This is a genomic window from Acidovorax sp. (assembly GCF_046314175.1).
In the GTDB taxonomy this organism is placed as follows: Bacteria; Pseudomonadota; Gammaproteobacteria; order Burkholderiales; family Burkholderiaceae_C; genus Acidovorax.
This window is the reverse complement of the sequence record NZ_JBKBXG010000030.1, coordinates 1-55,050: the sequence shown is the minus strand read 5'-3', so window position 1 is coordinate 55,050 and position 55,050 is coordinate 1. Positions and strand designations below refer to the sequence as shown.

53 protein-coding genes, 4 tRNA genes and 1 pseudogene are annotated in these 55,050 nt (G+C 61.4%); 34 read left to right on the top strand and 24 right to left on the bottom strand.

All coding sequences use genetic code 11. The annotated features are described in order from the left end of the window. From ureG to ACK4OE_RS10800, 3 genes are all read left to right on the top strand, one after another. On the top strand, positions 1-617 hold a 617-nt coding region (ureG, locus tag ACK4OE_RS10810), incomplete at its 5' end, for an urease accessory protein UreG (RefSeq protein ID WP_409884816.1). Between the two features lie 19 nt (positions 618-636). After that, positions 637-724: transfer RNA gene (locus tag ACK4OE_RS10805), tRNA-Ser, on the top strand. Between the two features lie 318 nt (positions 725-1,042). Next, entirely contained in the window at positions 1,043-1,510 is a 468-nt protein-coding gene (locus tag ACK4OE_RS10800; RefSeq protein WP_409884815.1) for a DUF4145 domain-containing protein, read from the top strand. Between the two features lie 227 nt (positions 1,511-1,737). On the opposite strand, the gene ACK4OE_RS10795 is transcribed toward ACK4OE_RS10800, so the two are convergent. The 6 genes from ACK4OE_RS10795 to ACK4OE_RS10770 all read right to left on the bottom strand — a co-directional run bounded on the left by ACK4OE_RS10795 (position 1,738) and on the right by ACK4OE_RS10770 (position 7,780). Further along, a complete protein-coding gene (locus tag ACK4OE_RS10795) occupies positions 1,738-2,286 on the bottom strand; it encodes a hypothetical protein (RefSeq protein WP_409884814.1) in 549 nt (182 codons plus the stop codon). Positions 2,287-2,604: 318 nt separating this feature from the next. Continuing rightward, complete coding sequence (locus ACK4OE_RS10790; protein ID WP_409884813.1) at positions 2,605-2,910, bottom strand: DUF3325 domain-containing protein; 306 nt, start codon at positions 2,908-2,910, stop codon at positions 2,605-2,607. Beyond that, entirely contained in the window at positions 2,907-4,595 is a 1,689-nt protein-coding gene (locus ACK4OE_RS10785) for a PepSY-associated TM helix domain-containing protein (RefSeq protein WP_409884812.1), read from the bottom strand. The genes ACK4OE_RS10790 and ACK4OE_RS10785 overlap by 4 nt, the downstream gene beginning before the upstream one ends. Beyond that, a complete protein-coding gene (locus ACK4OE_RS10780) occupies positions 4,592-4,894 on the bottom strand; it encodes a DUF3649 domain-containing protein (RefSeq protein ID WP_409884817.1) in 303 nt (100 codons plus the stop codon). The genes ACK4OE_RS10785 and ACK4OE_RS10780 overlap by 4 nt, the downstream gene beginning before the upstream one ends. 85 nt (positions 4,895-4,979) lie before the next feature. Next, positions 4,980-7,181 (bottom strand): TonB-dependent receptor, encoded by a 2,202-nt coding sequence (locus tag ACK4OE_RS10775; RefSeq protein WP_409884811.1) that lies wholly within the window; start codon positions 7,179-7,181, stop codon positions 4,980-4,982. 407 nt (positions 7,182-7,588) lie between these two features. Beyond that, positions 7,589-7,780 (bottom strand): hypothetical protein, encoded by a 192-nt coding sequence (locus tag ACK4OE_RS10770; RefSeq protein ID WP_409884810.1) that lies wholly within the window; start codon positions 7,778-7,780, stop codon positions 7,589-7,591. A gap of 501 nt (positions 7,781-8,281) precedes the next feature. Between ACK4OE_RS10770 and ACK4OE_RS10765 the strand changes: the two genes are divergently transcribed. Then, on the top strand, positions 8,282-8,629 hold the full coding sequence (locus ACK4OE_RS10765) for an I78 family peptidase inhibitor (RefSeq protein WP_409884809.1): 348 nt from the start codon (positions 8,282-8,284) through the stop codon (positions 8,627-8,629). Between the two features lie 22 nt (positions 8,630-8,651). Here the strand turns inward: ACK4OE_RS10765 and hemW are convergent, their stop codons facing one another. From hemW to ACK4OE_RS10740, 5 genes are all read right to left on the bottom strand, one after another. Then, positions 8,652-9,899 carry a radical SAM family heme chaperone HemW gene (gene hemW / locus ACK4OE_RS10760; protein WP_409884808.1) on the bottom strand — a complete coding sequence of 416 codons (1,248 nt, stop codon included), beginning with the start codon at positions 9,897-9,899 and terminating at the stop codon, positions 8,652-8,654. A gap of 106 nt (positions 9,900-10,005) precedes the next feature. Further along, the gene (gene rdgB, locus ACK4OE_RS10755; RefSeq protein WP_409884807.1) at positions 10,006-10,605 is read right to left on the bottom strand and encodes an RdgB/HAM1 family non-canonical purine NTP pyrophosphatase; all 600 of its coding nucleotides are present in this window, start codon (positions 10,603-10,605) and stop codon (positions 10,006-10,008) included. A 67-nt stretch (positions 10,606-10,672) separates the two neighbouring features. Next, a complete protein-coding gene (gene rph, locus ACK4OE_RS10750; protein WP_409884806.1) occupies positions 10,673-11,407 on the bottom strand; it encodes a ribonuclease PH in 735 nt (244 codons plus the stop codon). A 203-nt stretch (positions 11,408-11,610) separates the two neighbouring features. Further along, the gene (locus tag ACK4OE_RS10745) at positions 11,611-12,513 is read right to left on the bottom strand and encodes a PP2C family protein-serine/threonine phosphatase (RefSeq protein ID WP_409884805.1); all 903 of its coding nucleotides are present in this window, start codon (positions 12,511-12,513) and stop codon (positions 11,611-11,613) included. 28 nt (positions 12,514-12,541) lie between these two features. Further along, on the bottom strand, positions 12,542-13,558 hold the full coding sequence (locus ACK4OE_RS10740) for a serine/threonine protein kinase (RefSeq protein WP_409884804.1): 1,017 nt from the start codon (positions 13,556-13,558) through the stop codon (positions 12,542-12,544). Positions 13,559-13,633: 75 nt separating this feature from the next. On the opposite strand from ACK4OE_RS10740, the gene ACK4OE_RS10735 reads away from it, so the two are divergent. The 4 genes from ACK4OE_RS10735 to ACK4OE_RS10720 all read left to right on the top strand — a co-directional run bounded on the left by ACK4OE_RS10735 (position 13,634) and on the right by ACK4OE_RS10720 (position 17,805). Continuing rightward, positions 13,634-14,551, top strand: a complete 918-nt coding sequence (locus ACK4OE_RS10735) for a YicC/YloC family endoribonuclease (RefSeq protein ID WP_409884803.1) — start codon at positions 13,634-13,636, stop codon at positions 14,549-14,551. A gap of 36 nt (positions 14,552-14,587) precedes the next feature. Continuing rightward, a complete protein-coding gene (gmk, locus tag ACK4OE_RS10730; RefSeq protein ID WP_409884802.1) occupies positions 14,588-15,208 on the top strand; it encodes a guanylate kinase in 621 nt (206 codons plus the stop codon). Positions 15,209-15,225: 17 nt separating this feature from the next. After that, positions 15,226-15,429 carry a DNA-directed RNA polymerase subunit omega gene (gene rpoZ, locus ACK4OE_RS10725; protein WP_005794722.1) on the top strand — a complete coding sequence of 68 codons (204 nt, stop codon included), beginning with the start codon at positions 15,226-15,228 and terminating at the stop codon, positions 15,427-15,429. A 96-nt stretch (positions 15,430-15,525) separates the two neighbouring features. Beyond that, on the top strand, positions 15,526-17,805 hold the full coding sequence (locus tag ACK4OE_RS10720; RefSeq protein ID WP_409884801.1) for a RelA/SpoT family protein: 2,280 nt from the start codon (positions 15,526-15,528) through the stop codon (positions 17,803-17,805). A gap of 52 nt (positions 17,806-17,857) precedes the next feature. Here the strand turns inward: ACK4OE_RS10720 and greB are convergent, their stop codons facing one another. Then, on the bottom strand, positions 17,858-18,424 hold the full coding sequence (gene greB, locus ACK4OE_RS10715) for a transcription elongation factor GreB (RefSeq protein ID WP_409884800.1): 567 nt from the start codon (positions 18,422-18,424) through the stop codon (positions 17,858-17,860). Positions 18,425-19,146: 722 nt separating this feature from the next. Here greB and ACK4OE_RS10710 point away from each other — a divergent pair. The 4 genes and pseudogenes from ACK4OE_RS10710 (at position 19,147) to ACK4OE_RS10695 (ending at position 20,736) form a co-directional block, all read left to right on the top strand. After that, a complete protein-coding gene (locus ACK4OE_RS10710; RefSeq protein WP_409884799.1) occupies positions 19,147-19,572 on the top strand; it encodes a phage tail protein in 426 nt (141 codons plus the stop codon). Continuing rightward, complete coding sequence (locus ACK4OE_RS10705; protein ID WP_409884798.1) at positions 19,572-20,027, top strand: hypothetical protein; 456 nt, start codon at positions 19,572-19,574, stop codon at positions 20,025-20,027. Before ACK4OE_RS10710 ends, ACK4OE_RS10705 begins: the two co-directional genes overlap by 1 nt. Next, positions 20,009-20,476, top strand: a pseudogene (locus ACK4OE_RS10700) (hypothetical protein); the annotation flags it as partial. The gene ACK4OE_RS10705 and the pseudogene ACK4OE_RS10700, both read left to right, overlap by 19 nt. Next, positions 20,473-20,736, top strand: coding sequence for a nicotinamide mononucleotide transporter (locus ACK4OE_RS10695; RefSeq protein WP_409884797.1), 264 nt, complete (start codon positions 20,473-20,475; stop codon positions 20,734-20,736). The pseudogene ACK4OE_RS10700 and the gene ACK4OE_RS10695, both read left to right, overlap by 4 nt. 38 nt (positions 20,737-20,774) lie before the next feature. Here ACK4OE_RS10695 and ACK4OE_RS10690 read toward each other — a convergent pair whose 3' ends face one another. After that, positions 20,775-21,467, bottom strand: coding sequence for a hypothetical protein (locus ACK4OE_RS10690; protein ID WP_409884796.1), 693 nt, complete (start codon positions 21,465-21,467; stop codon positions 20,775-20,777). 119 nt (positions 21,468-21,586) lie between these two features. On the opposite strand from ACK4OE_RS10690, the gene ACK4OE_RS10685 reads away from it, so the two are divergent. After that, positions 21,587-21,979 carry an ASCH domain-containing protein gene (locus ACK4OE_RS10685; RefSeq protein ID WP_409884795.1) on the top strand — a complete coding sequence of 131 codons (393 nt, stop codon included), beginning with the start codon at positions 21,587-21,589 and terminating at the stop codon, positions 21,977-21,979. Positions 21,980-22,187: 208 nt separating this feature from the next. Further along, positions 22,188-23,315, top strand: a complete 1,128-nt coding sequence (locus ACK4OE_RS10680) for a tyrosine-type recombinase/integrase (RefSeq protein WP_409884794.1) — start codon at positions 22,188-22,190, stop codon at positions 23,313-23,315. A 115-nt stretch (positions 23,316-23,430) separates the two neighbouring features. On the opposite strand, the gene ACK4OE_RS10675 is transcribed toward ACK4OE_RS10680, so the two are convergent. The 3 genes from ACK4OE_RS10675 to hrcA all read right to left on the bottom strand — a co-directional run bounded on the left by ACK4OE_RS10675 (position 23,431) and on the right by hrcA (position 24,842). Further along, positions 23,431-23,507 (bottom strand) — tRNA-Arg (locus ACK4OE_RS10675). 201 nt (positions 23,508-23,708) lie between these two features. Further along, positions 23,709-23,785, bottom strand: a tRNA-Ile gene (locus tag ACK4OE_RS10670). A 52-nt stretch (positions 23,786-23,837) separates the two neighbouring features. Further along, positions 23,838-24,842: a heat-inducible transcriptional repressor HrcA gene (gene hrcA, locus ACK4OE_RS10665; protein ID WP_409884793.1), complete on the bottom strand. Its 1,005-nt coding sequence runs from the start codon at positions 24,840-24,842 to the stop codon at positions 23,838-23,840. 28 nt (positions 24,843-24,870) lie between these two features. On the opposite strand from hrcA, the gene ACK4OE_RS10660 reads away from it, so the two are divergent. From ACK4OE_RS10660 to rapZ, 3 genes are read left to right on the top strand one after another with little or no spacing between them, the layout of a single operon-like run. Continuing rightward, positions 24,871-25,767, top strand: coding sequence for an NAD kinase (locus ACK4OE_RS10660; RefSeq protein ID WP_409884792.1), 897 nt, complete (start codon positions 24,871-24,873; stop codon positions 25,765-25,767). A 2-nt stretch (positions 25,768-25,769) separates the two neighbouring features. After that, positions 25,770-27,440: a DNA repair protein RecN gene (gene recN / locus ACK4OE_RS10655; protein WP_409884791.1), complete on the top strand. Its 1,671-nt coding sequence runs from the start codon at positions 25,770-25,772 to the stop codon at positions 27,438-27,440. Then, a complete protein-coding gene (rapZ, locus tag ACK4OE_RS10650; protein WP_409884790.1) occupies positions 27,440-28,303 on the top strand; it encodes an RNase adapter RapZ in 864 nt (287 codons plus the stop codon). Before recN ends, rapZ begins: the two co-directional genes overlap by 1 nt. A 27-nt stretch (positions 28,304-28,330) precedes the next feature. Here the strand turns inward: rapZ and mutY are convergent, their stop codons facing one another. The 3 genes from mutY to mutM form a co-directional block, all read right to left on the bottom strand. Further along, a complete protein-coding gene (gene mutY / locus ACK4OE_RS10645) occupies positions 28,331-29,404 on the bottom strand; it encodes an A/G-specific adenine glycosylase (protein WP_409884789.1) in 1,074 nt (357 codons plus the stop codon). After that, positions 29,401-31,365: a dynamin family protein gene (locus ACK4OE_RS10640; protein ID WP_409884788.1), complete on the bottom strand. Its 1,965-nt coding sequence runs from the start codon at positions 31,363-31,365 to the stop codon at positions 29,401-29,403. Before ACK4OE_RS10640 ends, mutY begins: the two co-directional genes overlap by 4 nt. Positions 31,366-31,469: 104 nt before the next feature. Beyond that, positions 31,470-32,285: a bifunctional DNA-formamidopyrimidine glycosylase/DNA-(apurinic or apyrimidinic site) lyase gene (gene mutM, locus ACK4OE_RS10635; protein ID WP_409884787.1), complete on the bottom strand. Its 816-nt coding sequence runs from the start codon at positions 32,283-32,285 to the stop codon at positions 31,470-31,472. Between the two features lie 29 nt (positions 32,286-32,314). Here mutM and ACK4OE_RS10630 point away from each other — a divergent pair, with 29 nt between their 5' ends. The 7 genes from ACK4OE_RS10630 (at position 32,315) to pth (ending at position 38,212) form a co-directional block, all read left to right on the top strand. Continuing rightward, positions 32,315-34,084: a tetratricopeptide repeat protein gene (locus tag ACK4OE_RS10630; protein ID WP_409884786.1), complete on the top strand. Its 1,770-nt coding sequence runs from the start codon at positions 32,315-32,317 to the stop codon at positions 34,082-34,084. A 104-nt stretch (positions 34,085-34,188) separates the two neighbouring features. Beyond that, complete coding sequence (locus ACK4OE_RS10625; RefSeq protein ID WP_409884785.1) at positions 34,189-34,629, top strand: lipoprotein insertase outer membrane protein LolB; 441 nt, start codon at positions 34,189-34,191, stop codon at positions 34,627-34,629. Positions 34,630-34,663: 34 nt separating this feature from the next. Further along, entirely contained in the window at positions 34,664-35,521 is an 858-nt protein-coding gene (ispE, locus tag ACK4OE_RS10620; RefSeq protein ID WP_409884784.1) for a 4-(cytidine 5'-diphospho)-2-C-methyl-D-erythritol kinase, read from the top strand. 30 nt (positions 35,522-35,551) lie between these two features. Further along, a tRNA-Gln gene (locus tag ACK4OE_RS10615) sits at positions 35,552-35,628 on the top strand. Positions 35,629-35,675: 47 nt separating this feature from the next. Further along, complete coding sequence (locus ACK4OE_RS10610) at positions 35,676-36,650, top strand: ribose-phosphate pyrophosphokinase (RefSeq protein WP_409884783.1); 975 nt, start codon at positions 35,676-35,678, stop codon at positions 36,648-36,650. Between the two features lie 163 nt (positions 36,651-36,813). Further along, positions 36,814-37,443 carry a 50S ribosomal protein L25/general stress protein Ctc gene (locus tag ACK4OE_RS10605; RefSeq protein ID WP_409884782.1) on the top strand — a complete coding sequence of 210 codons (630 nt, stop codon included), beginning with the start codon at positions 36,814-36,816 and terminating at the stop codon, positions 37,441-37,443. Positions 37,444-37,603: 160 nt separating this feature from the next. After that, positions 37,604-38,212, top strand: coding sequence for an aminoacyl-tRNA hydrolase (pth, locus tag ACK4OE_RS10600; protein ID WP_409884781.1), 609 nt, complete (start codon positions 37,604-37,606; stop codon positions 38,210-38,212). Between the two features lie 73 nt (positions 38,213-38,285). Here the strand turns inward: pth and ACK4OE_RS10595 are convergent, their stop codons facing one another. Beyond that, entirely contained in the window at positions 38,286-38,543 is a 258-nt protein-coding gene (locus ACK4OE_RS10595) for a YfhL family 4Fe-4S dicluster ferredoxin (protein ID WP_409884780.1), read from the bottom strand. Between the two features lie 216 nt (positions 38,544-38,759). Here ACK4OE_RS10595 and ACK4OE_RS10590 point away from each other — a divergent pair, with 216 nt between their 5' ends. The 10 genes from ACK4OE_RS10590 (at position 38,760) to ACK4OE_RS10545 (ending at position 50,176) form a co-directional block, all read left to right on the top strand. Beyond that, entirely contained in the window at positions 38,760-39,722 is a 963-nt protein-coding gene (locus tag ACK4OE_RS10590) for an ABC transporter permease (RefSeq protein ID WP_409884779.1), read from the top strand. Between the two features lie 6 nt (positions 39,723-39,728). Then, positions 39,729-40,619 (top strand): ABC transporter permease, encoded by an 891-nt coding sequence (locus ACK4OE_RS10585; protein WP_409884778.1) that lies wholly within the window; start codon positions 39,729-39,731, stop codon positions 40,617-40,619. 30 nt (positions 40,620-40,649) lie between these two features. Then, entirely contained in the window at positions 40,650-41,687 is a 1,038-nt protein-coding gene (locus ACK4OE_RS10580; RefSeq protein ID WP_409884777.1) for an ABC transporter ATP-binding protein, read from the top strand. Further along, a complete protein-coding gene (locus ACK4OE_RS10575) occupies positions 41,684-42,574 on the top strand; it encodes an ATP-binding cassette domain-containing protein (protein WP_409884776.1) in 891 nt (296 codons plus the stop codon). The genes ACK4OE_RS10580 and ACK4OE_RS10575 overlap by 4 nt, the downstream gene beginning before the upstream one ends. A 107-nt stretch (positions 42,575-42,681) precedes the next feature. Continuing rightward, positions 42,682-44,172 (top strand): ABC transporter substrate-binding protein, encoded by a 1,491-nt coding sequence (locus tag ACK4OE_RS10570; RefSeq protein ID WP_409884775.1) that lies wholly within the window; start codon positions 42,682-42,684, stop codon positions 44,170-44,172. Between the two features lie 118 nt (positions 44,173-44,290). Continuing rightward, entirely contained in the window at positions 44,291-45,694 is a 1,404-nt protein-coding gene (locus ACK4OE_RS10565; protein WP_409884774.1) for an amidase, read from the top strand. Positions 45,695-45,836: 142 nt separating this feature from the next. Then, positions 45,837-46,445 carry a hypothetical protein gene (locus ACK4OE_RS10560; protein ID WP_409884773.1) on the top strand — a complete coding sequence of 203 codons (609 nt, stop codon included), beginning with the start codon at positions 45,837-45,839 and terminating at the stop codon, positions 46,443-46,445. A gap of 22 nt (positions 46,446-46,467) precedes the next feature. Next, positions 46,468-47,811, top strand: coding sequence for a tetratricopeptide repeat protein (locus ACK4OE_RS10555; RefSeq protein WP_409884772.1), 1,344 nt, complete (start codon positions 46,468-46,470; stop codon positions 47,809-47,811). Between the two features lie 281 nt (positions 47,812-48,092). Beyond that, the gene (locus tag ACK4OE_RS10550; RefSeq protein ID WP_409884771.1) at positions 48,093-49,052 is read left to right on the top strand and encodes a hypothetical protein; all 960 of its coding nucleotides are present in this window, start codon (positions 48,093-48,095) and stop codon (positions 49,050-49,052) included. A gap of 116 nt (positions 49,053-49,168) precedes the next feature. Continuing rightward, positions 49,169-50,176, top strand: a complete 1,008-nt coding sequence (locus ACK4OE_RS10545) for a hypothetical protein (RefSeq protein WP_409884770.1) — start codon at positions 49,169-49,171, stop codon at positions 50,174-50,176. 15 nt (positions 50,177-50,191) lie between these two features. On the opposite strand, the gene ACK4OE_RS10540 is transcribed toward ACK4OE_RS10545, so the two are convergent. From ACK4OE_RS10540 to ACK4OE_RS10525, 4 genes are all read right to left on the bottom strand, one after another. Next, positions 50,192-50,863, bottom strand: a complete 672-nt coding sequence (locus tag ACK4OE_RS10540) for a histidine phosphatase family protein (protein WP_409884769.1) — start codon at positions 50,861-50,863, stop codon at positions 50,192-50,194. 462 nt (positions 50,864-51,325) lie between these two features. Then, complete coding sequence (locus tag ACK4OE_RS10535) at positions 51,326-52,825, bottom strand: YdgA family protein (RefSeq protein WP_409884768.1); 1,500 nt, start codon at positions 52,823-52,825, stop codon at positions 51,326-51,328. A 299-nt stretch (positions 52,826-53,124) separates the two neighbouring features. Continuing rightward, on the bottom strand, positions 53,125-53,952 hold the full coding sequence (locus ACK4OE_RS10530) for a DUF429 domain-containing protein (RefSeq protein WP_409884767.1): 828 nt from the start codon (positions 53,950-53,952) through the stop codon (positions 53,125-53,127). 14 nt (positions 53,953-53,966) lie between these two features. Beyond that, positions 53,967-54,848 carry an EamA family transporter gene (locus ACK4OE_RS10525; RefSeq protein WP_409884766.1) on the bottom strand — a complete coding sequence of 294 codons (882 nt, stop codon included), beginning with the start codon at positions 54,846-54,848 and terminating at the stop codon, positions 53,967-53,969. Between the last annotated feature and the right edge of the window lie 202 nt (positions 54,849-55,050).

The window sequence follows — 55,050 nt, the reverse complement described above, 5'->3', positions numbered from 1 at the left end:
TCGGCGGCCCCGTGGGCTCCGGCAAGACCACGCTGCTGGAAATGCTGTGCAAGACCATGCGCGATGACTACGACCTCATCGCCATCACCAACGACATCTACACCAAGGAAGACCAGCGCCTACTCACCGTGAGCGGCGCCCTGCCCGCCGAGCGCATCCTGGGCGTAGAGACCGGCGGCTGCCCCCACACCGCCATCCGCGAAGACTGCTCCATCAACCTCGAAGCCATCGACCGCATGCTGGGCGAGTTCCCCAACGCCGACATCGTGTTTGTGGAAAGCGGCGGCGACAACCTGGCCGCCACCTTCAGCCCCGAGCTGAGCGACCTCACCATCTACGTCATCGACGTGGCGGCTGGCGAAAAAATCCCGCGCAAGGGTGGCCCCGGCATCACCAAAAGCGACTTGTTCATCATCAACAAAACCGACCTAGCCCCCCACGTGGGTGCCAACCTGGACGTGATGCACGCCGACACCACCCGCATGCGCACCAACGCCCAAGGGCTCAAGCCGTTTGTGATGACCAACCTCAAAACCCTGGCGGGTGTGGCTGATGTGGTGAAGTTCATCGAGACGCGGGGCATGCTGGAAAAAAAATCCGCCTCCGCAGTCAGCTAGAATTCGCGCCTTCCCTCCCGGAGACTTGGGTGAGTGGTTTAAACCAGCAGTCTTGAAAACTGCCGACGGGCAACCGTCCGTGAGTTCGAATCTCACAGTCTCCGCCACTACACCAGCAAACAAGCGCCTCTCGGGGCGCTTTTTTTTTTTACCCACCAATGCACCCATCAATTGGATGATGTATGGCCACACTCGGTTCTCAGGGTTCTGTGATTGCTCATTGCCCCGGTTGCGACGGAGCCAAGAGCACCTTTCAGTACATTTCCCAAGGCAGACCCTATGGGACTGTGGCTGTCGGGGAAATGAGGCTCAAATCAGGTCGTAATGGGATGTTGCATAGCGTGCTAATGAGGTGCGGGGGCTGTGGTTTGGCAGCGCTGGCAACCATTAACAGTGCCGATTCGAGTAGCTTCATCAGCTACGACATGGACCTAGTCGATTTCTACCCAGAGACAACACAGCAATTGAAATTGCCTCCTAGTGTTCCTGCGGGAATAGCTGCTGAGTTTCGGGAAGCTGAATCTTGCTTGGGTCATGGCAACTTCAGAGCTGCGGCCGGGCTGTTCCGATCAGTCCTAGACAAGACTCTACGCGCGAGCGGCTACAAGCTTAAAAAGGGAACACCGCTTGAGCAGCAGATCGATGCCGCATCTGCTGACGGAATAATCACGGAATCAAGGCGACGCAGGGCCCACGACGAAGTCCGAGTGCTTGGGAATGACGTGCTTCATGATGAATGGAGGGAACTGCAACGTGAAGACGTGGAGGCTGCACATCATTACAGCCAGCGAATTCTCGAAGATTTTTATGACGACAGAGGCTCCACCCTGGCGGTGCTGCGCAGCAAAAGCAAGGTTCCGGCAGAGGATGAGTTGCCGCCGTCAGGCAGTTGAAATCGACAAATCAATCGGAATTCAAAGCGCCTCAAACTCAGCATTCATGCGGGCTGACGGCCGATCTTTGAATTCCGGCGTTTGATTCATTTTTCAAACAAGGGTATTTTTTCTGCGCGTGCGGAACAGGGCGGTATCCAGTGGCGGACCTCTCAAGGTTTCCCCCCTTGCCTCAGGACGTGAGTTGGACCTAGCGCTGCCACTAGGATGCGTCATATTGCTGGCGTCTAGACCACGGCCTTCGCAATGCCAAGTTTCCATCTAAGAGCTTCAACCGCAGCTCGAATTCTCTCTGACCCCTCTCTGGCCTCGGTGGCGGCAGCACCCTCATCGATGTGATATCCAAGCCCGTGAATCGCGTCGAGCTGGTCGTTCAACCCTCGGACCAAAACGTGAGCCTTGCCAAGTTCTGAAAATGGCGGGCGATACACAAACTGCTGTTCACTATTTCCGAAATATTCGAATTCGCGAATCAAATTCTTGTAGCGTTGCTCAGCGTCCTCGAATGGCTTTTCCCAATCGGCTCTTTCCCCTGTTTCATGATCTACGAAAGATGCCATATCAAGCCACTCGGACATGATCTTCAGTGAGTCGCTAGCGCTGTCAAGTCGCTCCAAATCCTGCTCAAGAAGGAACCGCGAGTAGGATTTCCGGCGGCGAGATTCGCGGTCAACTGCCCATACCGCCGCAATGGCAGCGGTGGCAGCCCCAATCCCCCCGACCCATGCCCCAAGCGCTCCCCAGTCCACATACCAGCAGCTAACTTCGTTCACCATGGTTCCCCCCTCTATTTGGACGGCCGTTATAGCAAAAGCCCCGCCGGGCAAACCACACGGGGCTGATGCACGCCGCGCAGCGAAAGGCATGGCGCTGCCGCGTGCTCTCGGGGTTTATCCATCCGGGCCACTCACCGAGTAACGCCAAATAAGCCGCCAGCGCTTATTCAAAAAGCGCCAGCCGCTATTAATTTGGTAGTTCGCGTAACGTCATTTGCCATGCACTGGGCGGGGTGCTGTTCCCCTTTTGGCGTCGGTCTATTCAACCGCCAGAAATTTGCAGGCGTTTCAATCAACGGGTACATCTGCCGCCAAGCATCAGGGCCTAGCGCCTCGATCCCGCCTGCCGCGACACCGGCTGAGAACAATCAGTTCCCCTAGCACAACCCCCGCTGCCAAACTGGTGTGCCCGCTGTAGCTCACCAGCCCCATGCCCCAGCCTTGCGCTTGAACGATCACATACAGCGCCAGAATGAGCGCAGACCAGCCAGCCAGCCTGAGCACGCGGGTGGCGCGCAGCGCCAATGCCTGGTCAAACAGCGCGTGCTGCTGACGCTCGGTGGCCAATGCCAGAGCGCCAAAGCCAGCCAGACACGCGATGAAGGTGAGCAAGTGGTGGCTCATCGAGCACCCTCCTCAGCGATGGCGGCGCCTGTGCGCATTGCACCCCCATTCAGAGACTCGGCTTGGTGCTTGTTGGCCTTGCGCTGAAGCGGTTGGTGGCGCCCCGTGCGCACCGCCAGCCACACGTGCAGACCAGCCAGCACCCACAGCATGAGTTCGAAGCCCGCAAACACCCAGTCGCCTTGAACCACGCTGCTCCACAAAGGCCGCTCAGTGACGATGGCGCTGACCACGGGCAACAACGCCAGCAATGCCGCCGCAGCCCAGAACTGCTCGACCCACGCGCGCCGCGCGGGGCGCAGCATGGCGTGCAGCAAGGTCAGCGCCCAGATGGCAAAGAACACATGCACCTCCCACGCCGTGCGCTCGGCCATGTTGAGTGGCAGCAGGCGGTTGCCCCACAGGAAGCCAGCCATGGCAATGGAAAGGCCCGCAATGCTGGCGATGTTGAGCTTCTCCACCAAAATAAAACCAAAGTGGGGGCGCGCGGGGTTGCCCAGCTTTTGGCGGCGCTTGACGGTCCACATGACCAGGCCGGTGCCCACCATGGCCGTGCCGGCCAGGCTGACGATGAAGTACAGCCAGCGCATGGGCAGGTCGCCAAAGCGGCCCATGTGCAAGGCATACATCACGCCCCGCGTTTCGGCGGCGGGGCCCACGGTGTCTTTGGTTTGCAGCAGTTGGCCCGAGACGCCGTCAAACACCATGTACTGCGGGCTCATGGAGACCCGACCGGCCTCGCTGCGCACCACATTCACGCGTGCTGCGGCGTCGCCGGGGTTGGCGATGATGACGCGGCTGACGTTGAAGTGCCCCCAGCGCTCCTGGCCCTGGCGCACCATGGCGTCGATGGGCGCCAGCGGCGCGCTCTGGCCCGTGGCCTTCACGGGCTGAACGGAGGGACTGATCTCGGCGGTGAGCTCTTGGCGCTGCGCGGGGTTTTTGTAAGCCGCTTGCTCCCCCCAAGGCATGTACAGCGCCATCAGGGTGACGAGGCCGGTGTAGGTGATCATGAGGTGAAACGGCAGCCCAAAGACCGACAGCGCGTTGTGCGCATCCAGCCACGAGCGCTGCCCCTTGCCCCAGCGGAAGGTGAAGAAGTCCGTGAAGATCTTCTTGTGCGTGATGACGCCGCTGACGATGGCGACCAGCATGAACATGGCGCAAAAGCCCGCCAGCCAGCGCCCCCAGCGCACGGGCATGTAGTGAAACTGAAAGTGAAAGCGGTAGAAGAACTCGCCACCCACCGTTTCGCGGGCAGCGACCTTTTGGCCGGTGACCGAATCGAACGTGGCGTTATCAGAACCGCGACCGCCCTTGCCCTCGCCGCGCGGCAGGCGCCAGAAGCTGCTGACGGTGGCGTGGCGCTCGTCGGGCAGGCGCATGCTCCACTGGGTGCTGCCGGGTGCAATCTGGCCCAGTTGGCCGACGATGCGCTGGGCCACCTCGGCCGGGTCCGGCGTCTGTGCGGGGTGGCGCAGCTCGGGCCGCATGTACTGCGAGGTTTCGTCCTTGAAGTAGCTCACCGAGCCGGTGAGAAACATGGCGTACAGCAGCCAGCCACACAACAAACCGGCCCATGTGTGCAGGTCTGACATGGTCTGGCGGATGCCCGGCGCCTTGGGTGTTTTGTTGGGCGTGCTCGGCGTTGGGCCTGCCGGGTTGCTAGAAGGCTGTTGTGTCATGGTGTGGCCCCTCCTGCCGTCCAGACCGACCAGGCGGCCAAAAATAGCGGTACGGACACGACAACCAAGCCAGCCCATGCGCGCCAGGCGCTGCGCACGGCAAACACCCAGATCACTGCGCAGGTGTAGAGGGCGAAGCTGGCCAGCATGCCGGTGAGCACGGCCTGCGGTCGGCTGATGGGCAGGGCCAGCACCGCAACACTGGCCAGTGCCGCCACCGCGTAGCCGCCACCCATGGCGGCCACGACGCGCGACATCAATGGGCCTGCACGCCAGGCGCCACGCAGCACGGCCATCATTGGCGCTGCCCCACAGCTGACGCGGAGATAGTCCATCTCATTTCAATGCCTCAATAAAAGGACGACAGGAAAGCGCTGCGCTCAATCAGAAGTCGACCGCTGCCGACAGCATCAGCGTGCGGGGCGCGCCCACGGTCACGTAGTTGCTGACCACCCAGTAGTTCTTGTCGGCGACGTTCTCCAAGTTGGCGCGGAACACCACGGGCTTGCCCGCCACTTTGGTGGCATAGCAGGCGCCCAGGTCCAGGCGCGTCCAGGCGTCCACGCGCAGGCGGTTGGCGGCGTCGGCATAGACGGCCGAGGTGTTGATCACGCGGCCGTTGATGCTCAGGCCCTGCACGGGGGTGTCCCAGTCCAGGCCCAGGTTGAAGGTGCGGTCTGGCACGCCGGCAGCGTTGTTGCCCTGGTTCACACCACCGGCCGTGCGCGTGAGCTTGGCGTTGTTGAACGAGGCGCTGGCCATGGCGCGCAGGCCCCGCTGCACTTCGCCATAGGCCGTCAGCTCCAGCCCGCGGTTGCGCTGCTCGCCACCAAAGCTGTAAACGTTGGTTACGGGGTCGGTCATCGCGCCGGGGCGCTTGATCTGGTAGACGGCGGCCTGGGTTGTAAGCTGGCCCCAGTCCACCTTTACACCGACTTCGTTTTGCTTGGACTTTTGTGGAGCAAAGGTTTCACCGACATTGGCGGTGGTGGGGCCTGCGGTAGCGCCACGCGAGAGGCCTGCTGTGTAGTTGGTATACACCGAGACGTTTTTCATCAGCTTGAACACCAGGCCCGCCAGCGGAGTGACGGCGGACTCGTTGTAGTTGCTGGTCTGCGCGCCGGAGGTCACGTTGTAGTTGGTCTGCTTCATGGTCTGGTGGCGCAGGCCCAGCGTGACCAGAACGCTGTCGTTGGCAAAAGCCATGGTGTCGGCCACTGCAAGGCTGGACTGATCGGTGACCAAGCTGCGGCCTGGCACGCCACGTGCCACCGTCATCGCAGGCAGGGGCGCGGGGTTGTACAGATTGGAAGGGTTGGTGGTGGTCGACGTGGCATAGAAGTAGCCTGTCTCCTGATCGAGGTAGTTCGCACCCACAGCCAAAGTGTGGCTCACACCACCGGTTTTGAACTTGGTGCGCACGCCAACGTCAGCGGCCTTCGTCTTGGTGTACTGGTCGTAGTAAGCGTTTGACACGTTGAAGTTGCCCAGCGCATCGGGGCGGCCGCTTGGGAAGGTCTGCTCGTAGTCCAGGTCGGTGTAGCCCAGGCTGCCGTACAGCGTGGTGTTGTCGTTCAGGTCGTACTCGATGCGCGACATGATGGTCTTGACGTTGTCCTGCAGATTGGTGCCGGGGTAGAAGTTCAGGCGCGCGTCGGGCACTGCTGGCACGGCAAGCGCGCTGCCCGCAAAGCTGGTTTGCGGGCGGAATTCTTTGGTCTCGCCGCGCGTGGCCAGCGCATCCAGCGACCAGCGGGTGCGGGCACCCACGTAGTCCAGCCCCAGCGAGCCGAGGTTCAGGTTCTGCTTGCCACCATCGATGTTGCCCTCGCCACCGCGCACCAGCCCATTCACGCGCACGCCCCACTGGTTGTCCTCACCAAATCGGCGGCCCACGTCCAGGTGGGCGCCCAACTGCGACTTACCCATGTAGGTGGTGGTCAGGCGCGTGAGGGGCGCGTCGGCAGCGCGCTTGGTGACGACGTTGATGCTGCCGCCGATGCTGGCACCGGGGCCCACGCCCGTAGCGAGTGCGCCGGGGCCTTTGAGGACTTCGACCCGCTCGATCATCTCCAGCGGCACCCGCGTGCTGGGCGCCAGGCCAAACAGGCCGTTCATGCTGATGTCCGTGTTGGACACGGTAAAGCCCCGCACCTGGAAGTCGTCGCCAAAGCCACCGCGCGAGGTCAGCGTGCGCACCGAAGCGTCGTTCATCACCACGTCGGCCACGCTCAGGGCCTGCTGGTTCTGGATCAGCTCTGACGTGTAATTGGTGGTGCTGAACGGCACGTTCATCAGGTCGGTATTCCCCAGAAGCCCCAAGCTGCCGCCGCGCGCAAACTGGCCGCCGGAGTAGGTTTTTTGCAGGCCGCCAATGGCTTCGGCCTGGTCCGACACGATCACCTCCTTCAACACCGTGCCCGCAGGTGCTGCCGCTCCAGCGGGGGCCGACCCAGCGGTTTGCGCTGCCGCGCCAGCCGCTACAAACGCCAGTCCAACGCCGAGGCATTGGCGGATCAGAAGTGCCAAGGGAGTGGGCGCAAAACGGCTTGCTGCACGCGAGGACGAACCAGTCGAGGAATACATGGGAAGGGCCTTGGAGAAAACGACGACGATGAAAAATGCGGATGAACTCAACCCGGCAGGACCAGGGAATTTGGATGTGTTCAAGAGGGGCATCGCGCCAAGAGCCCAGCGCTTCATCCACCGCATTAAGGCAAACACTAATAGCAACGATTCGCATTCTAATTCATAAGAACACGTGCTACTTCGCTACTTTTCACGTTCGCTCCCCTCTCAGTTCATGACAGTCCCTCTCTTTTTCGGCGGGCAGCGGGCCTGCTGAGAAATGACGATCAAGCACGCAATGCCTCTGTCAGCGGCCGCTCTTCGCACTTGCCAGCCAACAAAAACGGGCCCCTTACGGCCCGTTGTTTGTGTCGCCCATTGAATACCACCACCCTTTGTGGTGGAGCCGCACGGCACTCGCAAGGTCAGCCGCGCCCCACCCCTTCATCAACCAGCCTTGAAGTCTGCGGCGCCACAGGCGTCAGGTCTTCCGGCCGACAGGTTTCGTCGCTGTTGGCCAGGCGCACCCACATGCCGGTGCGGCGGATGATGACGTGGTCCACGCTGACGAGACGGCCTTTGAACAGGAACTGGGCTCCGGGCTTGTACAGGATCATTGTTGTTGTGTAGCGCGCAGCAGTGGCGCAGCGATGACATTCGGTTACACCCAATGGTGCCGTGATCCATTCCTTGCAGCAGCCAGCGGCGCAAAAAACCCTGAGCCTGCTCGCTGGTTGTGGACGTCGGGCGGGATCAAGCTGCAGGGCACCATACGAGCGCGCAAAAAAAAGCCCGCACGGGGCGGGCTTAACACTTGCACGTTGCAAGCGGGAGGGATGTCGAGAGGGAATCGACAAATGAATAGTAAAACCGCAACGTGGTCGGCCCTGTAGGACAGCGCCGAATCCGCCACGCAGTGCGCCGTAACTTCTGTGTCTGTACGCAATAGCGATGCAGCGTTCAATCGTCTGGTGCCATACATCCGGCACACCCGCGTCCCGTGGACTTGGCCAGGTACATGGTGGGCAAAGCCCCGGTCCTGGTACCGCACCTCAGTCACCGCAGCCTGCACGCCATGCAACTCAGGTAAGGTGGTGACCTCATCAGGAGGACCCCACATGTTCAAGATTTCTTTCCCCTGCGCGGGCAGCATTGCCACGGCTGCATTGCTGATGATGACGGGCTGCGCGGGCTATGGACAGGCACCTGCTGCGCCTGCGGGCAGCAACCCCGGCGCTGCAGCGCCGACACCCCCACCCGCCGCGCTGTGCGACGCCAAGCCCGCCCAGTTTGCTGTGGGCCAGGCCAGCACGGCGTCCGTCATGGAATCCGCCCGAGTGCGGTCCGGCGCGCAAATGGCGCGCATCCTGCGCCCGGGGCAAATGATTACCAAGGAGTTCAACGCCCAACGGCTGAACCTGCAGGTGGACGCGAACGGCCGCATCCTGGCGGTGAACTGCGGCTGAAGGTCAGGAGGCTCAGCGCGGCTTAGTCCGCCAGAAACAGCTCCTGCAGATCGCTCAAAAAGTCAAAACCCCGCTCCGTGGGCCGCACATGTGTGAGGCTGCGCTCGATCAGCCCCTTGCGCTCGGCGGCCTCCAAGCCCTTGGAAATGGCGGTAACCGGCAGGCCGGTGCGGTCCATAAAGTCTTGCAGCGCAAACCCATCGCGCAGCCGCAAGGCGTTGAGCATGTATTCAAACGGCAACTCGGCGCGGCGCACGTCTTCGTCCTGTGCCATGGCCCGTCCAGCCAGCGCGTTGTCCATATAGCGTGCGGGGTCGCGAAAGCGCACCTGCCGCACCACCCGGTGCGCAAAGCTGAGCTTGCTGTGCGCGCCCGCGCCAATGCCCAGGTAGTCGCCAAACTGCCAGTAGTTGGTGTTGTGGAAACACGCGTGGCCTGGCAGCGCATAGGCCGATATTTCGTAGCGCGCCATGCCCGCCTGGCCCGTCATCTCGGTGATGCGGTCGAGCATGGCGTAGGCCTGGTCGTCCTCGGGGATGGCGGGGGGAAACTTGGCGAAGTAGGTGTTGGGCTCGATGGTGAGGTGGTAGATGGAGATGTGCGGCGGCTTGAAGGCCAGGGCGGTCAGCATGTCCTGCTCCAGCTCCTGCGGCGTCTGGCCTGGCAGCGCGTACATGATGTCGAGGTTGTAGGTGTCGAACGCCTGGGCGGCCTCTTCCACCGCTGCCAACGCCTGGCTGCGGTCGTGCACACGGCCCAGGGCCTTGAGGTGCTGGTCGTTGAAGCTCTGCACCCCCACTGAAAGCCGCGTGACACCTGCCGTGCGAAAGGCGCGAAAGCGGTCTTTCTCGAACGTGCCGGGGTTGGCCTCCAGCGTGATCTCGCAGTCGGGCGCAAGGAGCAGGCGGGCGCGGATGTCGCCGATCAGCCGGTCAATGGCGGCCGGCGAGAACAGGCTGGGCGTGCCGCCGCCGATAAAAATGCTGTGCACCGTGCGGCCCCAGATGAGCGGCAGCGCAGCCTCCAGGTCGGCCATCAGCGCGTCGATGTAGCGCTGCTCGGGCACTTGGCCTGGGTCGCCCACACCATCGCGAAACTCGTGGGAGTTGAAGTCGCAATACGGGCATTTCTTGAGACACCACGGCAGGTGCACGTACAGCGACAACGGCGGCAGACTGGACAACTGCAGCAGGCCGGGGCGCATGTAGTGCTGGACATCGCGCACCGGGACTGCTGCCGATGTGGGCTCTGGGTGAATGGGAATGGTCATGAAGGGTGAACTCTCAAAACAATAGCTGCTTGCGCTTTATTTATAAGGCTTTCAAACAAAAAACACCTTGAATCCCTTATTTATTAAGCGCTAGCAGCTCCTGTTTTCATAGCCAGTGTGCGCGCAGCAGTTCCAGCATCTGCCGTGCAGCACGCCCGCGGTGGCTGTTGGCATTCTTCACCTCCACGGGCAGTTCGGCAAAGGTCTTGCCGAACTCGGGGATGAACATCACTGGGTCAAAACCAAAGCCGTTGCTGCCCCGGGGTTCTTTGGTGATCTCGCCCACCACGCGGCCCACGGCAATCAGCGGCTCGGGGTCTTGCGGGCTGCGCACGGCAACCAGGGTGCTGACCATGGCGGCGCGGCGGTTGGCAACGCCTTGCAACTGCTCCAGCAGGGCGCGCACGTTGTTGTCGTCGCTCTTTTCGTAGCCGAACTGAGTGCAGTAATAAGCAGTATCGACACCCGGCAGGCCGCCAAAGGCGTCCACGCACATGCCGGCATCATCGGCCAATGCGGGCAGGCCCGTGTGGGCCGAGGCAAAGCGGGCTTTGGCCAAGGCGTTTTCGACAAAGGTGCGAAACGGCTCCTCCGCCTCGCCCACGCCCAGGTCGGCCTGGCGCACCAGCTCAACGCCCAGGGGCGCGAACATCGCCTGCAGCTCGGCCAGCTTGCCGCGGTTGTTGGATGCAAGAACAATTTTCATGAGTCAAATTGGCTTTTAGCGCTTATCCAGCAAGCGCTAGCAGCTATCAATTAATGAGTATCAGAGTTTATGGAGTGTCAAGCAGTGCCCGCTGCTGCAGCTGCACCAGCTCTGCGATGCCTTTTTCGGCCAGCGTGAGCAGCTGGTCCATCTCCGCCCGGGTAAACGCCGCGCCTTCGGCCGTGCCCTGCACTTCCACAAAGTGACCAGCGCCGGTCATCACCACATTCATGTCGGTGTCGCAGTCCACGTCTTCCACATATTCCAGATCCAGCAATGGTGTGCCCTGCACGATGCCCACCGAAATGGCGGCCACCGGTTGCACTAAAGGCGACTGCGTGATCTTGCCGCTGGCCAGCAGCTGGTTGACTGCATCCTGCGCCGCCACCCAGGCGCCGGTGATGGCGGCGGTGCGCGTGCCGCCATCGGCCTGGATCACGTCGCAGTCGAGCTGGATGGTGCGCTCGCCCAGCAGCTTGAGGTCGAACACGGCGCGCAGTGATCGGCCGATGAGGCGCTGGATCTCTTGCGTGCGGCCGGTCTGTTTGCCCCGCGCGGCCTCGCGGTCGCTGCGGGTGTGGGTGGCACGGGGCAACATGCCGTATTCGGCCGTGACCCAGCCTTCGCCGCTGCCGCGCTTGTGCGGGGGCACACGCTCTTCCACCGACGCGGTGCAGAGCACTTTGGTGTTGCCGAACTCGATCAGCACCGAGCCCTCGGCGTGCATCGTGTAGTGGCGGGTGATGCGCACGGGGCGCAGCTGATTGGCGGCGCGGTCGCCGGTGCGGGTGAAAGTGGTCATGGAATCTTCAGTGAAAAAAATGGGCGTGCCTCATACATGACCGAAGGCTCTCCCGCAACGCGCGGCCAAGGCCAGCAACCGCCGTGCAAGGGCCACCCAAACGGCCAGATGCGTTTTACTTGTGTGCACTGGCGGTGTCCCTCTTCCCGAACCGCACAGCGATTAGAGAGAAGGGGGAAGGCGCGCAGCGACTCAGGGGGTTGTCATGCTTTCCGAGCGGCCGAGCGGCGAATCGCTTCGTTGATCTCAGCGATGGACCGCTCAATGGCGGCGTCGTCGAGATCATCCACCAGGCCATCGAGTGGTCCCGCCTGGATGGTGGACGCAAACACTTCATCGCTGATGCTGTCAGTCGAGACGCCCTGGGTGGACTCGAATGCGTCGGGTGTTTCCCATTCCAGCGCGATCACGGTCACGTTGTCGCTACTGTCGCCGGCTTTGCGCAGGGCATCTTCCACCAGGTCCGGCACCGAGTGCGACACGGTGTTCTGAGCCAGTTGTTTGGAAATCTCCTCGTCGCTGAGCGTGCCCCACAGACCGTCCGAACACAACAAGATGCGGTCACCCTGCTCCAGGTACACCGGGCCGGTGATGTCGTAGATGGGCTTGGTCGGCGATCCCAGGCAGGTGAACAGCACGTTGCGGTTGATGCGCTCTAGCCCGGGCGGCGGCGTGTTGCGCAGCTCCATATAAGAATGGTCGCGCGTGCGGGTCAGCAGGTCGCCGTCGCGCACCATGTACAGGCGCGAATCACCGCAATGCACCCAGGTGGCCGTGCCGCCCTGCAAAACGGCCGCCACCAGCGTGGTGCGCGGCGTGTCGAGCATGCCCTTGTCGGTGGCGTAGCGCAGGATCTGGTGGTGTGCTGCCAGCAGCGCGCCAGACAGGAACTCCTGCACATCCTTGAGTTGTGGCTTGGCCTGGCGCTGAAACAAGGCAGAGATGGTCTGCAGCGCAATTTGCGCAGCCACTTCACCCTCCGGGTGGCCGCCCATGCCATCAGCCAATACAAACAAGCCCGATTCGCGCGTGTAGCAATAGCCCATGCGGTCTTCGTTCTTCTCGCGGCCACCACGGCGGCTGATCTGGAAAACCGAGAATTTCATAGCGACTCACGCAAAGAGGGCTTCAAGTTCATTTGGGTTTGGCTCCGATGCCGGTGGCTTCACCCACCTTTTGCACATTTTTCTTCGTGTCGGACACCAGGGTGTCGAGCTGCAGGCGCATCTTTTCACCCACCGTGAGCTTGGTGTAGCGGCGCTCACCCTCGCGGCTGAGCTCTTTTTGCAACGCGAACACCGACTGCGGGCGCGACAGCGGATCGAGCGCCATGCACCACTCCACCACCTCGATGAGATTGTCGGAGTACACGCCGCGCAGCTTGGTCAGCGCCAGTGACAAGCGGTCTTTTTCAATCCGCTGGGGCGCCTCGTTGGGTGGGAAGCCCTGCATGCAGGCATAAATGCAGGCGCCAATGGCGTAAATATCCGTCCAGGGGCCCATCGACGAATCGCGCCGGTACATCTCGGGCGCCGCAAAGCCGGGCGTATACATCGGGCGGATGAAGTTGCCCTCTTTGGACAGCACCTCGCGCGCGGCGCCAAAGTCGATCATCACGGCCTTGTTGTCGTCGGTGATGAAGATGTTGGCGGGCTTGATGTCCAGGTGCAGCATCTTGTGCTGGTGCACGATGCGCAGGCCGCGCAGCACCTCGTCGAACAGCGAGCGGATGGTGGACTCGCGGAACACCTTTTGCGTCTTCAGGTCCCGCGCGGTGATGATGAAGTCCTGCAAGGTTGCACCTTCCAGGTAATTCATCACCATGTAGACGGTTTCGTTCTCGCGAAAGAAGTTGAGCACGCTGACGACAGAGGCGTGCGAGATCTGCGCCAACGCGCGGCCTTCTTCGAAGAAGCTCTTGAGCCCCAGGCGGTACAGCGAGAGTTTTTCGGACTGCACCTTGGGCAGCAACTCGCCCGGCGCCCTGGTGGCGAGTGATGAGGGAAGGTATTCCTTGATGGCAACCTGCTGGCCTTCGGTGTCGAGGGCCAGATAGACCACACCAAACCCACCGGAGGACAACCGGCGCACCACGCGGTAGCCGCCTATAGCGGTATCGGGCGGCAAAGGAGCCGGTTTGATTTTTGACATATTTTGCGAAGATGACTCGGGGGTAGAGCGGAACCCGGATAATCGCCGGATCGCAAGCAACCATCAAAAAGTCCAATGCCAGTTTACAGCATGACCGGATACGCCAGCGCACAGCATGGCGCGTCTGCCACTGGCGCTGAAACCGACGCCCGCGCGCCCCAGTCACGCAGACTGGGGCTGGAAATCCGCTCGGTCAACAGCCGCTTTCTGGACCTCTCGTTCCGCCTGCCCGACGAATTGCGGGCCATGGAACCTGCACTGCGCAGCCTGCTGACCGCCCGCCTCAAGCGCGGCAAGGTCGAAGTCCGCGCGGCCCTTGAAAATGAAGACAGCAACACGCTGCAAGACCCACCCGCCCGCCTGTTGCAGCGCCTCAATTCCCTGCAGGACTCGGTCAAATCCTGGCTGCCCAATGCCGCGCCGCTGAGCGTGGCCGACGCGTTGCGCCTGTGTGCCAACGCCCATTCTGGCAACGAAGACTGGAGCGAAGCGGTTCCCGCTTTGGCCGAAGAAGTCCTTACAGCGCTGATGTCTGCCCGCGAGCGAGAAGGCAAACGCCTGGCCGCAATGTTGCTTGATCGTGTCAAGCAGCTGCGCGCCCTGGCGCAACAGGCGGTGCCCATGGTGCCCCTGTTGGTCGAACAGCAACGCTTGCGTTTTATGGAGCGCTGGAAGGAAGCCATGGCGCTGACCGATGGCGCCACACTGCCCGAGGCCGCGCGAGACCGCGCACTGACAGAGGCCACAGCCTTCGCCATTCGCATTGATGTGGCCGAAGAGATCACCCGGCTTGATTCGCACCTCGACGAAATCGAGCGGCTGCTTAAAAAAGGCGGAGAAGTAGGCAAGCGCCTGGACTTTTTGATCCAGGAGCTGCACCGCGAAGCCAACACGCTGGGCTCCAAATCAGCAGCACTGGACCTGACCCGCATCAGCGTGGACATGAAGGTGCTGATCGAGCAGATGCGCGAGCAAGTGCAAAACATCGAGTAAAAATCATTTTTTGATAGCGCCTGGCGCACATCAACTATGGACTATCCAGGAAATCTCATCGTAGTGGCCGCCCCCAGTGGCGCCGGCAAATCCAGCCTGGTCAAGGCCTTGCTGGAACTGGACTCGCACGTCCACCTGTCGATCTCGCACACCACCCGGGCTCCGCGAGGCCAGGAAAAACACGGTCGAGACTATTACTTTGCATCGGCATCAGAGTTCGACGCAATGGTGGCAGGCAACGCCTTTGTGGAATGGGCCCACGTGCATGGCAATCGTTACGGCACCTCCAAGAAAGCCATCGAAGAGCGCATTGCCCAGGGATCGGATGTCATTCTCGAAATCGACTTTCAGGGGGCGCTGCAGATCAAGGAGGCCTTTGCCAATGCCATCCTGGTCTTCATCTTGCCGCCAAGCTGGGAAGAGCTGCGCTCCCGCCTGGAGCGCCGCGGAGAGGACTCGCGGGAGGTGATCGAAATGCGCCTCAAAAACGCGGCCATTGAGATGGCGCAGGTGAGCAAATTCGACTTCGTTATAATCAATGAGTTGTTTGAGCGCGCGCTTTTCGACCTGAAAGCCGTAGTTCACGCCCAGCGACTCAAGTACGCCGCACAGCGCCGCGCCCGTGCTGACACCTTCCAGTCGCTCAATATCACCTGAATCCCCGGAGTAAAACGATGGCACGCATCACCGTAGAAGACTGTCTGGAAAAGATCCCCAACCGGTTCCAGCTCGTGTTGGCCGCCACGTACCGCGCTCGCATGCTGAGCCAGGGCCACGCCCCTCGCATCGAAAGCCGCAACAAGCCCGCCGTGACCGCCCTGCGCGAAATCGCCGAAGGCAAGGTCGGCCTGGAAATGCTCAAGAAGGTTCCTGGTTGAGCTTTTTACGGCGTAACGCCCTCAAAGAGCACCGCGGAAGCGGTGCTTTTTTTTGCCTCGGGGCGGCCTGATGCGCTCCCGCGCTACATTTAAGGCATGAACGCGGTGCTCAACTCACCTTCTGCAACGCCCCATCGACCGGGCGATTCGCCCATGGCCGGAGCCCTGTCTGCGGCCGCAGCGGCAGCCAATGCGGCAGCGGCCAGTTTTGCTGCGCTGACGGACAACTTGGACTATCTGGATGCCGCCAGCATCGAGCAGGTACGCCAGGCATACCGTTTTGCAGACGAAGCCCATCTGGGTCAGCTGCGCAGCAGCGGCGAACCCTATATCACCCATCCCATCGCCGTGGCAGCTCAGTGCGCGAGCTGGAAACTCGACGCACAGGCCCTGATGGCCGCCCTGCTCCATGACGCCATGGAAGACTGTGGCGTCACAAAGGCGGACCTGATCGACCGATTTGGCGCCCCAGTGGCAGAGTTGGTGGACGGCCTGACAAAACTGGACAAACTCCAGTTCAATACCCGAGAGGAAAATCAGGCAGAGTCGTTTCGCAAAATGCTGTTGGCAATGGCGCGCGACGTTCGCGTTATCCTGATTAAGCTGGCCGACCGCACGCACAACATGCGCACGCTGTCGGACATGCCCCGCACCAAATGGGGTCGCATTTCGTCGGAAACCCTGGAAATCTACGCGCCCATTGCCCACCGGCTCGGGCTGAACCAGACCTACCGCGAACTGCAGGATCTGTCGTTCCGTCATCTGCATCCCTGGCGCTACGCCACACTGTCCAAGGCAGTCAGCAAGTCACGCAACCGCCGCCGCGACTTAGTCCAGAAGGTTCAGACCGAAGTCGATGCTGCGTTCTCGAAAATCGGAATGAAGGTCAGACTAGCGGGCCGCGAAAAGACCTTGTATGCCATCTACCAAAAGATGGACCTCAAGCACCTGAGTTTTGCGCAGGTCACGGACATCTATGGCTTCAGGGTCATCGTGCCCACGGTGACGGACTGCTACACCGCGCTGGGTGTGCTGCACCAGATGTACAAGCCGGTGCCGGGCAAGTTCAAGGACCACATCGCCATTGCCAAGCTGAACGGTTACCAATCTCTGCACACTACGCTGGTCGGCCCGTCAGGGGTGAATATCGAGTTCCAGATGCGCACTGATGAGATGCACGTCATAGCGGAAGCGGGCGTGGCAGCGCACTGGCTTTACAAAGCACAGGATGGTCAGGGCACCTCTGCAGAGCGTCTGGGCACGAAATGGCTGCAGTCGCTGCTCGACATCCAGAACGAAACGCGTGACGCCGCGGAGTTCTGGGACCACGTGAAGGTGGATCTATTTCCGGACGCCGTGTATGTCTTCACACCGAAGAGTCAGATCATGGCGCTTCCGCGTGGTGCCACGGTGGTGGACTTTGCATACGCAATCCACAGCAATGTGGGAGACCGGACAACAGCGGCCAAGATCAACAACGAGCAGGTGCCGCTGCGCACTGAGTTGAAAAATGGTGACGTGGTAGAAGTCATCACTGCCCCCATATCTACGCCCAACCCCGCTTGGCTAGGCTTTGTACGCACGGGCAGAGCGCGGTCAAAAATCAGACATTATTTGAAGACCCTGGCGCAGACCGAGTCCGAAGGTTTGGGTGAAAAGCTGCTGACCCAAGCCATTCGGGCTGAGGGCCTGGAGCAATTGCCCGCAGTGGATGCCACGACACAGCTGATGTGGGACAAGCTGCTTCGCTTTACCGGCAACCGGACGCGCAGCGAATTGATGACCGACCTCGGTCTTGGCAAGCGCATTGCCAGTATCGTGGCCAAGCGCCTGATGGTGCTGATGTCGGAGCACGGCCATCGACCGGACGCATTGCTGATGACACGAGAGCGCTACACCTCGCATGAAACGCTTTCGCAGGGTGCAGTGACGCTCGACGGCAGCGAAAACGCGTCGGTGCAATATGCATCGTGTTGCCGCCCTGTTCCAGGAGACAGCATCGTGGGCTACCTGGGGCGCGGAGAGGGGTTGGTCGTTCACAATGTGCATTGCAGCGTTGCCAAGCGGCTTCAGCACAAGGACAGTGAACGCTTTATAGCGGTGGACTGGTCGGATGAGCCCACACGGTTGTTCGAGACGGGCGTGGTAGTAACGGTGACCAATGGCAAGGGCGTGCTGGCCCGTGTGGCTGCAGAGCTTGCCAACTCAGAGGCCGACATCACGCATGTGGATATGGACGATGAGGCTGCGCTCGACACCACCGACCTGCGGTTCATCGTTGCAATAAGAGACCAGACTCATCTTGAAACCGCTTTGCGCAATCTGCGGCGCACTCAGGCAGTGATCAGGGCGGCTCGGATTACTCCGCAAGCATAAGGGCCTTGCCCGCGCGTGGCCGCCAGTCCGCGCGCGGCAACGAGGGAGTCGGTTACTCCGACGAACCTTCCCGCTTCGGGTACTGCACGCTCACAACTTCCAGGTTGCGCACACCTCCGGGAGTTGGGAGATGTACTTCATCGCCCAGACGGGCCTTGAGCAGCGCCCGAGCAACGGGCGAGATCCAACTCACTTGTGACTCGTGGCTTTCCGCTTCATCAATGCCCATGATGGTGATCGTGCGCTCGACGCTTTCATCATCGACATACGTCACCGTGGCACCGAAGAAAATTTGATCGCTGCCTGCATGGACAGCCGGGTCGACTATCTCTGCTATCTCCATGCGCTTTGTCAAAAAACGGATACGTCGGTCAATCTCGCGCAGACGCTTCTTGCCATAAAGATAGTCCCCGTTTTCCGAACGGTCTCCGTTGCTTGCAGCCCAGTGGACAATATCAACGACTTTGGGTCGCTCGTTGTCCATCAGGTTTAGCAACTCCGAGCGCAGCCGCGCAAAGCCGGTGGGCGTAATGTAGTTTTTTCCGCCCGCTGGCAGCGGAGGCAATGCCAACTCATCGTCGTCAGCGCCGTCGATTTCCTTAGTGAAAGCCTTGCTCATGCCAGATCTCCTCGGTAAATGCAAAGCGTCTGGACAAATGAAAAAGCCTGCAATCTTGCGATTGCAGGCTTTCAACATTGGTGCGGCTGGCAGGAATCGAACCCACGACCCCTTGGTTCGTAGCCCGACGCAACCATATTAACCCCTGCAAATTCAACGACTTACGGCGCCCACACCCTGTAGCTCAGCACCGAGCTGCGGGGGCCTGCGTGAACCACTCACGCAAAAGTCACGCACCCATTATGTGCCAGCCCTGCGCCCCTCCCGGCCACGGTGGCGATGGCCATAGACACCCACGAATTCCATTCAGATCTTGTGCACGCATGCGGGTGCCCGGAACGCGCGAGGCTCCACCTTGCTAGAACTTCCGGGGGGGCGTGGGAGAAGCCTGATTTTCCTAACCACAACTGGGAAAGGCCTGGAAACCCGCGCCAATGCTTGCTTTGCTCAAAATTAGCTACCCTAATATTTATCTAATCTATACATAATCACATTAGGGTAATAGATGCTAACGATCCGTTTGGAAAATATTCAATCGAATCAATGAGTTACGCGCCCACACTAATTCCAATTAGCTCAGATCAGACCCGAGGCTAATCGGCGAAAGTGAAGCGGGGCGCGGCTTCCACGCGGGTATTCGTGCGCTGGTTAGGAAATCAGGCCTTTCCCGACCCCTTCCTGAGATTGCGTCGCTGGGTCATAAAACAGCAACCCGCTGAAGGATGGCAAACGTGTCGACAAATGTCGTCAAATCCCGTCGCTGTTCGGACCACACAAAGGTCTTGCCGAGCCGCGCCAGGCCTCGCGACGCCCTACCCCGTCGGCATCGTCGAAAGCGGGACATTAAGCGGGTGGGCGCGGCGGGGTTTCGGGGCAACCGGCGCAGCCTTGACGATGTACGCGCCATGGCCGACGCTGGCAAAGCTTACGCCCTGGTGGGCGGCACCGGCGTGGTGTTCGGCGCGTGGGTGATCCAACGGGTGCAAGAAACGGGGAGCGTGTTCATAGCCGAGGGCGTGGCCCGGCGAGTCGACTTCACGCTCGAACTCGCCCGCGTGGACGATCATCTGGCGGACCCGGCGGGTGGGGCAGGCGCTGGGGGCAACCCCCAAGCGGATGAAGAAGACTTTTGGGAGTGGTGGCTGTGATGGACGCTGCAGCGCAAAAGCCCGACTACCACCTGGTAGTGAACGGCCAGGACATCACGCCCAGGCTGGCCGCCCGCCTGATCGATCTGCGGCTGCGCGAGAGCCGTGGGGACGAGGCCGACCAGCTCGATATCACCCTTGACGACTCGGACGGGCGCATGGCGATTCCGAGCAAAGGCGCAACCATCGCGCTGAGCCTGGGCTGGGAGGGCACCGGGCTTGTAGACAAGGGCACGTTCATCGTGGACGAAACCGAGCACACCGGTGCGCCTGACCAGATCCGGATCACGGCGCGTAGCGCGGACATGGCCAAGTCCCTGCGCACACGCGCCAGCGGCAGCTGGCACGACACCACTGTGGGCCAGGTGGTGGGCGACATTGCCGCCCGCAACAACCTGCCAACCCGCATCGACCCACAGCTGGCCGGCCGCAAGGTGACCCGGCCGGGGCCGTAAGTGCATCGGCATGCCACGACAACGGGCCCTGGAGCGTTGCGGATCCGCGCGCCACTTCCGGTTTGTCACCCGCAAAAGAGGCGCTACCAAACCCGAACGACAAGCTGGTGTGCCGCATCGAGGCGCGCGACGGCACTTGGCACCGGCCCTTCACCACGCTGGAACTGGCGTGCCTGCAGAGCTTCATCGACCCGGAGGAATACTTTTCGACGGCTGGCCCCGCCAGCCGCGGCGAACGGTTCGTGCTGGATGGGGAAAGTGATCAACGCTGGCGCGAGGCGATCGGCAACGCGGTTCCGCGCAAGTCGGCCAAAGCGATCGGCACAGTGATGGGCCAGACCATCCTGCTGGCGAAGAACGGCGAGACGTTCGTGCTGGGGAGCACGCCCATCTGGGTGCGGCCGGTGGTGGCGGCGTTGGCTGTGGCGCAGGAAGGCGGTGTGCAATGAACGGCCTGCCCTATATCGAGATCTCTGCCGCGCTGTTGGGAGTGCTGGGCACCCTGCTGCTGGCCGGGCGCTCGCGCATGGCGGGCTGGGGTTTTGTGGCCTACCTGGCCAGCAATGCCGGGTGGCTGGCGTTCAGCTGGGATATGGCGCTGTGGTCCCTGTTCGCACAGCAGCTGGTGTTCACCGGGTGCAGCCTCTACGGCGTGTGGACGTGGCTGGTGCGGCCAAAGCTCGATGGGAACATAGGCGGTTCAGCATGAGCGAGGGCACGACTTCTATGCGTTCCCGTCCTATCCAGTCACGAATGGGACGAAGAGACAGTGGGCGCCACATCCCCGCCATAGGCGCTCACTGCGCTTGGAGCGTGGTTCCTTTCAATCGCATTCAAGCGGGCGAGCTGGCGAAACCGAGAGGAACTTTTCGCGAGCACTTCGGCTTGTCCCTCAGTGACTACCCAACTGTTGCTGGGTACCGATCCGACTGCGGCCCAGTGCTTCAGACTTTCGGATATTGCAATGCAAGCACCCAGCGCATGAACGCACTGTTCGAATTTATCGAAGCTGTCGAGGCTTTTACCGTCAATGGATCTCAGGCCATCGATCAGCGCATCGAACTCGCCTTTTGCGGTGAAGAAGATGACTGGCATTTGATTGGGTTTCCCCCACGTTGCCTTCAAACGTGCAAGACATTCTTCCGCTTTGACCATCAGTTGCAATGCCATGCGTTCGGTATCGCGGACTGCGTCTCTTTCCCGCTTAGCCTGCTCGCGCTTCTGTGTCTCAGCGTCGGCCAAGCGCTGGTTTTCGGACTTTTGAAAGGTCAGTTGGGCAATGCGTCCACTCGCTGCGATTGCCGCGATAGAGCCAACAGCTTGCACCCAACTTGGCCAGTCCTTGCCGTCGGGTTTAGCCAAAAGAAAAATGACAGCGAAGGCAAAAACTATGCCGATCACCCAACCAGTTATTTCTTGCCAGACGCGTCTGTTTCTCATCGGTCATCCTATCGTTTAGACCATCAGCATAGCAAGGCATCTACGCTGGAGCCGCTCCCCTCAAGCCGCCGGTTGCGTCACAGATATCAGGCGCTCAATCTGCGGAAAGGCGGTGCCCAATGATCCCCGCACTGAGCATTCGCCAGCCCTGGGCGTGGCTGATCGTCAATGGCCACAAAGACATTGAGAACCGGGACTGGCCGACCAATTTCCGCGGCGGCCTCCTGGTGCACGCGGGCCAGACTCTGACCAAGCGCTACTACGAAGACACCGTGGCCCAGCTCGCAGCTGCTGGCCTGTGCCCTCCCGATATGCCGGCCTTGGAGGATCTGCCGACTGGTGGCCTGGTGGGCTGGACCCACGTAGTCGACTGCGTAGCCACTCACTCTTCGCCGTGGAAGATGGAAGGGTTACACGGGTTCGTACTGCGCGACAGCTCCCCTATTCCTTTCGTGCCATGGAAAGGTCGCCTTGGCTTTTTCAACGTGCCAAAGGAGGCCTTCCCGCCATGACACAGCCGCGCTTCATCCGGGCGGGCCAGGCACCGGCATACCTGGGAATGGACCGCAACCGGTTCACGGACGAGGTGCGCCCCTCCCTCACAGAGATCCCGATAGGCAAGCGTGGCCGGGCGTTCGACCGGCTGGAGCTTGACGAGTGGGCCAACCGTTATAAACAGCTTCGTGGGCGCCCTGGTCGCAACGAGAAAGGAGCGATTTCATGCGAACTAGGACCAAAGGAATCCAGCTTGCCAACGATGGCAGCAGGAGCGTCGATAAACAGTATCAAGGCACGCGCATCTTTGAACGGCTCGGAAAGGTTACGCAAGACGAGGCAGAAAGCTGGCTCAGGCAGCGCCAAGCAGAGCTTGATGCCGAGCGGGCAAACCTACTTCGATGCGGCGATCAACAGCTGTTTGCAGCTGCTGCGCAAAAGTACCTGATCGAGAGCGAGCGCAAGAAATTGCGATCCCTTGAAACGGTGGCCTACCACGTGGCCTTGCTGCTGCCCTATGTCGGCAGCATGGCGCTGGTGGATGTCTGCAATGACTCCCTGCAGCCCTTCATCGATGAACGGCTGGACGAAGACGAAGTGAAGCCATCCACGGTAAACCGCACGCTGGAGGTAGCCCGCACGATCATGAATCGAGCGGCGCGCCTGTGGCGTACCAACGGCAAACCGTGGCTGGCCACGGCCCCATTGATTGAGATGCTGGACGAGAAGGCCACCAGGCGCCAGCCCTACCCCATCACCTGGCAGCAGCAGGCAAACGTATTGCCCCGGCTACCGGTTCACTTGCAGCGCATGGTGCTGTTCGCCCTCAATACTGGGGCGCGCGATGCCAATGTGTGCAGGCTGCGATGGGAGTGGGAACGGCAGCTGCCCGAGCTGGGCCGCAGTGTGTTTGTTATCCCGCCCGCTGAGTTCAAGACCAATCGCACGCACGTGCTGATCCTGAACGATGCGGCTTGGAGCGTTGTGCAGGAATGCCGGGGCATGCACCCGGAGTTTGTTTTCACGTACCGCCGGGAGAGGGTCAAAAACCTTCACTTGGCGCCCGCGATGGATTACAAGCCGATCGCCACGATGAACAACACCGCGTTCCAAAACGCCAGATCTGCCGCTGGGCTCGAGCGCATGCGCGTTCACGACCTGCGGCACACCTTCGGCCAGCGCTTGCGCGATGCCGGCGTGCCAGAAGAGGATCGGGCGTTGCTTCTAGGCCACGCTATTGATGGGATGCCGCAACACTACGCCACGGCCACGGTGGCCAGGCTGGTGGAGATGGCCAACAAGGTGAAAGAGACGTTCGAACGAACCACCCTACTGCGGGTGGTCAACGGCTAGAAAGGCTGCGTGGCTTGGGAAAGTCACGCAGAAACTCACGCAACGCGTGAGCCGGGCACCCGAGGCCTGGAGACGAAAAAGCCCTAGAACATCGCTGTTCTAGGGCTTCACGTATTGGTGCGGCTGGCAGGAATCGAACCCACGACCCCTTGGTTCGTAGCCAAGTACTCTATCCAGCTGAGCTACAGCCGCTAAGCCTCGAATTATAGCACTATTTTTTGATCACTCTAAAAATATGCACATGTTGTTTTCGATCACTGCGAGCAGTCATTGACCAACACAATTCAACGCAAGCCCGAATTGTAATGCAAACCCACGTCGCAAAAAACGAAAACGGGCAGTTTGCGAGAGATTATGACTGTGGCCTTGGCTACCACGTGTGCGACACACGAATGGTAGGGCGTGTTGGACTTGAACCAACGACCAAAGGATTATGAGTCCTCTGCTCTAACCAACTGAGCTAACGCCCCCAGTCATGCTCCAGCGGTATACAACGGGGCAAGCGACGTATTGTAGGGGCGTTTACTTGCGGTAGCTCAGTGCGTTGGAGACTAGCTTGGAGGTGATGTCTACGATCTGGATCATCCGGTCGTAGGGCATGCGGGTAGGCCCGATCACACCCAATGTGCCGACCACTTTGCCGTCCACCTCGTACGGGGAGCTGACCACGGAGAGCTCTTCAAAAGGCACTACGTGGCTTTCGCCGCCAATGTAGATGCGGACGCCTTCTGCTTGGCTTGAAATATCCAAGAGCCGCAGAATCTGAGTCTTCTGTTCGAAAAGATCGAAGGCGCGCCGCAGGTTGCCCATGTCGTTGGAAAAGTCACTCACAGCCAGCAGATTGCGCTCGCCAGAAATCACAACTTCGTCTTGCGCTTCAGATAGCGCTTCTGACCCCACATTCACCGCGGCCTGCATGAGCGACGCTATTTCGCCTCGCAACTGGTCCACCTCTGACTTCAAGCGCTCACGTACCTGCTCCATTGCAAGGCCCGCGTAGTGCGCATTGAGGAAATTCGATGCCTCGATGAGTTGGGACTGCGTGTGGTCCACTTCGGTGAAGATCACACGGTTTTGCACATCCCCTTCAGGGGACACGATGATGACCAGAAACCGCCGCTCCGAGAGTTTCAGGAACTCGATATGGCGAAATACGGAAGTTCTCCGCGGAGCCATCACAACCCCGACAAACTGCGACAAATTGGACAGCAACTGGGCAGCGTTGGCGATCACCTTTTGGGGTTGCTCTGGAGCCAGCTGAGCGTGCGCAAGCGGGTCACGCTGTACGGTCAACATGGTGTCCACAAACAGGCGATAACCCCGGGCTGTGGGGATACGACCCGCAGAGGTGTGCGGGCTTACGATCAGCCCCAGCTCCTCCAGATCGGCCATGACATTGCGAATCGTCGCCGGCGAAAGATCCAGCCCCGAGGCACGGGACAGGGTTCTGGAACCTACAGGCTGCCCGTCGGCGATGTACCGCTCGACCAGGGCTTTGAGCAACAACTTGGCACGGTCATCGAGCATGGAATGATTTTAATGATGTAATTTCACGATGACGTCCAACTTCCGCCATGTCGCGCTTATAGGTAAATACCAGACTTCATCCGCTGGGTCCATGACCGATAGCTCTCGCCAGGCACTGGAAGATATCGCTCTATTCCTTGAAGGCCAGGGATGCGCCGTGTCTCTAGAGTCGGAGACAGCCAGCAATACAGGGCTGACTCGGTACCCCGCCCTGAATGTAGACGACATTGGCACGCGGTGCGATTTGGGATTGGTTGTCGGAGGGGACGGGACGATGCTTGGGATTGGCCGACAGCTAGCTAGGTTTGGCACCCCGCTGATCGGTATTAACCAAGGCCGCCTCGGCTTCATCACCGACATTCCGTTTGACGCCTATAAGGCCACCCTCCCGTCCATGCTTAATGGAGACTACGAAGAGGACCTGCGTCCGCTGATGCACGCTACCGTTGTGCGCGATGAACGGATTGTTTTCGAAGCCCTTGCCATGAACGACGTTGTCGTGAACCGGGGGGCAACGTCAGGCATGGTGGAGTTGCGGGTCGAAGTCGATGGCCATTTTGTTGCCAACCAACGCGCGGACGGTCTCATCATCGCTTCGCCGACGGGGTCTACCGCCTATTCGCTGTCTGCGGGAGGACCCATGCTGCATCCATCCATCCCGGGTTGGGTGCTGGTTCCCATCGCGCCACATACTTTGTCCAACCGACCCATCGTGCTTTCGGATGCTACGGAGATTGCAGTGGAGGTTGTCAGCGGACGGGACGTCAGCGCCAACTTTGACATGCAGTCTTTGGCTTCGCTGCTTCACGGGGACCGCATCTTGGTCAAAAGGTCCGAGCACTGCGTGAAGTTCCTGCATCCGCAAGGCTGGAACTACTTTGCAACTCTGCGCAAGAAATTGCGTTGGAATGAAGGAGGCTCGTAACCATGGCGCTCAGACGGATCACCTTGCGCGACTTTGTGATCGTTCAGGTTCTGGAGCTTGAGCTGAACGCCGGATTCACGGTCCTCACTGGTGAAACCGGCGCAGGCAAATCAATTCTTGTCGATGCGCTGCAATTGGCTCTAGGTTCGCGCTCTGATGCGGGACTGGTGCGTGAGGGTGCACTGAAAGCAGATGTCTGTGCAGAGTTCGACTGCCCAGCGCATGTCGAGCCGTGGCTGAGTGAGGCGGGCTATGACACGGAAGATTTTTTGCTTCTTCGTCGCACGGTTGACGTCCAAGGAAAAAGCCGCGCATGGATCAACGGAACACCCGCTACCGCAACGCAACTCCGCGAGCTCGGGGACCTTCTGCTTGACATACATGGGCAGCATGCTTGGCAAAGCTTGACGCGCCCTGAATCCGTCCGCGGCCTTTTGGATGCCTTTGCAGACGTCAACACCACCGATGTCGCCGCGCGGTGGGCCACTTGGCGATCCGCTCAAAAGAACTTGCAACAAGCACTTCAGGCCCAAGCTACTTTGCAGCAGGAGCGCGAGCGCTTGCAATGGCAGATCGGCGAGGTAGACAAGCTCGCACCCACAGAAGATGAATGGAGTGAATTAGATACCCAGCACAAGCGGCTTTCACACGCCCAAGCACTGCTGGACGCTGCAGAAGGTGCACTTCAACAGCTTCAGGGCGAGGAAACAGGAGTGCTGGCGAGCCTTACCCACGCCCAAGGTCTGCTCCAAGGGCACGAGCACATTGAGTCGGTGTTTTCAAGCCTTGCAGACATCTTGTCCTCCACTTTGGCGCAGGCGAGCGACGTTGCTCACTCGCTACAGTCCTATCTAAGGCATGCCGACATCGACCCTGAGCGCTTGGCAGAACTGGATACACGCATGTCGCTGTGGATGGCATTGGCGCGCAGATACAAGCGCCCTCCCGGTGAACTGCCTGCCTTGCTCCAAAGCTGGAAGCGGGAAATGCGGCAACTCGACGCTGCAACAGACCTGGAACAACTGACATCCGCCGAGTCGTCGAGCGCCAAGGCCTTTCAAACTGCGGCGCGATCTTTGTCGCTGGCGCGTGCCAAGGCGGCGCCAAGGCTGTCGAGCGCCATCACGAAAGCCATGCAGGGCCTCGGAATGGAAGGTGGGCAATTCGAGGTTCTTGTGACCAAGACCTCAGAACCCTCACCACATGGCATGGACGAGGTTGTCTTTCTGGTAGCAGGCCATCCCGGGATGACACCCAAGCCTATTGGCAAAGTAGCATCTGGTGGGGAGTTGTCACGGATCTCGCTCGCCATCTCTGTCACGACCAGTGAATTGGGCATGGCACCAACGCTTATTTTTGACGAAGTGGATTCTGGTGTGGGAGGAGCAGTGGCTGAAACAGTCGGTAGACTGATGCATCAACTTGGCACACACCGCCAGGTGCTTGCTGTAACGCATTTGCCCCAGGTAGCCGCTCAAGCAGATCAACATCTCAAGGTCGCAAAAAACAAAAGTGCCAAAGGTACCACCAGCACAGTTCAGGAGGTGGTTGGCGAGCAGCGGGTAGCGGAAATCGCGCGCATGCTGGGCGGAGAACGCGCCACAGAGACAACACTTGCCCATGCACGGGAAATGCTGAACGCCCCATCGAAAGTTCTGGAGAAGGAAGCCTGATGGCACTTGAAATTGTGCTGATCACCGGTATGTCTGGCTCCGGTAAATCTGTGGCACTGCATGCCCTGGAGGACGCAGGCTACTACTGTGTGGATAACCTTCCTCCAGAGCTTCTCCCCGCATTTGTGGCCCTCGAACATCGCCATCATGGCAACCGGGTCGCCATAGCCATGGATGTGCGCAGTGCCACCTCACTGCACCAAGTACCGCAAGCGCTGAGCAGACTCCGCAGCCAGGGCGTATTAGTGCAATCGATTTTTCTGGATGCCACCATTGACACGTTGGTGAGACGATTTTCAGAAACGCGCCGTCGGCATCCTCTGTCGCACGACGAGCTCCAGCAGGGAAGAAAGGCGTTGGTGCAAATCATTGAGCTGGAGCGTGAACTGTTGGCTGATCTGCGCGAGCAATCGCATGTAATTGACACAAGCACCATACGGGCATCACAGCTACAAAGCTACGTAAAAAGCCTCATGTCCACCGCCCAAGGGCAGTTGACCCTGGTGTTCCAGTCGTTTGCTTTCAAACGGGGCATCCCCATGGATGCGGACTACGTCTTTGACGTTCGGATGCTACCGAATCCGCACTACGAACCCGCGCTACGCGATCTCACCGGCCTGGATGCGCCAGTCGCTGAATTTTTACGGCAGCAACCGGAAGTAGATCTCATGCGGACCCATATCGCGCAGTTTCTGGCGCACTGGCTGGAGCTGCTGGACCGCAACCACAGAAGCTACGTCACCGTGGCTATCGGGTGCACAGGAGGTCAACACCGATCAGTTTATTTGGTGGAGAAGCTGGCAGAAGCCTTCAGTGATCGCTGGACGGCACTCAGACGCCACCGGGAACTCGACGGAAGGTAAACGGCTCCTTGGAGCACCAAGCAGCACTCACCACAACTGCGCTTGCGTGGCGTTCAGAAGCTTTCGAATGGGTGCAGGCAGCCCAACCCCGTCCCACTGATCCGGCCCCAACCATTCGCCATCACTAGACAGTCGATCTGCAAAAGTGCCACGAACCGCGACGGGATGAAGATGCAGGTCTCTGTGCGTCAACACGTGAAGAAATGGCTGCAACTCATTTTGCGTGAGTTGATCCGAACCACCCAACGTTGCAACAAACGCGGCCAGAGATGCCGCATCGGGAAAAATGGGCACACAGTGCATTCCCGCCCAAATACCTGACGCTGGACGCCGCTCAAGCCACACACGCCCATGCAAGTCCTGCAACACAAGCAACTGCCAGGCTTCAGAGCGACGCAACAGCTTGCGTGTTCTAACGGGGTAGCGCTCGGGTTGCCTCTCCATCAACGCTGCGCATGTTGGGGCAACAGGACACGCGTCACACCTAGGTACTTTGGGTGAGCAGATGGTTGCACCCATGTCCATCAAGCCCTGGGTATACCGAGGCATTGAGTTATTCAAGTCTCTCGTAGGCAACAAAGCTTCAGCCTGGACCCACAGCAAACGCTCGTTTCTAGCGGATGCCAAGTCATGCGCAAACCCCAAAAAACGCGTCAGCACCCGCCGCACATTTGCATCCAGAATAGGAACCCGCTCTGAAAAACAGAATGCTGCGATGGCTCCCGCTGTAGATCTTCCGATACCGGGAAGCGATGCCAGAACTTCAGCGGTATGGGGGAAGGCCCCCCCATGCTCGGCCACCACCAGTTGTGCACACCGATGGAGGTTACGGGCACGACTGTAGTAGCCCAGGCCACTCCAAAGGCCCATCACCTCGTCCTGAGACGCGCATGCCAAGGCAGCCACGTCCGGGAAACGCGCCAAAAACCGCTCGTAATAGTCCAGCACAGTGGCAACCTGGGTCTGCTGGAGCATGATTTCTGACAACCAGACACGGTAAGGGTCCTGCGTCTGTTGCCAGGGCAAATGATTGCGCCCATGCGCGGCCTGCCATGCCACCACGCGCTCGGCGAACTCTACGCCGTCCACCAAAACACTCATGCAGACGCAAGCTGCGGCGAATCTACCGACGTTGTATCCAGGCCCGGCACCGCAATCAGCTGGGAAGTTAGTTCTTGGAGTTTGTGCTCGAGTTGAACTAACTCATCTTCGCTTGCCTCAATTTCGGCGATTCGCTCAACCAAGCCACTAGCAGCTTGCTGGATGCGATCCACAGCTTCGATGCGGCGCGCAAAACTACGGCGACGCTCGCGCAGTTGCGCATCAAGTTGCGCCGTAGCCGATTTGCTCCACAACTCCAGGTCGTTCGCGACAGACTCATAAACCGTACGCAGCCGCATCGCCAAAGCGCGCACCAATCGCTCGGCAAATTCCGGTTGCGCCAACTTCAGTGCATTGCCCATTCCCAGATACTGCAAATGGCTTTGTTCAATCTGACTCAGATCGTGAGTGAAATGCTCCAATTGCGGTGGGGACGGCACCTGCAATGAGAATCCAAACTCAGAGTTCAGCTGCCGGAAAGTGCCGCCCAGCATGGCCTGGATTTCGGTACCTGAAGCCTGGGCTTTGTCCAGGGTACCGCGCAGCTTGTCAAACGTCTGGATATAGATCTTCTTGACGCCCAGTTTCAGACCCTTTTGTTGCAAGGTCTGCGCCAGCTCTGCCAGTTCGACCTTGAGGGCCTTGGCGCCCAACTGCTGAAACACATCTCGCAAGAGTTTGAGATGCACAGCGCGGACGGCCTGAATTTTTGCCGTGCTCGAGTCGAACTCACGCTGCTCTTGCTCGATGCGGTGACGCATTGACTCAATCACCGATACATTTTTCCCGCGAAGGCTGCGCAGTTCTGCCATTTGGTCATCCAGGTCACGGCGCCGGATATTGATGACCCGCGACGTTTCCGTACGCAAGCTGGCCACCCCCGTAGCCACCGCCGCACGCAGAATAGACTGCCTGCGCCCCATGATTCCCTTGGCCAAGGCCTCTTCCAACACAGGCAGCCCGCTGGTCTCCAGCAAGACATCGTCTGCCGTGATCTTGGCAACCAGCCCTTTTTGCGCTGATACAGGCACCACCCTGTCGAGTGGAACTCCTAGCATCTCCGCAGAAGTGCTGCACTGGCGTTCCAGCTGCGCCTGCACCTGCTCTGCAGAATTGAGGGTGTCCCACAGCGTGTCTATCTTGTTCAACACCACCAGACGGGCATCCATGCTGTCCGTCGATATGGCCAGATGTTCGCGCCAAATAGACAGGTCGGAACGGGTCACCCCTGTATCCGCACTGAGAATGAACACCACCGCATGCGCCTGCGGAATCAAGTTGACGGTGAGCTCTGGCTCAGCACCTACCGCATTGAGCCCCGGTGTATCGAGAATGACCAACCCCTGTTTGAGCAGCGGGTGGGGGATGTTGATGATGGCGTGGCGCCACATGGGCACTTCGACTAGCCCCTGCGCATCCGGCACTGGGTTCTCATCGGTCAGGTCGTCGTGCCAAAAACCCAGCGCGCGGGCATTGTCCAAACTTACTTTGCGGACCTCTGCAACCTTCTCCAGCGCCTTGGCAATCTGATCCGCGTTGCTGACATCCAAGGGGATTTCTTGCCAGCGATCTGGTTTGACCCGCCATTCCGCCAAGCTCTGCATCTGCAGGCGCGTCTCGATAGGAAGCAATCGCAGACTGGGAGCCACATGCGAGTCATAGCCCAGCTCCGTGGGGCACATGGTGGTCCGGCCTGCACTGGCGGGCATGATGCGCCTTCCGTAGTCGGCAAAGAAGATCGCATTGATCAACTCCGACTTGCCGCGCGAAAACTCGGCGACGAACGCCACCATAACCTTGTCACTGCGGACCTGCTCTTCCAGACGCTGCAAACGCTCTTGCACCGCGGCATCCATGAGCTCGTGCGAAGACATCCATTCGGCCAAACGCTTGAGCTGCTGGGCGAACTCACGCCGCCAGACGCCATGCTGGTCGAACTGTTCGTTGAATGAAGGTCCCACTTTGCTCCCAGAGATCTATGAATGGCCTACGAGGTAGACATACACAAAATATAGCATCGACCGCACGCGGGCTGTCATACACCTGCCAATTTGAGGGCTGCGCACTATGGACGCTGACACTGTAGGCAAAAGTAGCTGCTCCGTTGCCCCTGCCGAATGGAGCGAATCGGCATGCTGCACACATGGCACGGCTCCCCTTCCCGACCATAGACATTGGCTTGGGTCTGGAAATGCCCGGCAGCACCATCTGCATTGGAAAAGTCGCGCAGCGTGCTCCCTCCCATTGCTACCGCGCTTGCCAGAACACTTTTTATAGCGGCGTGCAATTTGTGCACCCGGCCGGGCCCGATGCGCGATGCAATCGAGGTCGGACGAATGCCAGCGAGAAAAAGAACTTCCGACGCGTAGATATTGCCTACCCCCACCACCAGCCGCCCCGCCAGAAGCAACTGCTTGACGGGCATCCGGCTTTTCTTCATGCCGACCTGAAAATCAGCCAACGAAAACGCGTCCGACAAAGGCTCCATCCCCAACGAGCCCAACAACTTGACGGCAACCACGTCTGTTTCACCCTGCGCATAAACGACCGCACCAAATCTGCGCGGATCATGCAAACGCAGAGTTCCCAAGCTGGTCACGAGGTCGAAATGATCGTGCACACCTGCGGGTGGAAGACCATGGCCAAACCGAAGACTCCCGGACATTCCAAGGTGCAGCAGCAACAGCCCCGCATCCATGTCGACCAAGAGATACTTGCCGCGCCTGCGCAGCCCGGTGATCCGTCGCCCTGCTAGCGACTGGGGGTCGCAACCCAGAGGCCAGCGCAGTGGCTTACCCACAACAACAGACTCAATCGAGGCCCCGGTAATGGCTTCAGCAAAACTGCGGCGTGTGACTTCCACTTCTGGCAACTCAGGCATACAAAGACCCACGCGTCAGGTTAATTGGCATGGATTATTATGGCCCGATGGTGCTATCACAACGCTTTCGGACTGCTGTATTGACTACTGTGTTTACGGCGGCCTCCCACCAAGGGTGGGCGCAGCCTGCAGGCGACCCCCCTCCGCGTGACACCCCAACCGTAGTCTCCAATCCGGCGCTGGATGCCGAGCTGTTTTATGAGATTTTTCTGGGGGAACTGAGCTCCCGGACCGGGGACCCTGGCGCCGGGTATGCCCTGATGCTGGAGGCAGCACGCCGAACTGGCGATGGGCAGCTCTACCAGCGCGCCGCCGACATTGCGCTGCAGTCTCGTTCCGGCGACTATGCACTTGCTGCCGCGATGGCGTGGAAAGGTGTGCAACCCCAGTCCCGCGAAGCCAATCGCTACGTGCTGCAGATCCTGATTGCACTTAACCGCATAGGAGAAACCCCTGCGCTGCTGCGTCAGGAACTGGCGCAATCCCCCGCCCGAGCCAAGGCGAGCACGCTGGCCGCGCTTCCACAGATGTATGGCCGAGCAAGCGACAAGGCACTGGCCGCCAAAGTGGTGGGAGAAGCCTTGGTCGACGAAATGACCCACCCTGCTACGGGCCCTATTGCCTGGGTGTCATTGGGACGCGTGCGGCTGGCAGCGGGCGACAAAGCGGGTGCCCTGGAGGCTGCGCGCAATGCACAGACATTAGACGACGCCAACGAAGGTGCGGCGCGCCTTGCACTTGAGCTGATGGACGAAAACACGCCAGGAGCCGAGCCGCTGGTTGTTCAGGCGCTGGCCAAACAACCCGTTCCCGAGCTGCGATTGGCTTACGCCCGCGTCCTTTTAGGGCTACAACGGTTTCCTGATGCAGCCCGGCAGCTGGAAGCGGTTACACAGACGAAACCAGAGCTTGCAGAGCCCTGGCTCGTACTGGCTTCACTCCAGTTTCAGGACAACCGCCTCCCAGACGCCGAAAAATCGCTGCAGCGTTTTATTGAACTCACAGCGGCTGGCGAGGGCCAGGCACGTGAGCGTGGCCTGACACAGGCATATTTGCTGTATGCACAAGTCGCCGAGAAGAAGCAGGACTTTGCGGGGGCGGAGTCTTGGCTGGCCCGCATCAACAACGCGGATGAGGTGTTCAGCGCTCAAAGCCGCCGCGCCTCTCTGCTGGCACGCCAAGGCAAAGTGGCTCAGGCTCGTGCACTGCTACGCGGGCTTCCGGGCACCTCCAATGACGAAAAGCGCATGAAACTGCTGGCAGAAGTGCAGCTACTGCGAGAAATGAAGATGTACCAAGACGCGTACAACGTTCAGGTCGAAGTAGTGGCGCTGGCCCCTGACGAGACAGAGCTGATCTATGACCAAGCCATGCTCGCCGAAAAAGCGGGCAAGCTAGACACCATGGAGCAACTCCTGCGGCAGTTGATTGCACGCCAGCCGCAATACCACCATGCGTATAACGCCCTGGGCTATTCCATGGCGGAGCGAGGTGTTCAACTGGAAGAGGCCAAGCAGCTCATCCTTAAAGCACTTGAGTACGCTCCCGGTGATCCGTTCATCACCGACAGCCTGGGCTGGGTGGAATTTCGACTGGGCAACAAGGCCGAGGCCAAGAGGCATCTTGAAACGGCATACCAGACTCGTCCTGACGCAGAGATAGCGGCGCATCTTGGCGAAGTGCTTTGGAGCCTAGGGGACCAGGATGGAGCTCGCAAAGTCTGGAAAGAAGGACAGCGCTTGAGCCCTGACAACGAAACCCTCAAGGAAACCTTGAAGCGCCTAGGAGTCTCACTCTGATGCGTTCGGCTGGTTTGGCTGGACGTGCTCGCCATTGCGACCCTGTTGCACCGTCTCCACTCACCCATCTATGGAGGTGGTGTCTGGTTATCGCACTATTCTGGATGACAGGATGTGCCCAGTCTGTCAAAACCAGCGCCCCCGAAGAGAACTTCTGGAGTGGCCGCCTCGCTCTGCAGGTAGAGGACCAGGCATCCCAATCGTTCTCGGCGTTGTTTGAGCTGCGGGGCAGCGCGCAGAACGGGGGTTTAGTGCTCATTAGCCCGCTGGGCACTCGGCTGGCGCAGCTCGATTGGAAGGATGGGCATGCACAGCTCGTCACTAGCGCAAAAGAAGCTCGCCAATCGGACTCGCTCGACAACCTGCTCCACGAAGCAACAGGCACGCGCATCCCCGTTGCAGCTCTTTTCGGCTGGCTGCAAGGTATGCAGGCCACAGCGCCTGGCTGGCAGGCTGATCTATCAGGTATTGCAGACGGTAGGTTGTTAGCCCGCCGCACAGATCCCGCACCCCAGGCAACCCTGCGCATCGCGTTGACACGCTGAGGCCGCACCCCTACGCCACCTGATTTCCTCTCGCATGCTCGCCCTGTATGACGTGCCGGCCCCGGCCAAGCTCAACCTTTTTCTTCACATCACCGGGCGTCGCGCCGACGGGTATCACCTGCTGCAGTCGGTGTTCATGCTCATCGACTGGTGTGACACTTTGCATTTTGAGTGCCACAGCGCAGGACACATCACGCGCGAGGATCTCGGCCACCCGCTTCCCGATGAAGACCTCACCGTCAAGGCAGCGCGCGCACTCCAGCTAGCCACAGGTTGCAGCAAGGGCGTCCACATGGGCGTTTTGAAGAGCATTCCAGCGCAGGCCGGCATGGGCGGGGGATCGTCTGATGCGGCAACCACCTTGCTTGCACTCAACCGCCTATGGGGGCTGAACCTGCCTCGCCCAGCGCTCGAAAAGATCGGCCTCACACTGGGTGCTGACGTTCCATTTTTTTTACGCGGCCACAACGCTTGGGTGCAAGGAATTGGTGAGACAATCAGCCCGCTTGAGAAAGAGCACCAACTGCCACCGGCTCGTTTTGCAATCGTGAAACCTGCAGCGGGCTTGGAGACAAAATTAATTTTTTCGTCGCCAAGTTTGAAACGTGATTCAGATAGTGCTACAATCTTAGGCTTTGCTGCAGCACACTTTGACTTCGGTCGAAACGACTTGCAGCCAGTCGCTCAGGCACTTTGCCCCGAGGTAGACGAAGCCATCGAATGGCTCCGAATACGCGGATTGCAAGGCAGAATGACAGGCTCAGGCAGTGCAGTGTTTGCGCAAATGCCACATGCGGTTAACTTGAGCGGGGTCCCCAAGGGCTGGCAAGTAAAGGCATGTGACAATCTGATGATCCATCCTCTGGCAGGCTGGGCATCAGACAAGAATTAGGGTTAGCTGCTTTCGGCAGTTGACCTGTGTAGGGGAGTCGCCAAGCTGGTTAAGGCACTGGATTTTGATTCCAGCATGCGAAGGTTCGAATCCTTCTTCCCCTGCCAAATTTCTTTTCGCGTACGGGCTTTTTTTTCAGACTGCTGGGACGCTCATGCAAGCCAACCACCCCGACTTCATGGTTTTCACCGGCAATGCCAATCCTGGCATGGCAGCTGAAATTGCCCAACACCTCGGCACCACCCTTGGCGCTGCTGACGTGGGTCGCTTCTCCGACGGTGAAGTCACTGTCGAAATCAAGCAAAACGTGCGCGCACGGGATGTTTTCGTTGTGCAGTCTACCTGCGCACCTACCAACGAAAACCTCATGGAACTGCTGATCATGGTGGATGCGCTCAAGCGTGCATCGGCTGAACGCATCAGCGCCGTGATTCCCTACTTCGGTTACGCCCGCCAGGACCGCCGCCCGCGCTCGACGCGCGTACCGATCACGGCCAAGGTGGTGGCGAACATGCTGCAAGCCGTGGGCGTCGCCCGCGTGCTGACGATGGACTTGCATGCAGACCAGATCCAGGGCTTCTTTGACATCCCGGTCGACAACATCTATGCATCGCCCGTTCTGCTGGGCGACCTGCGCCAGAAGAACTACGAAGACCTTATTGTGGTCTCGCCCGACGTGGGTGGCGTGGTGCGCGCACGCGCTCTGGCCAAGCAGCTCAATTGCGATCTGGCCATCATCGACAAGCGCCGCCCCAAGGCCAACGTGTCCGAAGTGATGCACGTGATCGGTGAAATCGAAGGCCGCAACTGCGTGATCATGGACGACATGATCGACACCGCCGGCACGCTGGTCAAAGCGGCCGAGGTGCTCAAGGAGCGCGGCGCCAAGAAGGTGTACGCCTACTGTACCCACCCCATTTTTTCGGGTCCCGCCATTGAACGCATCGCACAGGGCTCCGCCCTGGACGAAGTGGTGGTGACCAACACCATCCCATTGAGCGACAACGCCAAGGGATGCGCCAAAATTCGCCAGCTCTCCGTGGCCCCGCTGATCGCAGAAACGATCCAGCGCATCGCCAAGGGAGAGTCGGTCATGAGTTTGTTCTCGGACCAAGACAACCTGTTCTGACGCGCTGCCTTCGGGAGCGTTGCAGACCTGGATTGCATGCAGGCCTCCTTCGGGAGGCTTGTCTGTTCGGGAGCATTGCGTGGGCCTGCCGCCATAACGGCGGCACAGGCCTTTTTCAATCGGGGTACGACTGGTCGCGGTCGACCCTTTTCAGGAGCTAGTTATGAACTTCGTCGCTTTTGAGCGCGCCAAGCAGGGCACGGGTGCGAGCCGCCGTCTCCGCAATTCGGGCAAGACGCCTGGCATCGTTTACGGTGGTACCGCCGAACCCCAACTGATCGAGATCGACCACAACGCACTGTGGCACGCCCTCAAGAAGGAAGCATTCCACTCCAGCGTGCTGGACATGGAAGTTGCCGGTACGACCGCCAAGGTTCTGCTGCGCGATGTGCAATACCACCCCTACAAGCAGCTCGTGCTGCACATCGACTTCCAGCGCGTGGACGAGAAGACCAAGCTGCACATGAAGGTGCCACTGCACTTCTCCGGTGCTGAAGAGTCGCCAGCCGTCAAGGTCGACAAGTGCATGGTCAACCCGATCGTGAACGAACTGGACGTGACCTGCATGCCTTCGGACCTGCCAGAGTTCATCGCTGTGGATCTGTCCAAGCTGGAAAAGGGTTCTTCCCTGACCCTGAAGGACGTCAAGCTGCCAAAGGGCGTGACCGCCAAGATCCGCGGTGGCCAGAACAACAACCCCGTTCTGGTGTCTGTGGTTCCTCCAGTGGTCGTGGTCGAGACGCCTGTCGAAGCTCCTGCCGCCGATGCCAAAAAGGGCAAGGGCAAGAAGTAATCTTCAAGCCGCAGGTTTTTTTCCTGCGTGCCGGACAGCCCGCCCTGGCGGTGCTGCCCTCTCCAAAACGGCCCACATGTGTGGGCCGTTTTCATTGGTAACGCCGCCTTGCACGGGCAGGCCTCCCTTCGACACACAACCCCCACGGATAATCGCGCAGATGATCAAGCTGTTTGTAGGCCTTGGAAACCCGGGGCCAGATTACGAGGCCACCCGCCACAACGCCGGTTTCTGGTGGATTGATGCTCTGGCGCATGAACTGAAGACGACGCTGGTGCCCGAGCGCAGCTACCACGGGCTGGTGGCGCGCACCACGGTACATGGCCAAAGCGTGTGGCTGCTGCAACCACAGACGTTCATGAATCTGTCGGGCAAGTCCGTGGCATCCCTTGCGCGGTTCTTCAAGATACTGCCCGAGGAAATCCTGGTGGTGCATGACGAACTGGACATCGTGCCCGGCCAGGTCAAGCTCAAACGCGGGGGCAGCCATGCCGGGCACAACGGCCTGCGCGACATCCACGGGCAACTGGGCTCGCCCGACTACTGGCGCCTGCGCATCGGCATTGGCCATCCGGGCGTCAAAAGTGAGGTGGCCAACTGGGTGCTCAAAAAGCCTGCGCCGGATCAGCGCGCCTTGATCGAGGACTGCATTGCCCATTCGCTCAAGGCCTATCCGGCCATGCTGGCGGGCGACATGGACAAGGCCACGCTGCTCATCCACACGACCAAACCACCCCGCCCCAAGCCACCCCGACCGGTGGAAGACTGACGCAGAAGCACTACTATTTTTATAGCTACTCGCGCTTTATAGATAAGCGCTAGAGGCCAAAAAGACTTAAATTTCAGTTGACCGAAGGCGCCTGCAGCCGCTGAAACTTCTGCCACAGGGTTTCGCGGTTTTCCACGTGTTGCGGGTTCACGGGGATGCAGGCAACGGGGCAGACCTGCACACATTGGGGCTCGTCAAAGTGCCCTACGCATTCGGTGCACTTGCTCGGGTCAATCTCGTAGATCTCTTGCCCCAGGTAGATCGCCTGGTTGGGGCATTCGGGCTCACATACATCGCAGTTGATGCACTCGTCGGTGATCATCAGTGCCATACAGCCTCCCTGGGCACAGGGCCATAAAAATTGGCAAGAGAGTGCGGAGCGGAGTTCATGCTCCGTATTATCCCGCGCTGGTGGCATGTGCCTTGCATGCCACACTGCAACCCACCACCGCTGACGGGGCTGTTTTTACCGTTATGCTGTGTATACACATTAATTTTGACGCGCTTGCGTCTTTTCCCCTCCTCACGCAACCCACGCACCGCACTCATGGGCCTGTTTTTTCTCAAGCGGTTTATCACCCTTCTGGCGACGCTGATCGGCGCGTCCATTGTTGTGTTTCTGGTGCTGGAGATCCTGCCGGGTAATGCTGCCCAGATCCTGATGGGCCCCGACGCCTCGCCCGAGGCGGTGGCCGCATTGGCCAGCAAGCTGGGGCTGGACCAGCCCGCCGGGCTGCGCTACTGGCAGTGGGTCAGCGGCCTGGTGGTGGGCAACATGGGCGAGAGTTATGCCTATAGCTCTCCCGTTCTCGACCTGGTGCTCGAACGCCTGGCCCTCACCGTGCCACTGGCCCTCATGGCGATGGCCATCACCACGGTGCTGGCCTTGGCAGCGGGCGTGTATGCGGCCTCCCGCCACAACAAGATCGGCGATGTGGGCGTGATGGGTTTGGCGCAGATAGGCATCGCCATCCCCAACTTCTGGTTCGCCATCCTGTTGATCCTGCTGTTTTCCGTCAAGCTGCAGTGGTTCTCTGCGGGCGGGTTCCCGGGCTGGACCGAAGAGGCGGGCGGCGGCCCGTTCGAGGCCATCAAGGCACTGCTGCTGCCCGCCATTGCACTGGCCGTGGTGCAGGCGGCCATTCTGGCGCGCATCACGCGCTCGGCCGTGCTGGAGGTGCTGCGTGAAGACTTTGTGCGCACTGCGCGGGCCAAGGGTCTGTCGCAACGCGCGGCGCTCTGGGGCCATGTACTTCGCAACGCCATGATTCCGGTCATCACCGTGATGGGGCTGCAGTTTGCCAACCTGCTGGCGGGCACCATCGTGGTGGAGAACGTTTTTTATCTGCCTGGGCTGGGGCGACTGATCTTCCAGTCCATCTCCAACCGCGACCTGATCGTAGTGCGCAACTGCGTGATGCTGCTTGCCGCCATGGTGGTCATCGTCAATTTCGTGGTGGACATCCTCTACGCCGTCATCGACCCGCGTGTCAAAGCCAGTGATATCTGATCAGCCATGAGCGCCGTACCCTCCCCCACTACCCCACACGCTGTGCTCGCAGGCACGCCACCTCCCAGCTGGCTACACCGCGCACTGCGCCATCGCAGCTTTGTCATTGGCGCCGTCCTGTCGCTGCTGCTGATCCTGGCAGCAGTGCTGTCGCTGGTGTGGACGCCCTGGTCGCCTTACGAAATGGATTTGGCGTCCAAACTGCAGCCGCCCAGCGGCAGCCACTGGCTGGGCACGGATGCTTTCGGGCGCGACGTGGCCTCGCTGCTGCTGGTGGGCGCGCGCAACTCCATTCTGGTGGGTGTGATCGCCGTGGGCATTGGCCTCACCATCGGCACCGCGCTGGGGCTGCTGGCAGCCGCCAAGCGCGGGTGGGTCGAAGAACTCATCATGCGGCTGGCCGACTTTACGTTTGCTTTCCCGGCCATCCTGTCTGCCATCATGCTGACCGCCGTTTTTGGCGCGGGCATCGTCAACTCCATCATTGCCATCGGCATCTTCAACATTCCCACCTTTGCCCGCGTCACCCGCGCATCGGCCAACGCCGTGTGGTCGCGTGAGTACATCCTGGCATCGCGCGCCTGCGGCAAGGGCAGCTGGCGCATCACGCTGGAGCATGTGCTGCCCAACATCCTGTCAGTGCTGATCGTGCAGGCCACCATCCAGTTCGCCATTGCCATCCTGGCCGAGGCTGCGCTGTCGTACCTGGGCCTGGGTACGCAGCCGCCCCAACCCTCCTGGGGCCGCATGCTCAGCGAGGCGCAGACGCTGATGTTCCAGGCGCCGCTGCTGGCCGTGTGGCCCGGCGTGGCAATTGCACTGGCTGTGCTGGGGCTGAACCTTCTGGGGGATGGCCTGCGCGACCTGCTGGACCCCCGCCTCTCACGCAAGCGTTGACCCTGCCAAGAAGACCACCCGAACCCCACGATGTCTCTGTTAGAAGTCTCCAACCTCCGCATCCGCCTGCAGACGCACCGGGGCCCCGCCGATGCCGTGCGCGGCATAAGCTTTTCGCTCGCGCGCGGTGAAACACTCGGCCTGATCGGCGAGTCGGGCTGCGGCAAGTCGATCACCGCCATGTCGCTGATGGGCCTGTTGCCCGACAGCGCCCAAGTCACCGGCAGCATCCGCTTTGACAGCGAAGAACTGGTGGGCCGCACGGATGCGCAGATGTGCAAGATGCGCGGCAACCGCATTGGCATGGTGTTCCAGGAACCCATGACCGCCCTGAACCCGGTGCACACCATTGGCCGCCAGGTGGCTGAGCCGCTGCGGCTGCACCGCGGCATGAATGCAGCGGCGGCGCGCACGGAGGCCCTGGCGCTGCTGGACCGCGTGGGCATCCCCAACGCCGCACAGCGTTTTGATGCCTATCCGCACCAGTTCTCGGGCGGGCAGCGCCAGCGCATCACCATCGCCATGGCGCTGGCCTGCGGGCCCGATCTGCTGATTGCCGACGAGCCCACCACGGCGCTGGACGTGACCATTCAGCAGCAGATCCTGGACCTCATCAGCGACCTGGTGGCCGAGCGCAACATGGCACTCATCCTGATTTCACACGACCTGGGCGTGATCTCGCAGAACGTGGACCGCATGATGGTGATGTACGGCGGCAGCGTGGTCGAGAGCGGCTCCACCGCATCCGTCTTCTCGGCCATGGCCCACCCTTACACACGCGGGCTTTTCGCAGCACGACCCCATCTGGGTGCGGTGCATGCACCGGGCCAACGCCCGCGCCTGTCCACCATTCCGGGCACGGTGCCCGAGCTGGTAGACCTGCCAGCGGGTTGCCCTTTCGCAGGGCGTTGCAGCTACACCGTGGATGCCTGCCACCACGAACAGCCACCGATTACCCTCGTCGCCACCGACGAAGATGGGGACCACGAGGTGCGCTGCCTGCGCCGCGAGGCCATTGCCGAAGCCCAGAGCGCGCAGGCGGTAAACGTCGTCGAGGTGGCCGCATGAACCAGGCACACCCATCCTCCACCCATGTGGCCCAGACGGACGCCCCGCTGCTGCAGGTCAAAGACTTGGTGCGCGAATACACGCTGCCGCGCGAACATCTGTTCCAGCCTCCGGGCAAGGTCCACGCGCTCAACGGCGTGAGCTTTTCGGTGGCCTCGGGCCGCAGCCTGGGCATCGTTGGTGAATCGGGCTCGGGCAAGTCGACCCTGGCCCGTCTGGTGATGGCGCTGGACGCACCGACCGCTGGCACCGTCGAGCTGCTGGGTCGCAACCTGCACCAGCTACCCGCAGAGCAGCTGCGCCAAGCGCGGCGCGACTTTCAAATGGTGTTTCAGGACCCTTATGGATCGCTGGACCCCCGCCAGACGGTGGAACGCATCGTGACCGAGCCGCTGCAGGCACAGGGCGAAACCAGCCGTGCCGCCCAGCGCGAGCAGGCGGGCCAGGTGCTTGCGCAAGTGGGCCTGCGCGCCAACGACCTGGGCAAGTACCCGCACGAGTTCTCGGGTGGGCAACGCCAGCGCATCGCCATTGCCCGTGCGCTCATCACAAGGCCCCGACTCATCGTGGCGGACGAGCCCGTGAGCGCGCTCGATGTCTCCGTACAAGCCCAGGTGCTCAACCTGATGCAGGACCTGCAGCAAGAGTTCGGCATTACATACATGCTCATCAGCCACGACCTGGCGGTGGTCAACCACCTGTGCGACGAGGTGGTGGTGCTGTACCAGGGCCGCATTGTCGAGCGCGGTTCGCCCGCCGAGTTGTTCCGCAACGCGCAGCATCCGTACACCCAGTCGCTGGTGGGTGCCGTACCCCAGGTGCAGCCGGGGCGGGCGCGGGCTCGCCGGGCTGCCGCCGCAGCGGCCGCTGCAGCAAAAAACGCGTAACCAAATGCGCGCGTGATGGTGTACAAAGCTTTTTGCGCTCCCCGGTAACAAATTGCACCGGGGGTTTTTCTGGTTGTTGTCTGGTTTTTTGTCTGGAGAGTCCGAACATGCTGAACCGCCGTACCGTCCTAGCCACTGGCGCCATCGCCGCAGTGCCCCTGTCCACCTCGCTCGGCGCCCTGGCGCAGGGCCGCAAAGATGCCGTGACGCTGGCCATGACGCTGGAGCCACCAGGCCTGGACCCGACAGCAGGCGCTGCATCGGCCATTGCCGAAATCGTGCAATACAACATCTTCGAGACACTCACCAAGATCAATGCCGACGGCAGTGTGTCGCCCCTGCTGGCCGAGAGCTGGGAGGTCTCGCCCGACCTCAAGACCTACACCTTCAAACTGCGCCGTGGCGTCAAGTTTCAGAACGGCGAGCCGTTCAACGCAGCCGTCGTCAAGTTCGCTTTTGACCGCGCAGGCGGAGAAAAGAGCACCAACAAAGACAAGCGCACGTTTGCGGGCCTGACCACCCAGGTGGTCGACGACTACACGGTGGTGCTCCTCAACAAGGACATCGACCCCGACCTGCTGTTCGTGCTGGGTCAGGCCACCTCCATCATCGTCGAGCCCAAGAGCGCCGACACCAACGCCAACAAGCCCGTGGGCACGGGCCCCTACCAGCTGGGCACCTGGAACAAGGGTTCGTCGGTGGTGCTGACGGCATGGGACGGTTTCCGCGCCCCCGCCACCATCAAGATCAAGCGCGCCACCTTCCGCTTCATCTCTGACCCGGCCGCCCAAGTGGCAGCATTGCTGGCAGGCGACGTGGATGCGTTCCCGCGCGTCACGCCGCGCAGCGTGGCGCAGTTCAAGGCCAACCCCAAATTCCAGGTGGTGGTGAGCGGCTCGCGCGCCAAGACCATTCTGGCTATCAACAATTCCAAGAAGCCACTGGACGACGTACGCGTGCGCCGCGCCATTGCCTCGGCGATTGACCGCAAGGCCGTCATTGAAGGCGCTGGCGACGGCTACGGCGCGCCCATCGGCAGCCACTACGTGCCCGGCGCGTTCGGCTACGTGGACACCACAGGCGTCAACCCCTTTGACATCGAAAAGTCCAAGCGCCTGCTGGCCGAAGCGGGCATCAAGACGCCGCTGGAGCTGACCCTCACCCTGCCCCCACCACCCTACGCCCGCCAGGGCGGCGAGGTAATTGCCGCGCAGTTGGCCAAGGTCGGCATCATCGCCAAGATCCAGAACGTGGAATGGGCGCAGTGGCTCAGCGGCACCTACGGCAACAAAAACTACGACCTGACCATCATCAGCCACGTCGAGCCGTTTGACCTGGGCAACTTTGCCAAGCCGGATTACTACTGGGGCTACAACTCGCCCAAGTTCAACGACCTGTTCAACCAGATCAAGAACGCCGCCCGCCCTGCCGACCGCTGGCGCCTGCTGGGCGAAGCGCAGCGCCTGCTGGCCGACGATGCGGTGCACGGGTTCCTGTATTCCAACCAGTGGATCACGGTTGCCAACAAGAACCTCAAGGGCCTGTGGAAAGACATGCCCGTGTTCGTGAACGACATCTCGTCGCTCTCCTGGTCTTGATGGCCCCGCACAACTCCCGCGCACGCGGGAGTTGTGCGCTCCTTAAAATATAGCTGCTAGCGCTTTACCAGTAAGCGCTAGCAGCCTTTTTTATTGATAAAACTTCCTGCAACCCGCCATGACTGCACTGCACGACCTGTCCGCCCACGACCTCCTTGCTGCCTACCGCCAGCGCACGCTGTCCCCCGTGGAGGTCACGCAGGCCGTGTTGGCGCACATCGAGCGGTGGGAGCCGCACATCCGTGCCTCCTATCTGCCGCGCCCCGAGGCAGCCTTGGCGCAGGCCCGCGAATCCGAGGCCCGCTGGCTGCGCGGCGAGCCCAAAGGCGCGCTGGACGGTGTGCCCAGCACCATCAAGGAAAACATCGCCACCGAAGGCGACCCGACCCCTCTGGGCACCGCCGCCGTCGAGCTGGTGCCCGCCGCTGCCGATGCGCCCCCCGCCGCCCGCATGCGCGAAGCCGGGGCCATCATGGTGGCCAAGACCACCATGCCCGACTACGGCATGTTGTCGTCGGGACTGTCTACCTTTCACCCGTTGTCACGCAACCCGTGGGATGTGAGCAAAGGCCCCGGTGGCTCCAGCGCAGGCGGTGGCGCTGCAGCCGCCGCAGGCTACGGCCCGCTGCACATCGGCACCGACATTGGTGGCTCGCTGCGCTTGCCCGCCAGCTGGTGCGGCATCTTCAGCCTGAAACCCAGCCTGGGCCGCATCCCTATCGACCCGCCCTACACCGGCCGCGCTGCAGGCCCCATGACGCGTACGGTGGCAGACGCCGCGCTGATGATGCAGGTGCTGAGCCAGCCCGACGCCCGCGACAGCATGAGCCTGCCCGCGCAGGACATCGCTTGGAGCCAGTTCAACCAGGGCGCGGAGCGCCTGCGTGGCCTGCGCATCGGACTGATGCTGGACGCGGGCTGTGGCCTGCCGGTGGAACCCGAAGTGAAAGCCGCTGTAGAACGCGCGGCACAACTGATCGAAGCTGCGGGCGCCACCATCGTGCCCATGCAGCCCTTCATGACCCAGGCCATGCTCGACGGCATGGACCACTTCTGGCGCATGCGCTCGCACATCGACCTGCAGGCGCTGCCTGCGGCGCGGCGCGACAAGGTACTGCCTTACATCCGTACCTGGGCCGACAGCGCTGCGGGCATGAGCGGCACCGAGGTCTTCAACGCCAGCCACCAGTTCCACCTGACGCGCGTGGCCACCGTCAAAGCCTGCAGCGCGTTCGACTACGTGATCTCGCCCGTGGCCCCCATGCCCGCCTTTCAGGCGGAGCTGCCCTCGCCCACCAACGACCCGCTGCGCCCGCTGGAGCACATCGGTTTTACCGTGCCGTTCAATATGTCCGAGCAGCCTGCCGCGTCGGTCAACTGCGGCTACACCAGCACCGGTTTGCCCATTGGCCTGCAGATTGCGGGTGCACGGTTTGACGACCTGGGCGTGTTGCAGGTGTCGCACGCGTTCGAGCTGATTCGCGATCCGCAGAAGGCCTGGCCGCAGCCGCCTGCAGTTTAAGAACGTATTCTTCTGCTTGGCATATGGCGCGTTGTTGGTAACCTCAGGGGTTTGAAGGTGCCGTTCGTGCGGTGCCTGCTCCCCGTTCAGTAGACACCCTGGACCGCCGCCACAACAACGCAACACCTGACGCATACCCCGCATGGACATCATCATCCTGGCGATCCTCCTCGCCACCGGCACCTTTCTGCTCAACGCCAAAGAGCAGCGCAAACGCATCGCACTGCTGGGCAGCCATCTGGCCAATTACCAGATCGAGAAGCTGATGGAAGCGCTGACCGGCGGCTACCTGCGCGCACTGGGTGAAAGCACCGACGAGCGGCGCACGCAGATATGGAACCTGCTGAGCACCACCGAGGCGCAACTGACCGAGCAATTCAGCCGCTTTGCCGCCGACTTTGCCAAGGAGCCCGAGGCGACCACGCGCGTCAGCCGCCTGGCCATGGCGATACCCTTTGCAGAAAAGCTATTCCCCAGCTTCACCTTCGACATGCGCAAAGCCCTGGCCATCCACGCGCGGGGCATTGCGCACGTGGTGCAGAACACCAGCCACCTGTCGCCCAAAGACCGGGCCTTCATGATGTCGGCCGAGCTGTTCCTCATGCAGCACACCTGCCACTGGTTCTGCAAGTCCAAGACCATTGCCACCGCCCGCATGCTGGCACGCCACCAGACGCCGCACGAACAGCTGGTGGCCTCGGTATCCTCCGAAACCCGCAACGCCTACCTGACGTTGATCAAAGGCGGCTGATCGCAGCGGCCGAACATGCGCCATGCCATCTGCCACGCCACCCGTCACCGACAGCCTGGGCAACCCCGTCACCCTGCATGACACGACCAGCGCAGCGGCGCTGAACGACTTCGTCGAAGGCTTCATCGCCTGCGAAGCACGCGCGGTGAACGTGCTGAACGCGGCGCCAGACACCAGCCCCATCGTGCAGGCCTGCTGCGCTGCGCTGCACATGTTTGCCGAGTCGGCCGACGCATCGCGCAACGCCCGCCCCTTCATCAACCAGGCACTGGCCCACGGGCCGGAAGCCAGTGACCGCGAACAGCGTTTTGTGGCCGCCGTGGCCGCGTGGGTGGACGGCGACCTGCCCCGCGCGATTGCGCTGCACGAAGAACAGGCCCGCCTGTTCCCACGCGACCTGGCATCACTCAAGCTCGGCCAATACCACCTGTTCAACCGCGGCGACTCCCCCGGCATGCTGCGCCTGGCCCTGCAGGCCGTGCCCGCCGCTGCCGATGTGCCTTATCTGCACGGCATGCTGGCCTTTGGCTGGGAGCAATGCCACCTGCTCGACCGCGCCGAGGCCTCTGCACGCCACGCCGTGGCCATGTGCCGCAAGGAACCCTGGGCCCACCACGCCCTCGCCCACGTCATGCTGACCCAGGGCCGCATCGCCGAAGGCACCGACTTCATGGCCAGCGTGAGCGACACCTGGACGGGCCTGAACTCCTTCATGGTCACGCACAACTGGTGGCACCAGGCGCTGTTTTTGCTGGAACAAGACCGGCACGCCGAGGTGCTGGCGCTTTACGACAGCCAGGTGTGGGGCGTGGTCAAGGAATACACGCAGGACCAGATCAACGCCGTGTCCCTGCTCGCGCGGCTGGAGCTGGCCGGGGTTGATGTCGGTAACCGCTGGGCTGACGTGGCCGACCACCTGACCCTGCGTTTGTCCGACCATGTGCTGCCATTTCTGGACCTGCAATACCTCTACGGTTTGGCCCGCGCAGGCCGCACCGGGGCGGCGCGCACGTTGCTGCACAACATCGAGGCCCACTCCGCTACCCGCACTGAGGCACAGGAGCGCACCGTGTGGCAGCAGGTATGCGTGCCCGCCGCGCACGGCCTGATGGCGCATGCGCAAGACGACTGGCCCACGGCGGCGGAGAAGCTGGGCGTGGCCCTGCCCCGGCTGGTGGAGATTGGCGGCAGCCACGCGCAGCGCGATCTGTTTCAGCAGATCTGGCTGGATGCGCTGCAGCGCAATGGGCAGTGGGGGGCGGTGCAGAATTTGTTGCAGCCGGTGGTGAATGGGCAGCCGGAGTCGGTGCGGTTGGCGCGGCAGGTGGGGGTGGTGAATGGGGTGTTGGGGTTGTCGGCACTCTGATATGAGGCAATGGCCACGGGGAGAGTAGCGAGCCTGCCGCTTTTCCCCAAACACCATCAGCTCCTGAATTCTTTTGCCGTTACAGCTGAAGAAGACGGGGCGATTTCAGCAACGACTTTCACATCAAGATACAGGCCAGGGGCGCCAAAGAGGAGAAATCGCCCATTGGCGCAGATGAAAATCAGTCGCTTTGAAACACAGGCCACGGCTGACGACAGTGCATGCTCCTCTTCAGACGACGTCAGGGGCGTGCGTACGCTGTGACCCTCACATCGCCAACAATGCCTCTTGTCATCACCAGCCTGCCTGCAGGCACCCGATTTGCGATCACTGCCGAGGCCGAAATGCCCGTCATCACGGTGACCGCCACCATGCAGGGGCAGGCCACTCCACTGGGTGCAGCACCCATCTATGAATGGTCAGCCACGCTCACCTTTGATGGCAGCGCGCCAGCCACCAGTGCGACATTTGGCGGTGGGCGCAGCACGCAGCACAGCCGCATTGCGCAGCAGACAAGCGCCAACCCCCAATGGCGCGTTCCCTTCACCGAAGTGCGTGGTGGCCTTCTTTCGGTACAAGTTGTCATGCGCGTGGGAACCACGGAGCATCGTGCGCGCGTGAATTGGACCATCGTAGGTACCAACCCCACAGGTACGGCGATTCGGGCTTTTGCCAACGGCATCGGGGCGAACCGCGCCGTATTTCGCAAGAAGATGCGTCAGGAGAGCTCGCTGCAGCAGTTCCGCACACCCAGCAACTGGCCCAAGTACAGCAGCGATGGTCTGGGCGGCGTCGGCCTGTGTCAACTGACACGCCCTGCTCCCACTGCCGATCAAACCTGGAGTTGGAAAGAAAATGTGCGCGGAGGATGGGCTCTGTACCTGGAAAAGGAGCGCATCGCACGTGCCTACCCCCGCAACGTACGCAATGGGGAGCGCTTTCGCAACCTGGTCACGGCCTGGAACCGGGCCCGCACAACCCAAGGACTGCCTGCGTTGCCCGTGGAGCTTCCCGACTACACGCCAGAACAGCTCGAACTCGACACCTTGCGTGGTTTCAACGGCTACGCGAACAGCCTGCATGAATACCGCGTCCGGGTGGAAAACGGTGCGCTTTTTGTCACCGTGGACCCCAGCGGCACACGCGGTTTTGCAGAATGGGAACGGGTGCCGGTCGCAGATCGAGGCACCGTGGGAGATCCCAACTATGTCGAGAACGTTCTCGCCCAATCGGACTTCTAGCTGTGCGAAACCCTTTTAAACCCTCAGCGGTCCGCACCACTTCACTCTGCGTACTTGCACTGGGTTCACTTCTTGCGGGGTGTTCACGCGATCCAACCCAAGCTGCTGCGCCTTCGTTGACCCACACATCACAGGCCACGCCTGCAACGCCAGGCCCAGCCAGCACAGCCGGGCACGGCAGCGCTCAGCACCTGTATGCGGTGTACTGCAACGGCACCGTCGACCATCTGAATTTGCAGTTGCAGGCCAAGGTGGCGAGCTTTCAGCTGTCTGCGCGCAGTGGCACGCCCCCCGCCATCGCCGCGCTACCCGCCCCGGGTGTCCGCCCCGACAGTTGCCTGGCACGCCCTGCCGTACCGGTGGACAAACAAGAGCAGTCCGCGGGGGTGGTGCGCATCGTTGCGTCAGACCGGCTCACCCGCAACGACGCCGATGGGCGTAAGCCCTACCGCCTGCTGACTTTTGCAGTGCCCGCCTGGACACTTCAGGCAACGCGCGATCTCGGCAGCTTCGACGTGCTCAACGGGACGCCACCGCGCATTGCCCTCGGCAAAGGCCGAGCGCCAGAGGTGATTGCAACGGGCAGCGATGACATTGCAGCGATCCTCTCCGAGGCCCGGCAGTTTGCAGGCGGCACATCACTGAACTTCATGAATGCCATGGCCTGGTCTGCCAGCGCGGTACTCGCTGAGTACGCCGACCCCAGCAAACCAGGCCGAGCGGTTGCACTGATCGATCGTGCGCAAAGCAGCGTCGTCCGCATTGATGGCGTGCCTGGTAGCGACCCTGAACCCGCACTGAGCCTCGCGCCCGGCGGGACGTTTGTTCTGCACTCGGTACGGGCGATGAAAGCAACACAGGGCGGCGCGCAACTTGCGGCGACAGGCGAGCTGCGGCTGTACGGGGCGGACGGCAAGTTGGTCCGCCAGATGACCGATGACCGCGTGGCCGGAGACTGGCACCCCATCGCCCTGACTCCACAGGGGCTGGCCGTGTACACCGACAAACGCGGCAACTATCGCTTTGTATCTCTGGGAATGGCCTTTGGCGCCGAACCGGTGATCGACCCCAACACCGATGATCTGGACGGAACGCGCCCGGGTGTCATCTACGCGGGCGGGTAGCCGCGCCGAATCAGATCACCGCACCACCAGCTTCGTCTGGTCATACACCGGCTGCGCAGGCAAATCCGCCAGATGCCGCACATCCGCCCAGTCCAGCACCTCCACCACATGCCCCTCCACCCGCACGCGGTTAAGCCCTGCATTGGGGATGTCGCTCTGGCGGGGACCATCCAGCCCCGTGCCACGCGCTGTGCGCCAGATCATGTCGAGCACGCCGCCGTGGGTGACAACCATCACCTTCTGCCCCTGGTACTGCTGCGCGATGCGGCGCACGGCGTCCATCACGCGGGTGTGGAACTGGCGGGTGGTCTCGCCGCCGGGCATGCCGTAGTCGGCTTCAAAACGCAGCCACTGGGCCCAGGCGTCGGCGTGTTCCAGTTTGACGTCTTCCACGCGCTTGCCGTCCACCTCACCAAAGGCTTGCTCGCGCAGTCTGGCGTCGGTGAGGGTATGGATGTGCAACTGCGGGAACAGCACCTGCAGGCTGGGCGTGGCGGTTTGCTGGGTGCGGATGAGGTCGCTGCAGACCAGATGGTCCACCACGAGCTTCTCAGCGGCCAGGCGGTCGGCCAGGCGGCGGGCCTGTTCGTGGCCGGTGGCGTTGAGGGGGACGTCCACGTGGCCCTGAAAGCGCAGTTCGCGGTTCCAGTCGGTCTCTCCGTGGCGGATGAGGATGAGTTCGGTCATAGAGCGTGCCATGTGCTTTTACGTGTCCACGCATTATCGAATGCACACACATTAATGCAAGCGATTTTGGCCTGTAGCGCTTATCCAGCAAGCGCTGATAGCTATGTTTTTTATATCAACACAACGTGGCGAGGCGTGGAGCGTTCGGTATGGGATCAACGCATCGGTACAACCAGCAATTTGCGACGCGGCTGGCAGCCCGGGCCGTCATAGGCGGCACTGTCGCGCTCCCAGCCGGCGCCGGGGGACGTTTGCGCGCAAACGCGTGCCCCATCGACCTTGCTGCGCCAGTAATACCAGGGCGCTGGCGCAGCAGAGACGGCGAAGGCGAAGCTCCACAACGCCAGCGCCAGCACGGCTGCCCTCGCCACGCCCGGGGATGCCCGAGAGGTGCGCAAAGAGTGTGGTGATGGCGTAGGCATGGGGTTGGGCAAGCGCCTTGTCATTCAATCGATCATCGACTCACTTGCGGCCAAACGGTACGTCGATTTGCTTGCCATTGAGCACCACTTTTCCGCCTTCCATGCGCACGGCGCTGGTCAGGTGGGCGGCTTCCTGTTTGACGAAGCCTTGCGCCTGGGCCATGCCCAGCATGGCGTCGATGTCTTCGGGCTTGGGGGCCTTCTGGCCTGCAGCCTGGGCCAAACGCGGCAACCAGGCTTTCGGCAGGCGCACGCTGGCGTACAGCGCGCTGCTCTTGAGCAGGGCCGGGGCCCATGCGCCTTCGGCGATTTGCGCCGCATCGGGCACGCTCTTGAGTTCTGCGCCGTACTCCAGTTCGCCTTGCTCGCCGTCCACCTTGGCCGACAGTTTCATGGCATAGGCCGGCAAGGCCGCCATAAACTTGGGCACGGCCTCCATCAGCGCAGCACTCACGGACGATTCGGCGGCGGAGAGCGCCGCTGTATTCGGGGCCGCTTTGTAGGCGTCGAGCAGCGCCTTTTGCACCAGCTTGATGGCTTCGACGTCGATGCGTTTGAAGGCTTCGTTCAACTCCAGAGACTCCAGTGCCAGGGGACCAATGCTGCCCTTGCCCCGCATGGAGCTGACCCAGTCCAGGTGGGCGCCGGTGCGCGCGATGGTGGCGGTGTACGACAGATCCTGCAGCGCCACCAGCGGCTCGGGCGCTGCGCCTGCGGCAGCCGTGGCTGCTGGAGCGCGCGTGACCGTTACTTTGCCAAACGAGCCTGTGCCTTTGCCGGGCGCCAACAGCCACAGGCCGTCGTCCAGTTGCACGTTGAAGTCGCCCTTCATGCCCTGCAGTGCCACGGCAAAACGCTCAGCCGGGCTTTCTGCCGCGGTGGGCTCCTCATCGCTGTCAGCGTTCGTGTTTTGGAAATCCATGCTGAACTCTGGCCAGGCGAAGTCACCACTCAGGCGGCTGCGGTCGGCACTGAGTTGCATGCGGTAGTCCAGCGGCTGCCAGCGCACCCGTTCTTCGCCATCGCCGACCTCTCCGGCGGGCCATGCCAGCGCGATGTCGTGGCTGCCGGTGAGGTTGCGCACGGTGGTCAACGTGGGCGCGCTGACCTTGGCAAACGCCTTGCGCACGCTGTCGTCCACGCCTTCTACGGTGGCAATGCGCGTTTCGACCACCGCCGCAGCCAGGCGCCAACCGGCCAACGGGCCGTGGCGCACAGTGTTTTCTATGGTGATGCGGACGGGCTGAGGTAGGACCGCCTTGGCCGCGGCACCGTCCTTGTCAGCGTCTTCAGCGTCTGCGGCTTCGTCCTCTTCTTGGGCCGCAGGCGGCGTCCACTGCAGCACCAGTTGGCCTTGTGATGACCAGAAACCCTTGGTGTATTGCTGCGACACCAGAACCTCGGGGCCCACGAGCTTGCTCACATCGGTCAGCGCCTCTTGGTACGCGCTGTGCGCGCGCTCGCCCATAGTCCAAGTCGCGGCGCCATAGCCTGCGACCACCAGCACCGCTGCGGTGCCCAAAACTGCTTTTTTGTTCATGTTTACCTGTCGTTGATCCACTGGACCCTCCCTCCCATGGAAGAGCGGTGGCGAGAATAGCAGCGGGTGGCGCCGTTTGGCGCGGCCGCCCGGCGCCTTGCAAGTCCTTGTGTTGTGCGCCACCGACGTGCTGTTTCTTACTGTTTCACTTTGGCGTGATCAGAAGCGTGTGAAGGCATGGCCGCATGCCTTTTCAGCAGACAAGAGTTTTGGTGTTTTTAGCCTCTAGCGCTTTATCCATAAGCGCTAGCAGCTATATATTCAATAGCAAACGCATGGGCGTCGCCCGCACGCCATGCTCAGGCGGTCACGATCCAGCCTTCGAGCGGGTCCAGCCCCGGTGGCAAGCCGTACAAGGCGTCGCCACTTTCGGCATGGCGCTGCTGGGCCCATGCGGCCTGCAGCAGGCACAGCACGGCGTCTATGCTGTCGCCGCTGGCGTCGTCGACCAGCGCGTCGCGCTGGGCGTGGCTGAGCTTGAGGCGCAGGGCGAGGCGGGTCTGGCCGATCTCCAGCGCGTTCACCAGGTCCTTGCGGGCGATGAGGCGGTCGGGCGTGTGCTTGGTGCGGTCGTCGCTTTTGTAGCTGCGCCGCTGTAGCACCTCACGCGCCAGCAGGCCGGGGTAGGCCTCCAGCGCAACGCGGCGGGGGTCGCCGCTGTGTAGGCCCGGCAGGTGCACGCCCGCATCCAGCAGCAGCGGCACGCCCGCGTGCAGCATATAGGCGACGGGCGGGTTCACCCATTTCATCGACGGGCTGGACCCTGCGGGGCCGTCGGTGGCCCGGTGGGCAAACTTGCCGCCCACGGGGCGCGCGTTGCAAAAGCCCGCAAACGCATCGCGGATCTGCTCGCGGCTGAGGCTGCGGTAGTGCGCCATGCAATCGAACCACTGCAGCGGCCAACCCAGCGTCTGTACCAGTTCACGCGGCAGGCCAAACGGCAGATCGAACCCGCCCACCCAGTCACCGGGTTGGGCCAGCCATTGGCCAAAGGCAGCCAGCGTATCAAAACGCTGCAGTGCGATGAGCTGCACCCGCGCGCCCTGCCGCTGGCCCAGGGCCAGCATGATGGGCTTGCGGCGCGTAGGACTGCTGGAGAAATCGCAGCCGATGAGATCAAAGACCATGGGGCACTCCTCCTTCAGCCCAAAGCCAGCGCCGTGACGCCCGCTGCGATGCACACGGCGCCCAAGATGCGCGCCACCCGATCCCCCTCGCCCAGCAGGTGCCCGCCGATCAGCGCCGCAAACAGCATGGACACCTCGCGCGCCGGAGCCACGTGCGACAGAGGCGCCTGCTGCATCGCATACAGCACCAGCACATAGGCCACGGGGCTGACCACCGCTACGAGCAGCGCAAAACGCCACTGTGCCAGCCACAGCGTGCGGGCCGTAGGCAAATCGCGCAGCACCACGGGCACCAGCAGGCCGACGCGCACAAAGTTGCCCATGTAGTCGATGAGGATGGGCGACATCAGCAAGAACCTGACCGCATAGCCATCCACCACGGTATAGCTGGCAATGAAAGCGCCGGTGAGCAACCCGTAGGCAATGCCTTTGTGCACCCGCTTGCGCGCCGCGGGGTCGTGCGCTGCGCGCAGCAGGCCGGGGCCGCCCGCGATGAGAAACACCCCACCGACCACGCCCACAATGCCCAAGGCGCCCAGGGCGGATATCTGCTCACCCAGCAACGTGATGGCCACCAGCGACGACAGCAGCGGCCCCGAGCCGCGCGCCAGCGGGTACACCACCGTAAGGTCCGCCTTGCGGTAGCCGCGCAGCAAGATCACGTAGTAGGCGACATGCAGCACGCCGCTGGCCACCACAAAGCCCCATTCCACCGCGCCCCACAACGGCACCACGTCGCGCCCCACCCACCAGCCCAGCGGCGCCCAGACAAACATCATGATCACCGAGGTGAAGAAGGCAAACCGGGCATCGCCACCCGCCTTCTTGGCGGCAATGTTCCAGCACGCGTGGATGAGCCCGGCAACGATGATGAGGGCGAAGGCGGTGAGGGTCACAAGAGTGCGAAGGCGTGCCGAAATGCAAAAAGCCGCAGCGCCGATGGGCGGCTGCAGCTCTCAACGATCTAGATCATCAAAGAAAAGTGGGGTGATTTGCGTAGCGAGCGGCCTCAGCCTGGGTTGAGGAACGCAGCCGCACTCCCGTGCGGCGAGTACCGCAGACCCGGGATCAGGCCGCGCAGTAGCAAAGCGCCCCGCT

Excerpts from the sequence above, each read along its gene's own strand:
- ACK4OE_RS10800 (WP_409884815.1), top strand. The coding sequence starts at position 1,043 with ATGGACCTAGTCGATTTCTACCCAGAGACAACACAGCAATTGAAATTG.
- ACK4OE_RS10795 (WP_409884814.1), bottom strand. The coding sequence starts at position 2,286 with ATGGTGAACGAAGTTAGCTGCTGGTATGTGGACTGGGGAGCGCTTGGG.
- ACK4OE_RS10790 (WP_409884813.1), bottom strand. The coding sequence starts at position 2,910 with ATGAGCCACCACTTGCTCACCTTCATCGCGTGTCTGGCTGGCTTTGGC.
- ACK4OE_RS10785 (WP_409884812.1), bottom strand. The coding sequence starts at position 4,595 with ATGACACAACAGCCTTCTAGCAACCCGGCAGGCCCAACGCCGAGCACG.
- ACK4OE_RS10780 (WP_409884817.1), bottom strand. The coding sequence starts at position 4,894 with ATGATGGCCGTGCTGCGTGGCGCCTGGCGTGCAGGCCCATTGATGTCG.
- ACK4OE_RS10775 (WP_409884811.1), bottom strand. The coding sequence starts at position 7,181 with ATGTATTCCTCGACTGGTTCGTCCTCGCGTGCAGCAAGCCGTTTTGCG.
- ACK4OE_RS10770 (WP_409884810.1), bottom strand. The coding sequence starts at position 7,780 with ATGATCCTGTACAAGCCCGGAGCCCAGTTCCTGTTCAAAGGCCGTCTC.
- ACK4OE_RS10765 (WP_409884809.1), top strand. The coding sequence starts at position 8,282 with ATGTTCAAGATTTCTTTCCCCTGCGCGGGCAGCATTGCCACGGCTGCA.
- hemW (WP_409884808.1), bottom strand. The coding sequence starts at position 9,899 with ATGACCATTCCCATTCACCCAGAGCCCACATCGGCAGCAGTCCCGGTG.
- rdgB (WP_409884807.1), bottom strand. The coding sequence starts at position 10,605 with ATGAAAATTGTTCTTGCATCCAACAACCGCGGCAAGCTGGCCGAGCTG.
- rph (WP_409884806.1), bottom strand. The coding sequence starts at position 11,407 with ATGACCACTTTCACCCGCACCGGCGACCGCGCCGCCAATCAGCTGCGC.
- ACK4OE_RS10745 (WP_409884805.1), bottom strand. The coding sequence starts at position 12,513 with ATGAAATTCTCGGTTTTCCAGATCAGCCGCCGTGGTGGCCGCGAGAAG.
- ACK4OE_RS10740 (WP_409884804.1), bottom strand. The coding sequence starts at position 13,558 with ATGTCAAAAATCAAACCGGCTCCTTTGCCGCCCGATACCGCTATAGGC.
- ACK4OE_RS10735 (WP_409884803.1), top strand. The coding sequence starts at position 13,634 with ATGCCAGTTTACAGCATGACCGGATACGCCAGCGCACAGCATGGCGCG.
- gmk (WP_409884802.1), top strand. The coding sequence starts at position 14,588 with ATGGACTATCCAGGAAATCTCATCGTAGTGGCCGCCCCCAGTGGCGCC.
- rpoZ (WP_005794722.1), top strand. The coding sequence starts at position 15,226 with ATGGCACGCATCACCGTAGAAGACTGTCTGGAAAAGATCCCCAACCGG.
- ACK4OE_RS10720 (WP_409884801.1), top strand. The coding sequence starts at position 15,526 with ATGAACGCGGTGCTCAACTCACCTTCTGCAACGCCCCATCGACCGGGC.
- greB (WP_409884800.1), bottom strand. The coding sequence starts at position 18,424 with ATGAGCAAGGCTTTCACTAAGGAAATCGACGGCGCTGACGACGATGAG.
- ACK4OE_RS10710 (WP_409884799.1), top strand. The coding sequence starts at position 19,147 with ATGGCAAACGTGTCGACAAATGTCGTCAAATCCCGTCGCTGTTCGGAC.
- ACK4OE_RS10705 (WP_409884798.1), top strand. The coding sequence starts at position 19,572 with ATGGACGCTGCAGCGCAAAAGCCCGACTACCACCTGGTAGTGAACGGC.
- ACK4OE_RS10695 (WP_409884797.1), top strand. The coding sequence starts at position 20,473 with ATGAACGGCCTGCCCTATATCGAGATCTCTGCCGCGCTGTTGGGAGTG.
- ACK4OE_RS10690 (WP_409884796.1), bottom strand. The coding sequence starts at position 21,467 with ATGAGAAACAGACGCGTCTGGCAAGAAATAACTGGTTGGGTGATCGGC.
- ACK4OE_RS10685 (WP_409884795.1), top strand. The coding sequence starts at position 21,587 with ATGATCCCCGCACTGAGCATTCGCCAGCCCTGGGCGTGGCTGATCGTC.
- ACK4OE_RS10680 (WP_409884794.1), top strand. The coding sequence starts at position 22,188 with ATGCGAACTAGGACCAAAGGAATCCAGCTTGCCAACGATGGCAGCAGG.
- hrcA (WP_409884793.1), bottom strand. The coding sequence starts at position 24,842 with ATGCTCGATGACCGTGCCAAGTTGTTGCTCAAAGCCCTGGTCGAGCGG.
- ACK4OE_RS10660 (WP_409884792.1), top strand. The coding sequence starts at position 24,871 with ATGACGTCCAACTTCCGCCATGTCGCGCTTATAGGTAAATACCAGACT.
- recN (WP_409884791.1), top strand. The coding sequence starts at position 25,770 with ATGGCGCTCAGACGGATCACCTTGCGCGACTTTGTGATCGTTCAGGTT.
- rapZ (WP_409884790.1), top strand. The coding sequence starts at position 27,440 with ATGGCACTTGAAATTGTGCTGATCACCGGTATGTCTGGCTCCGGTAAA.
- mutY (WP_409884789.1), bottom strand. The coding sequence starts at position 29,404 with ATGAGTGTTTTGGTGGACGGCGTAGAGTTCGCCGAGCGCGTGGTGGCA.
- mutM (WP_409884787.1), bottom strand. The coding sequence starts at position 32,285 with ATGCCTGAGTTGCCAGAAGTGGAAGTCACACGCCGCAGTTTTGCTGAA.
- ACK4OE_RS10630 (WP_409884786.1), top strand. The coding sequence starts at position 32,315 with ATGGATTATTATGGCCCGATGGTGCTATCACAACGCTTTCGGACTGCT.
- ACK4OE_RS10625 (WP_409884785.1), top strand. The coding sequence starts at position 34,189 with ATGACAGGATGTGCCCAGTCTGTCAAAACCAGCGCCCCCGAAGAGAAC.
- ispE (WP_409884784.1), top strand. The coding sequence starts at position 34,664 with ATGCTCGCCCTGTATGACGTGCCGGCCCCGGCCAAGCTCAACCTTTTT.
- ACK4OE_RS10610 (WP_409884783.1), top strand. The coding sequence starts at position 35,676 with ATGCAAGCCAACCACCCCGACTTCATGGTTTTCACCGGCAATGCCAAT.
- ACK4OE_RS10605 (WP_409884782.1), top strand. The coding sequence starts at position 36,814 with ATGAACTTCGTCGCTTTTGAGCGCGCCAAGCAGGGCACGGGTGCGAGC.
- pth (WP_409884781.1), top strand. The coding sequence starts at position 37,604 with ATGATCAAGCTGTTTGTAGGCCTTGGAAACCCGGGGCCAGATTACGAG.
- ACK4OE_RS10595 (WP_409884780.1), bottom strand. The coding sequence starts at position 38,543 with ATGGCACTGATGATCACCGACGAGTGCATCAACTGCGATGTATGTGAG.
- ACK4OE_RS10590 (WP_409884779.1), top strand. The coding sequence starts at position 38,760 with ATGGGCCTGTTTTTTCTCAAGCGGTTTATCACCCTTCTGGCGACGCTG.
- ACK4OE_RS10585 (WP_409884778.1), top strand. The coding sequence starts at position 39,729 with ATGAGCGCCGTACCCTCCCCCACTACCCCACACGCTGTGCTCGCAGGC.
- ACK4OE_RS10580 (WP_409884777.1), top strand. The coding sequence starts at position 40,650 with ATGTCTCTGTTAGAAGTCTCCAACCTCCGCATCCGCCTGCAGACGCAC.
- ACK4OE_RS10575 (WP_409884776.1), top strand. The coding sequence starts at position 41,684 with ATGAACCAGGCACACCCATCCTCCACCCATGTGGCCCAGACGGACGCC.
- ACK4OE_RS10570 (WP_409884775.1), top strand. The coding sequence starts at position 42,682 with ATGCTGAACCGCCGTACCGTCCTAGCCACTGGCGCCATCGCCGCAGTG.
- ACK4OE_RS10565 (WP_409884774.1), top strand. The coding sequence starts at position 44,291 with ATGACTGCACTGCACGACCTGTCCGCCCACGACCTCCTTGCTGCCTAC.
- ACK4OE_RS10560 (WP_409884773.1), top strand. The coding sequence starts at position 45,837 with ATGGACATCATCATCCTGGCGATCCTCCTCGCCACCGGCACCTTTCTG.
- ACK4OE_RS10555 (WP_409884772.1), top strand. The coding sequence starts at position 46,468 with ATGCCATCTGCCACGCCACCCGTCACCGACAGCCTGGGCAACCCCGTC.
- ACK4OE_RS10550 (WP_409884771.1), top strand. The coding sequence starts at position 48,093 with ATGCCTCTTGTCATCACCAGCCTGCCTGCAGGCACCCGATTTGCGATC.
- ACK4OE_RS10540 (WP_409884769.1), bottom strand. The coding sequence starts at position 50,863 with ATGACCGAACTCATCCTCATCCGCCACGGAGAGACCGACTGGAACCGC.
- ACK4OE_RS10535 (WP_409884768.1), bottom strand. The coding sequence starts at position 52,825 with ATGAACAAAAAAGCAGTTTTGGGCACCGCAGCGGTGCTGGTGGTCGCA.
- ACK4OE_RS10530 (WP_409884767.1), bottom strand. The coding sequence starts at position 53,952 with ATGGTCTTTGATCTCATCGGCTGCGATTTCTCCAGCAGTCCTACGCGC.